Origin of the sequence: Corallococcus sicarius, assembly GCF_003611735.1 — a bacterium.
Taxonomy (GTDB): Bacteria; Myxococcota; Myxococcia; order Myxococcales; family Myxococcaceae; genus Corallococcus; species Corallococcus sicarius.
In genome coordinates this window covers 1-42,539 of sequence record NZ_RAWG01000050.1, presented here as the reverse complement: position 1 = coordinate 42,539, position 42,539 = coordinate 1, and the positions used below count along the sequence as shown (strand labels likewise).

The following is a 42,539-nucleotide window of genomic DNA, read 5'->3' as shown; positions in this document are numbered from 1 at the left end:
GGCGGGGGCAGGGCCTTCTCCTCGGCCTTGGCCGCCTGCCAGTGGCGCTCCATGTGCTCCAGGGTGGCGCCGCCGAAGGGCACGTTCTCCTCGTTCAGCCGGGCCTCGATGTACTGGAACCGGGTGGTGAAGCGGCGGGTGGCCATGCGCAGCGCGTCCTCCGCCGGCGTCTTCACGAAGCGGGCGAGGTTCGCGAGCGAGAACAGGACGTCCCCCAGCTCGTGCTCGATGGCGTCCCGCCCTCCCGCCGCGATGGCCTCGTCCAGCTCGCGCAGCTCCTCGTCCAGCTTGCCGCGCACCCCGGCGAGGTCCGGCCAGTCGAACCCGATGCGGCTGGCCTTCTCGGTGAGGCGCTCGGCGCGCAGCAGGGACGGGGCGGCGGTGGGCACGCCGTCCAGCACCGAACCCGCGCGGCCCGTCTTGCGCTTGCGCTCGTCCGCCTTCAGCTTCGCCCAGTTGGAGAGCACCTGTTCGGCGCCCTTCACCTGCTCGTCGCCGAACACGTGCGGGTGCCGGCGGGTGATCTTGTCGCTGATGGCCTTGCAGACGTCCGCCATCGTGAACTCGCCCAGCTCCGCCGCCAGCTGGGCGTGGAAGACGATTTGGAAGAGCAGGTCCCCCAGCTCGTCGCACAGGGGGTGCCAGGGGCCGCCCTCGGCGACGCGGTCCATCTCGTCCAGGACCTCGAATGCCTCCTCGGTCAGGTAGGGGCGCAGCGAGCGCAGGTCCTGCTCGCGGTCCCAGGGGCAGCCGCCCTCGGCCCGCAGCCGCTGCATGATCCCCACCAGTCTTTCCAGCTCTGATCCAGGCGCCGCCATGCGTGTCGCTCCCGTGCAGTCCCCCGCCGCGCGCTCCTGTAGCACGGGGCCACGAAGAGGGAACGGGCGCACATGATTTCGTGTCGTCCGTCCTGTCGCCTATCATCCGCCCCTCGGATGCTCCGCTCGTTCCTCGGCCTGTGTTGCTGCCTCGTGCTGCTTCTCCCCGCGCGTGCCCCTGCGTTGATGCAGGACGCGCCCACGCGCATCCAGGAGACCTACCTGGAGGATCCGGAGACCGACACCGGGGACGGCTCCGCCATCCAGGATGATCCGGAGGTCGTCGACGAGGCCGAGGAGCCCGAACCGGATCCCGAGCCCCGCCGCCCCGCCGGCCGGGGCCGCGTCGTCACCCCGCCCCCCAAGCCCGTGGTGCCCTCTGCTCCGGTGGAGCCCACGCCCGTCATCGTGCCGCCGCGCCCCGGTCCTCCGCCGGTGATGGCGCCGAAGCTGGGGGACGCGGAACTGCTGGCCGTGTGGGAGCGCTGGAAGCAGGCCCGCGCGCGCAACGACAGCGCCGCCGCGCAGACCGCCCAGCAGGAACTCTTGAAGCTGCGCGAGGAGATGCTCGCCTCGGACCTGGAGCCCCTGAGCGTGGGCTTCCTGCGCGAGGCAGCGGTGCGCCGCCGCGCGGGCGACCTGTCGGGGACGCTCGCGCTCCTGGACGTGGCGGTGGCCCTGTCGCCAGGGCTGCCCGCGGCGCACTTCGCCCGGGCGGAGACGTACGTGGTGGAGGATCCGCTGAACCTCCCGCGCGCCCTGGGCGAGTGGAAGACAGCGCTCCTGACGCTGGCGAAGGACGCGCGCTACCGGCGCCCGGCGCTCGCGGACCTGGGGGCGGTGGCGCTCGCGGCCTGGGCGGCCACGGCCGTGGCGGTGGTGGCCGTGCTCTTCCTGCGCCGGATCCGCTACGCGCTGCATGACTTCCACCACCTGTTCCCCCGGGCGGTGGCGCGCTGGCAGTCGGGGCTGCTGGGGCTGCTGCTCCTGGCGCTGCCCGCGGTGCTGGGCGCGGGGCTCGTGCCGGTGCTGCTGCTGCTCTTCGCCGTGGTGGCGCTGTACGTGGGCCGCCGGGAGCGCTGGGTGGCGGCGGTGCTGCTCATGGGCCTGGGCGTGATGCCGCTCGCGGCGGGCGCGCTGGTGCGCTTCACCGTCTTCGCCGGCACGCCCGCGGAGGACGTCTACCTGCTGGAGCGCGGCGGCCTGTCCGCGGAAGCCGCGGCGGCCCGGGTGCGCGCTCGGGCGCAGGCCCGCACGGCCCGCTTCCAGGAGCTGGGGGCGCTCGCCTTCTACGAGTCCCGCCGGGGCCTGCTGGAGGAGGCGCGCGCGGACTTCAAGGCGGCCTCCGCGCTGCGCAACGGGGACGCGCGGCTGCTCACGCGCTTTGGCAACACGCTGGTGGGGCTGGGGGATCCGGAGGGCGCGCTGCCCCTCTATGCCCAGGCCTCCCAGGCGGATCCGACGATGGCCGCGCCGCACTACAACCTCGCGCAGGTGTACCGGCGCCGGGCCCGGCTGCTGCCGGATGATCAGGTGGGCAAGGAGCTGGACCGGGCCGCCACGGCCATCGCCACCGCGCAGGCGCTGGATGATTCGCTCCTGCGCCGTGAACCGCCCCCGGAGGACCGCCCCCTGCTCAACCTGCTGCTCCTGGCGCCCCCGGTGCCGGAGCGCGACTGGCTGGAGCTGGCGCAGGGCACGCAGGAGGGAGCGCGCGTGGAGGCCCAGGTGGGCCGGTGGCTCTCTCGCGCGCTGCCCCAGGGCCCCGTGGGTTGGGCGCTGACGGCGGGGCTCGCGGCCCTCCTGGCGCTGTGGGGCGAGGCCTCCCAGCGGGTGAAGGCCTCCCGCGCCTGCGACCGGTGCGGCCGGGCGGTGTGCCTGCGCTGTGACAAGGACCTGAGCGCGGGCGGCTCGCTCTGCGGCCAGTGCGTGCACGTCTACGCGCGCAAGAGCCAGGTGCCCAAGGAGGTCCGCTCGCGCAAGCAGCTCCAGGTGGAGCGCCACCAGGCCTGGACGAAGCGGGTGACGTACCTGCTGGGCGGGCTGGTGTCCGGCGCGGGCCACGTGGGCACGGGCCTGCCGGTGCGCGGGGCCGTCTACGCCTTCGTGTTCAGCTTCGCCGTGGCGGCGCTGGTGCTCCACCGCGGGCTCGTCCGCACCCCGTACGGAGACGTGCCGCTGTATCTCAAGCTCGTGCCCGCCGCGGTGGTGCTCTTCTTCGTCTACCTGCTGACGCTGCGCGGCCTGCGCCGCCACCAGAAGGGAGAGGCCTGAGCCATGTCCCTCAAGGGCACCCTCAAGGATTTCGGCATCGGCGACATCCTGCAGCTCATCGGCCAGCAGCAGAAGACGGGCACGCTCCACTTCCGCAACAAGGACCAGGAGGTGCGCGTCGGCTTCCAGGACGGCCACATCATCAAGGCCGAGGGCCTCACCCGGAAGCGCAAGGAGCTCATCGGCGCCATGCTGGTGCGCGCGGAGATCATCACCGAGACGCAGCTGGAAGCCGCGCTGGAGACGCAGAAGCGCACCCTCAAGCGGCTGGGGGACGTGCTGGTGTCCAGCCACGCCCTCACCGCCGAGCGCTTCCAGCAGATGGCCCAGCTCCAGGTGACGGAGACGCTCTACCGTCTCTTCACCTGGAAGGCGGGCACCTACGAGTTCATCCAGGAGCCGGTGGAGCCGGGCCCCGAAGGCATCACGCCGCTGCGCGCGGAGACGGTGCTGATGGAGGGCTTCCGGATGGTGGACGAGTGGCCCGTCATCCGAAAGCGCATCCACCGCGACGACATGACCTTCGAGCGCGTCAAGGCGCTGCCCGTGCCCCGGCCCCACGCCGACGACGGCGGGGAGCTGGGTGTCATCGGCCCCTCGGAGCGCCACGTCTACGAGGAGATTGCCCAGGGGCGCGACCTGCGCCGGCTGGTGGACCTCTGCTGCCTGGGCGAGTTCGAGACCTGCAAGGCGCTCTACAACCTGGTCAAGGGCGACTACGTGCGCGCCATCGACCCGGAGGGGCGCGTCCCCGTTCCTGAAGACCACGGGCTCTTCGCCCGGGTGGCGGGCCCGGTGGGCCGCGTCGTCGTCACCATGGCAGTGCTGGCGGCCCTGGCCTTCATCGTCTCCCGGTGGGTGGGAGCAGGCGGCCGGGAGGCCGGCGCGTCCATCCTGGGGGATCCCGCCGCCCAGCGTCAGATTGCGCACGCGCAGCGCGTCCGCATTGAAGCCGCGTTGGAGGTGTTCCAGTTGGAGAAGGGAACCCTGCCGGAACGGTTGGATGCATTGGTGGATGCCGGATTGTTGGCTCCCGAGGAGCTGCGATACCCCTGGCGGGAGGAGTACTATTACCGGCGGTTGGCTGCCCGGCAGTTCATCCTCCTACCGCCTGTGCGCTAGCTTGGAGTCGCAGTCGCCCAGGAGGTCCGCCGAGCATGGGTGGGAGGGCGGCGTTACGTTGAAAGCGAGCGACCACTGAACGAGGAACGACGCGCATTGCGAAATCCCGCCACGCTGGAAGTGCCCGCTGCCCGCGCAGATTCCACTCCCACCTCCGCCAAGGTCGACGTTCGTGACAACGACACGACCCAGGCCCTGTGCGGAAATCAGAACGAGAACCTCAAGCTGATGGAGCGGCGCCTCGGCGTCCGGGTGGGGCAGCGCGGTACGGAGCTGCTCCTGTCGGGCCCCGCGGACGCGGTCTCCTTCGCGGTGCGCCTCGTGGAGAACCTCGAGGAGATGATCCGCGCGGGCCGCACCGTCTACCGCGAGGACGTGGAGCAGGCCATCAAGGTCCTGGGCCGCGGCTCGGAGTCCCTCCAGGAGGTCATGCTGGGGACCGTGCTCAAGAGCACCGGCAACCGGCAGATCGCCCCCAAGAGCATCGCGCAGAAGCGCTACGTGGACGCCATCCGCGCCCACGACATCGTCTTCGGCGTGGGCCCCGCCGGCACGGGCAAGACGTACCTCGCCATGGCCATGGCCGTCTCCTTCCTCCAGGAGCGCAAGGTCAAGCGCATCATCCTGGCGCGCCCCGCCGTGGAGGCCGGTGAGAAGCTCGGCTTCCTGCCCGGCGACCTGGCGGAGAAGGTGAACCCCTACCTGCGCCCGCTCTACGACGCGCTGCACGACATGATGGCCGTGGACCGGGCCCAGCACCTGGTGGAGCAGGGCGTGGTGGAGGTGGCGCCGCTCGCGTTCATGCGCGGCCGCACCCTCAACGACGCCTTCGTCATCCTCGACGAGGCGCAGAACACCACCGTGGAGCAGATGAAGATGTTCCTCACCCGCCTGGGCTACAACAGCAAGGCGGTCATCACCGGTGACGTGACCCAGGTGGACCTGCCCACGGGCAAGGCGTCCGGCCTCAACCACGCGCGCACGGTGCTGAAGAACATCGAAGGCATCCACTTCTCGGAGTTCTCCGACGTGGACGTCGTGCGCCACCCGCTGGTGCAGGAAGTCATCCGCGCCTACGAGCGCTCGGAGAACGCCCAGAAGGGCGCCCCAGCCGGCGGTTCCCAGGAGTGACGTCTGGCTTCCGCCCCCGCTCCCAGGCTTGCGCCGGGGCGGGGGTGGAGTCGTTTTGGAGCCCACATCCCGGCTTGTCGGCCTACCCGCATTTTTCGCAGAGCGGACTGGCATCCGGGCGGCGGCTGTCCCACCCTCACGAATTTTCCCCGTCGCTGCTTCCTTGTAGGGAGCCTTGACGCCCTTCCCGGGTGAGGAGTCCCCCATGGCCGATCCTGAATCACCAGCCCCCGGGCCCAGTCCGCTGGACGCGCTCGCGGTGCGCCTGGGGCTCGGGCGTGGGGATTGGGGTCGGCGCGTCGTCCAGGGGCTCTTGCTGCTGGTGGTGTCGGTGGGCGCGGGCTTCGTCATCTCCCCGGGGCTCTACAGCCAGCAGATCCCCGCCCTCACCGAGGAGAACGTGGGCAAGCCCTTCCGGGCCAACTCGCCCGCGGGCTTCAAGGCCGCGCGTGACTACGACATCGTCCACCAGGCGATGACGGAGCAGCGCCGCCGCGAGGCCCGCAGCGCGGTGCGCCCGGTGTACGACCTCAACCCGGCGGTGGTGGGCAACCTGCGCGCGTCCGTGCGCGCCGCCTTCGCCACCGCGCGCGAGCACCTGGCCGAAGAGAAGGCGCACACCGAGGAGGTCGCGCCCGAGGACGGGCAGCTCAAGCGCCGCAAGCCGGCGCCGCTCGCGCCCGAGGCCCTGGAGCGCCAGCGCCGCGACCGCGAGGAGATGCAGGCCCAGTTCCAGGAGCAGCTCTTCGGCCAGCGCGACGCGGGCCTGGAGGGCGAGGACTTCCAGGCGGTGGTGGCCAACGGCTTCTCCGAGGAGGCCGAGTCCGCCACGCTGGTGCTGTTGGAGCGCGCCTACCGCGCGGACCGGGGCCCGGTGTACGTGGCCGGGTCGCGCGACGAGCTGGTGCGCGAGGCGCCGCAGGGCCTCACCGTGCGCGACGTGCAGCACAAGAACGAGGAGTCCCTGCCCGCGGCCGCCACCCAGGTGGTGGACATGCGCGAGGCGCACCAGGAGCTGGATCGCTTCGCCTCCGTGCCCGGCAACGTGCTGCCGGAGTCCCCCGCCGTCCAGCGCCGCGCGGTGCTGCGCATCGCCAAGCGGCTGGTGCGCCCCAGCCTGACCATCAACATCGCGGAGACGGACCTGCGCCGCCGGCTCGCGGGCGACGCGGTGAAGGACGCGGTCATCTCCATCAAGAAGGGCCAGCGCGTCATCGGCGACGGAGAGCTCGTCAACGAAACGCACCTGGTGATGCTGCGCGGGATGCGCGCGCAGACGGACCGGTTGGACCTGCTGCAGCTCCAGGTGGGCGGCACGGGGCTGGTGTCCCTGCTGGTGGTGGCCTTCTATGGCTTCTGCCGCGCGGCCTTCCGGCGCTTCCGCCCCACGCGCAAGGACGGCGTGCTGCTGGGCCTCCTGCTGGTGGGCCTGCTGGGGGTCCTCCAGGTCTGGGTGTCCATCGCGGACGCGGTGCAGGACCGCTACACGGCGCTGCCCATCGAAGCGTTCTATTACGCCTTCCCCGTGGCGGCGGGCGCGATGCTGGTGCGCTTCATCCTCACGCAGGAGCTGGCGCTGTTCTTCGCCATGGTGTTCGCGTGCCTCGCGGGCGTGATGCTGGGCAACTCGCTGGCGTTCGGCATCTACACGCTGGTGGGCTCGCTGGTGGCGGCGGACCGCATCGTGAAGGCGAAGGACCGCGTGGGCATCTTCCGCGCGGGCTTCATCACCGGCATCGCCAACCTCGTCGCCGTCCTGTTCCTGTTCCTCGTGGAGGGCAAGGGGCTGGCCGGAGACACGGTCGTCACGGCGGTGTGCGCGTTCTTCGGCACGGCGCTGGCCGTCCCCGTGATGGTGATGGCGCTGACGCCGCTCATCGAGGCCACGTTCGGCTACGCGTCGGACATCAAGCTGCTGGAGCTGGCGAACCTGAACCACCCGGCGCTCAAGGAACTCATCGTCCAGGCGCCCGGCACGTACCACCACTCCATCATCATCGGGACGCTGGTGGAGAACGCGGCGGAGACCATCGGCGCGAACCCGCTGCTGGCGCGCTCGTGCGCGTACTACCACGACATCGGCAAGGGTCGGAACCCGCTCTACTTCGGGGAGAACCAGAAGGGGGAGAACCGGCACGACGGGCTCGCGCCCGCGATGAGCGCGGTCATCATCAAGCGCCACGTGACGGAGGGCCTGGAGATGGCCCGGCAGTACCGCCTGCCCAAGCTGGTGGCGGACGCCATCCCCCAGCACCACGGCACGCGCACGGTGGGCTTCTTCTTCCACAAGGCCCTCAAGGAGCAGGAGGGCAAGGAAGGCGCGCCTCCCATCGACGAGAGCATCTACCGCTACCCGGGCCCCAAGCCGCAGTTCCGCGAGGCGGCGCTGGTGATGATCGCCGACGCGGTGGAGGCCTCCACGCGCTCCATGCCGGACCCCACCAGCGCGAAGCTCCACGCGCAGGTGCAGAAGATCATCAACATCATCTTCTCCGAGGGCCAGCTCGACGAGTGTGACTTGACGCTCAAGGACCTGAACCTCATCTCCCAGTCCTTCCTGCACACGCTGGAAGGCATCTACCACACGCGCCCGGTGTACCCGGCGGGCGCGATGGGTGGGGGCAAGTCCGGCTCGCCGTTGATGATGGCGCCCGCGCCGGTGAAGCCTGAAACGAAGGACACGAAGGTGAGAACGGCGGGCATGTCATGAGCCGCAAGGTGGAGGGCGTGAAGCTGCGCAAGGGCAAGGTCATTCCCCGCGACGACGGCAAGCGCATCGAGGAGTTCGTCGGCGCCGCCAGCACGGAGACGGAGTCCACGTCGGTGGCGCGCATGCGGGCGCCCCCGGGCTGGAGCGAACCTCCGCAGACGCCGGAGTTCGACGAGGTGGTGCTCGTCCTCACGGGCGAACTCACCATCGTGGTGGACGGCAAGCGCGAGCGCATCAGCGCGGGTGAAGTGGGGCTCGTCCCGCGCGGCAAGCGCGTCGTGTACCGCAACGACTCGCAGGGCGCGTGCGACTACTGGTCCATCTGCGCGCCCGCGTTCCGCGTGGAGCTGGCGCACATCGAGAAGCCGGAGCCGAAGCCGAAGGCGTCGGAGAACCAGGTGACGGTGCAGGTGGCGCACGGTCAGGGCGAGGACTACGAGCGCCTGCTGACCACCTGGGGCCGCGCCTACCTGAAGCAGTTGGGGCTCACCGGCTGCGAGCTGTCGCTGTCGCTCGTGGGGGACCGGGCCATCCGCCGCCTCAACCGCACCTGGCGCCAGAAGGACAAGGCCACCGACGTGCTGTCCTTCCCCGCGGGGGACCAGCCCAAGGGGACCCCGGGGCCGCGCCCCCTGGGCGACGTGGTCATCTCCATCGACACGGCGAAGCGGCAGGCGAAGGAGTACGGCCGCACGCTGGAGTCGGAGATGGGCCGCTACCTCGCGCACGGCCTGCTGCACCTGTTGGGGCACGACCACGAGAAGCCGCGTGACGCCAAGCGCATGGCGGCCCTGGAGGAGCAGCTCCTGGGCGAGCGCGGGATGGTGGCGGACTCGCTGACCATCGACTCGCGCGCCCGCCGGGCCAAGCTCATCTGAAGAGCCCACCTCCGGGCAGCCGACACCCCACCGTCCCCGCCGTTGAGTCGGGGGCCGTGCGTGATAGGTAGTTGGGGCCCGCCTTCCGTGTGTTGGATGGAACGATGCCCCGCCTGTCGTCTCTCGCATCCTTGAGCCTGCTTGGCCTCCTGCTGCTGACGTCGCCCGCGCACGCCAAGGTGCCGCCCTGGGGCACGGGCGAGAGCCGGGGCGAGGACCTGTCCATCTGGCTGGTGACCTTCAGCCCGGGCGACGACGTCTTCGCCTGGTGGGGCCACGGCTCGCTGGTGGTGGAGGACCGCGCCCGGCAGATGCAGCGGCTCTACAACTACGGGATGTACTCGTTCGACGACCAGACCGTGGTGCGCTTCGCCAAGGGCCGCCTGGAGTTCTGGGTGGGCGAGTCGAGCGTCAACGGCACCTTCCGCCTGTACAAGTCGCTGGGGCGCGACGTGCGCGTGCAGGAGCTCAACCTCACGCCGGAGCAGCGCGTGAAGGTGGCGAAGCGGCTGGCGGACAACGTGCTGCCGGAGAACCGCGAGTACCTCTACGAGCACTACAGCGACAACTGCGTGACGCGCCTGCGCGACATGATCGACTCGGCCGTGGGCGGCAAGCTGAGCGAGGCGGAGCGCGCTCCGGCGCGCATGACGCTGCGCGAGCACACGCGGCGCTACACGGCGGTGAGCCCGCCCATGAGCCTGCTGCTCGACTTCATGATGAACGACTCCATCGACAAGCCCATCACCCGCCGCGAGGAGGCCTTCCTCCCGGATGAGCTGGAGCAGCAGGTGGCGGAGCTGAAGGTGCCCGGCGCGGACGGGCAGCCGGTGTCGCTGGTGGAGCGGCAGTGGGACTACTACGTGTCACCTGACAGGCCCCGTCCGCCCGCGCAGCCGCCGGCCTTCGGCCCGTGGATTTTCGCCCTGGGCGTGCTCCTGGGCGCGGGCGCGCTGGGGCTCGCCGCGTGGGAGCGCCGGGGCAGCCGCGCGGCGCGCATCCTGCTGGGCCTGGAGAACGTGGTCGTGGGGCTGGTGCTGGGCATCCCGGGGCTCGCGCTCGTCGTCATGTGGATCGGCACGGACCACGTGGTGACCCACCACAACGAGAACCTCTTCCTCGCCAACCCGGTGACGCTGCTGGCCGTGCCGTACGGCATCCGGCTGATGTGGAACAGCGCGAAGGCCCGCGCGCGGCTCAAGTGGGTGTGGGGCTTGCTCGCGGCCACGGGCGCGCTGGGCGTGGTGCTGAAGGTGCTGCCCTGGTTCGACCAGGACAACTGGCGGCTCGTCGCGCTCATCCTGCCCATCTCCCTGGGCCTGGCCGGCGCCTCCTGGTTGGACCGGCTGCGGGCCCGCGCTCCGGCCACCGAGCGCACCGCCGGGCGCGAGCCCGAACAGGTGCCCTCGCTCAAGGCCTCCTGAAGCAACGGACGACTTTTTTCTCCAACAACCTCCCGACACGAAGGACGAAGACACCATGGCGAACGACTCGATGGAGAAGATCCACGCCCTGAAGGAGCGCCTCAACGCGCTCCGGGGGCATCTTTGACCTGGACCGCAAGCGGTCCCGCATCGCGCTGATTGAACGTGACTCCACGCAGCCCGGCTTCTGGGACGACAACACCAAGGCCCAGGGGCTGTTGAAGGAGAAGTCCACGCTGGAGGCCAGCGTGGGCGCCTTCGACAAGACGATGCGCGGGCTGGACGACGCGCAGACGCTGCTGGAGCTGGCGGCGGAGATGAACGACGAGGCGAGCGCGCAGGAAGCCGAAGGCTCGCTCACGTCGCTGGAGGCGGAGGTCGCGAAGCTGGAGCTGGCGCGGATGCTCTCCGGCCCCCAGGACCGCAGCAACTGCTTCATGGACATCAACCCGGGCGCGGGCGGCACGGACTCCATGGACTGGGCCGCCATGCTCATGCGCATGTACACGCGCTACGGCGAGACGAAGGGCTGGAAGGTCGAGATCAGCGACGCGTTGCCGGGCGAAGAGGCGGGCTTCAAGAACGTCTCGCTGCGCATCGAGGGCGAGAACGCCTACGGCTACCTCAAGGCGGAGGTGGGCGTGCACCGGCTCGTGCGCATCAGCCCCTTCGACGCCAACGCCCGCCGGCAGACGGCCTTCGCGTCCGTGGACGTGTACCCGGAGGTCGACGACAGCATCCACATCGATCTGCCGGAGAAGGACTACGAGTTGAAGTTCATCCGCGGCAGTGGCGCGGGTGGCCAGAAGGTCAACAAGACGTCGTCCACGGCGCAGCTGCGGCACCTGCCCACGGGCATCATGATCACCTGCCAGACGGAGCGCTCGCAGTCGGCCAACAAGGACATGGCCTTCCAGATTCTGCGCGGCCGCCTGTACGAGCTGGAGATGAAGAAGCGCGACGCCGAGCGCGACGCGGCCGAGGCGGCCAAGAAGGACATCTCCTTCGGCTCGCAGATCCGCAGCTACGTGCTGGCGCCGTACCGCATGGTCAAGGACCTGCGCACCGGCGTCGAGACGGGCAACGTGGACAAGGTGCTGGACGGCGACCTGGACGAGTTCGTCACCGCACAGCTTTTGGGCGTGAAGAACCCGAACCGGAACGCCGCCGCGGACTGACAGTCCTGGAACATTCCACCCCTCCACTGGGCAGCCTGCGCCGGTGGAGGGGTTTGTCATGCCCGGGAACCTTTTTCCCGGGGCGGTGTCTGGGGCCGGGTAGGGCGGCGATAGGATGGATGCGAGGGCTTTTTCCACGGAGGGAAGGCCCGCGGCCGGGAGGCACGGTGTCATCGGGCGGTGTGCTCGGAGTCGGACAGCAGGCCCTGGCCAGCGCGGCCGTCCCGGACGTGCGCCGCGAGGAGCAGGCGCTGCTCGTCCGGCTGCGTCGTGGCGACCCGGGGGCCTTCGAGGAGCTGGTGCGCGAGCACCAGGACCGCCTCTACGACTTCTGCTTCCGCATGGTGGGCGACCGCGAGGAGGCCCACGACCTGGTGCAGGAGATCTTCGTCAGCGTGCACCAGAACGTGCGCCGCTTCCGCGAGGACGCGCGGCTGTCCACCTGGCTGTTCCGCATCACGAAGAACCACTGCCTCAACCGGCTGAAGTACCTGCAACGCCGGGGGCGGGGCCGCTCGGACGAGTACGACGAGACGAGCGCCGCCGCCATCGCGGAGGGCGGGGGCGCGCCTCAGCAGCCGGACGCCGCCCTGGACGCGGCGCGCGAGCGGGCCCGGGTGCAGCGGGCCATCTCCCAACTGGAACCCGATGCGCGCATGCTGGTGGCGCTGCGCGACATCGAGGGCCTGAGCTACGACGAAATCGTGGACATCACCGAGCTGCCCGAGGGGACCGTGAAGAGCCGGCTCCACCGGGCACGTGAGAAGCTGGCGGACCTGCTGGGGCGGTTTGAACCATGAGCGGCCTGCAGCGGAGAGGAACGGACTTGGAACCGCGATTGGATCACCGCGAGGCGAGGGCGCTGTTCCTGGCGCTCGCCGACGAAGAGCTGCCGGCCCCCCAGGTCCAGGCGGTGCGAAGCCATCTGGACGGCTGCGTGGAGTGCCGCCAGGGGTGGGACCGCTACGCCAGCACCGTGCAGCGCGTGCGCACGCTGGAGCGGGAGAAGGCCCCGCCCGCGCTCGCGTCGCTGGTGGTGGCCCGCGTGCGCCGCCAGCGCCGGTTCGGCCTGAAAGGGCTGCACCTGGCCCACGCGAATCACCGCTTTCCGGTGGAAGTGCTCATTCCCCTCCTCTTGGCCGCGGCCGTGGGCGCATTTCTTTTGATGGCCTCCTGAGGCCTGTCCCCCCTCTGGGGGAGGCAATGTCCGGTGTGAACCATCCGCCGTGATGCGTTGCGTACCGGGGGCCGCTTGGCTAGCGTGCCGCGCCTTTCTGGAAAGCGCGTCATGGCCGAGACCGATAACAAGACCCCCCCTGGTGTGAAGAGCGGTGAAGCGGCGGATCTCGGCTCCAACGTGGAGCAGGAGCTCTACCAGCAGCGGTTGGACAAGGCCGGCAAGTGGCGCGCCGCGGGCTTCAACCCGTACGGCAACGGCTACCGTCCCCAGCACCAGGCGGCGGAGATCCTCGCGAAGCACGACACGCACTCCACCGAGGACCTGGAGAAGGACGCCCCCGTCTACGACGTCGCCGGCCGCATCGTGGCCATGCGCTCGTTCGGCAAGGCCGCGTTCATCAAGCTGCGCGACCGCTCCGGCGAGATTCAAGTCCACGTGAAGAAGGACGCGCTCGGGGACCTCTACGAAGTGTTCAAGCTGTGCGACCTGGGTGACTTCGTCGCCGCGCAGGGCCCGCTGTTCCGCAGCAAGACGGGCGAACTGACGCTGTCCGCCGCGAAGTTCATGCCGCTCACGAAGACGCTGCGCCCCATGCCGGAGAAGTGGCACGGCCTGACGGACGTGGAGATCCGCTACCGCCAGCGCTACCTGGACCTCATCGCCAACCCGGACGTGAAGCAGGTCTTCCTCAAGCGCAACAAGCTGGTGCGCTTCATCCGCGACTTCCTCGACGGGCGGGACTTCGTCGAGGTGGAGACGCCGATGATGCACCCGCTGGTGTCGGGCGCGGCCGCGCGGCCGTTCATCACGCACCACAACACGCTCGACGTCGACCTCTACATGCGCATCGCGCCGGAGCTCTACCTGAAGCGGCTCGTGGTGGGCGGCATGGAGCGCGTCTACGAGGTCAACCGCAACTTCCGCAACGAGGGCTTCAGCACCCGGCACAACCCCGAGTTCACGATGCTGGAGTTCTATCAGGCGTACGCCACGTACGAGGACCTGATGGACCTCACCGAGGAGATGCTCTCCGAGGCCGCCCGCCACGTCACCGGCGACTCCAAGGTGAAGTACGGCGAGTACACGGTGGACTTCGGCAAGGGCTGGAAGCGCATCCCCATGACGGAGGCCATCCGCGAGGCCGTCCCCGGCCTGTCCGACAAGGACATGGTGGACGCGGACCGGTTGCGTCACGAGCTGCTCAAGACGTCCCACGCGGACTCCGAGCGCCGCGCCGTGGAGAACATGAACCACGGTGAGCTGGTGGGCGCACTCTTCGAGCACCACGTCGAGCACACCCTGGTGCATCCCACCTTCATCACCCAATATCCCACCGCCGTCTCGCCGCTCGCCCGCCGCAACGACCAGAACCCGGAAATCACGGACCGGTTCGAGCTCTTCGTCGCGGGCCGCGAAATCGCCAACGCCTTCTCCGAGCTGAACGACCCCCTGGACCAGAAGGGCCGCTTCCAGGCCCAGCTGGACGCCAAGCAGCGGGGCCAGCAGGAGACGATGGACTACGACGAGGACTACATCCGCGCCCTCGAGCACGGCATGCCGCCCACGGCCGGTGAGGGCATCGGGATTGATCGCGTCGCCATGTTGTTCACGGACGCCGCCAGCATCCGCGACGTGATTCTTTTCCCCCTCCTCAAGCCGCTGGCGAAGTAGCCACGAGGCCTCGTGCACCCCGCCGAACGGCAGACCGACTATCGCTGGCCCCTCCTGTGGGCGGGCGCCCTCGTGGCCCTCGTGGGGGCCGCGCTCCTGGGCGTGGCCATCTCCGAATCCGAGGCGTGGGCCGAGGTGGCCGGCGCCCTGGGCCTCTCCCTCGTCGGGTGGGGGAGCCTCCTGCAGTCCTTCGACGCCGGGGCGCTCGCCCTGGGCCCCGGCCCCGCAGGGGCCGTCGCCGGCCCCAAGATGCTGGTGGCCGGGACGCTCGTCTGGCTGGCGGGGTGGGCGCTCATCGCCTCGGGCATCCGCCGCGCGCCGGTGTCCACGGAAGGTCCCAGTCCGGCCGCGGGCTCCACGCTGTACCCGCGGCTTGCGCGCTACCGTGACTTCTACTGGAGCACGCTGGGCGCCTACGGCGGCGGCATCCTGCTGGCCGAACTGGTGATGCTGCTGCTCCAGACGGTGCTCTCCAGCGGCGTGCCCTCCGACCTGGGCGTCGCGTCGAAGGAGTCCAGCGGCGGGGCCAGCCTGCCGCCCACCATCGCCTTCGCCATCGCGCTCGTCGTCGGCGCGGGCGTGGCCTTCGCGTCCGGCTTCGTGGGCGCTTCCCGGGCCCAGCGGCTGTCGCTGCCCGAGGCCACCATCGGCGTCTTCTACCTGGGCCTGCCCGTCCCCATCCTCCTGTCGCTGATGGAGCGGGTGCCGTCGCTGCAGCTCGCGCTGGGCTACCGCCTGCGGGAGGTGTCGTACGTCGCGGGGCTGCTCGGCCGGCCGGAGCTGGGGTACTGGCTCGTCTTCGCCGCGCTGGTGCTGGCGCTGGTGCTGGGCATCAACACGGGCTTCATCGCCGCGGGCAGTGGCCGGGTGGACCTGCGCCTGGGCTTCGAGCTCTTCGTGGCCCGCCGCCACGTCGCGGTGTTCCGCCCGTCGCTGCTCCTGGGCGCACTGGCGGTGCTGATGTTCGGCATCATCCCGCCGCTCATCATCTACTTCATCATCCGCGGGGCGGAGGCCGCCGTGGAGCGCACGCGCGTCAAGTCGCTGGGCCTGGCGGATCCGCTGGCCGCCGCGGCCGCGCAGCACCGGATGAAGCTGCACGAACAGTCCCCCACCATGATGATGACCGCCCTGTCGGTGGGCGGCGTGGGCGTGGGCGTGATGGCGCTCATCATCGTGCTCAGCGTGATGAGCGGCTTCGAGGCCGACCTCCAGCAGAAGATTTTGGGCACCAACGCGCACGCGGTGGTGTCCAAGTACGCGGGGGAATTGCCCGAGTACGCCAAGGTGATGGAGCAGGTGAAGCGCGTGCCCGGCGTCGTGGGCCAGACGCCCTTCATCATCAACCAGGTGATGATCGCGTCGGAGGGCAACGTCGACGGCGTCATCATCAAGGGCATCGACCCGCACACGGTGGGCACGGTGACGGACCTGCCGCAGAACATCCTGCCCGGCGGGGACCTGGGCCACCTGGAGCAGCCGGGGAAGATCCTCCCCAGCCGCGCGGTGGACGACGACGAGGACGCGCCCACGAAGACGCCGCCGGAGGAGGAGGACCCCATCATCGGCAAGGCGTCCAAGCCCGCGAAGCCCACCGTGCTGCCGGGCATCATCGTCGGCCGGGAGCTGGCCGCGTCCCTGCGTGTGGTGGTGGGGGACCGGGTGAACGTCGTGTCGCCGCTCGGCACGGAGCTGGGCCCCACGGGCCCCATCCCCAAGAGCCGCGCGTTCCGGGTGGCGGGCGTCTTCTACTCGGGCATGTACGAGTACGACTCCAAGTTCGTCTACATCCTGCTCAAGGAAGCGCAGGACTTCTTCGCCCTGAAGGGCGCCACCGGCATCGAGCTGAAGGTGGCGGACATCGACGACGCCCGGCGCATCTCCAACCAGGTGGTGCGCGTGCTGGGCGGCTACCCGTACCGCGCGCGCGACTGGGGCGAGATGAACAAGAACCTGTTCTCCGCGCTGCGCCTGGAGAAGCTGGTGATGGGCATCATCCTGTCCATCATCATCATCGTCGCCGCGGGCCTCATCGTCGCCACGGTCATCATGCTGGTGCTGGAGAAGCGGAAGGAAATCTCCGTCCTCAAGGCGCTCGGCGTCCCGGACGGTGGCATCGTGAAGATCTTCCTCGCGGAAGGGCTCCAGATTGGCGTGGCCGGGGGACTCCTGGGCCTGTTCTCCGGCCTGGCGTGGTGCCTCTTCATCGAGAAGGTCGGCATCAAGCTGGACCCGGAGGTGTATTACATCCCCGCGCTGCCGGTGCGCATCGAACCGGTGCAGACGGCACTGGCGGTGATCATCGCGGTGCTCGTCACCTACCTGGCGTCCATCTACCCGGCCCTCAAGGCGAGCAGCGTGGAACCGGTGGAAGGGTTGAAGGCGGAGTAGCCATGGCGCTGTTGTCCATCCGCAACGTCTTCAAGAGCTATTTCCTGCACGGCAAGCGCATTGACGTCCTGCGCGCCGTGTCCCTGGACATCCAGGCAGGGGAGCTCGTGTCCATGATTGGCGCGTCCGGCGCGGGCAAGAGCACCTTCCTGCACGTGCTGGGCACGCTGGACGCCCCCGCCGCCGGCGAGGTGCTCTTCGACGGCCGCTCCGTCTTCTCCATGAACGACGCGGAGATCGCCGAGTTCCGCAACCGCACCATCGGCTTCGTCTTCCAGAGCCACTACCTGTTGCCGGAGTTCACCGCCCTGGAGAACGTGGCCATGCCGGCCCTCATCCAGCGCCGGGACCGCGCCGGGGCCTACACCTACGCGCGCGAACTGCTGGAGCGCGTGGGCCTGGGCAGCCGCGTGGACCACCGCCCCGGGGAGCTGTCCGGCGGCGAGGCCCAGCGCGTGGCCCTCGCGCGGGCCCTGGTGCTCAAGCCCGCGGTGCTGCTCGCGGACGAGCCCACCGGCAACCTGGACCCTACGACGGGTGAGGGCATCCACCAGCTCCTGAGGGACGTGAACCGGGACCTGGGCATCACCGCCGTCATCGTCACGCACAATGAGACGCTTGCCCGCTCCATGCCCCGCCGACTGCGGCTGGCCGGCGGGCAGGTGTCGGAGGCCTGATGGCCGCTCGCTTTTGGATTGAGGGGCCCGCGCCCCTTCCCGTACATTGCCCCGCCTTTTCCTGGCCGGACTGCACTTGAGGCTCACCGTTCTGCGCAAGTCATTGCTCCCGCTGCTGGCGGTCGCCCTGTGGGCGCTCTGGCCCGGCCCTGCCCACGCCCAACTGGACGTGGACGCGGGCTCGCCCGCCGTCGTCCCGCCGTCTCCTTCCGCCGCCACCACCGTCGCCGCCCCAGACGCGGGCACCGAAATCGATTCGGGAGCTGCCCCGGACGCCCCCCTCGCCGCCTCGCCGGAGGATGACGCCAACGTCTCCCCCGCCGACCGCGTGGTGGAGGTCCGCGTCGAGGGCAACCGCCGCGTGGAGGCCGAGGCTGTCCGCCGCGCCCTGAAGACCAAGGTCGGTGACCCGCTCACGCGCTCCGCGGACGACCTCCGCGCCGTCTGGGCCCTGGGCTACTTCACCGACGTGCAGCTGCTCGCCCAGCGCACCGCCAAGGGCATCGCCTACGTGGTGCGCGTGGTGGAGCGCCCCACCATCCGCGCCGTGCAGCTCCAGGGCAACGAGGAGCTCAGCCAGGAGGACCTGAAGGAGCAGCTGGAGCTGCGCCCCGGCACGATCCTCGACATCGAGGCGGTGCGCGCGACGCAGAAGAAGATCCAGGAGAAGTACGTCGAAAAGGGCTACTTCCTCGCGGAGGTGACGTACCGCCTGGACCCGGTGGAGCAGGGCGCCGCGGTCAACGTCGTCTACGTCATCAACGAGCACTCGAAGGTGATGGTGAAGCAGATCAACCTCCTGGGCGCGGAGAAGGTCTCCGCCGAGGAGCTCAAGGCGGTGATGATCACCCGCGAGGGTGGCTTCCTGTCCTTCTTCACCGGCGAGGGCACGTACCGGGAAGAGGCCTTCCAGCGCGACCTCGCCGTCATCCAGATCGCCTACTACGACCGCGGCTTCATCAACGTGCGCGTGGACAAGCCCACCGTCCAGCTCTCCGCGGACAAGCGCGACATCTACATCACCCTGCACATCACCGAGGGTGAGTCGTACGACATCGGGAAGATCGACTTCGCGGGCGACCTGGAGCGTCCGCCGGAGGAGCTGGCGAAGCTGATGAAGTCGCGCCCGAAGGAGCGCTTCAACCGCAGCCAGCTCTCCACGGACATCTCCGCCATCTCCGACGTGTACTTCGACAAGGGGTACGCGTACGCCAACATCAACCCCGTTACGTCCGTCAACGCGGAGACGCGGACCGTCGACCTCACCTTCGACATCCAGAAGGGCCCGCTCGTCAACATCGAGCGGATCGACGTCGTCGGCAACAACAAGACCCGCGACAAGGTCATCCGCCGCGAGCTGCGCGTCTACGAGGGCGAGCTCTACAACGGCACCGGCGTGCGCCGCAGCCGCGAGCGCGTCACCGCCCTGGGCTTCTTCGAGACGGTGGAGATCACCCAGCACCCGGGCAGCACCGACAACGCCATCGTGTTGCAGGTGGAGGTGAAGGAGAAGGCCACCGGCACCTTCCAGGTGGGCCTGGGCTTCTCCAACGTGGAGAACTTCATCTTCACGGCGCAGGTGTCGCAGAACAACTTCCTCGGCTGGGGCCAGAGCGTGTCCGCGTCCGCCCAGATTTCGGGCCTGCGCTCGCTCGTGCAGTTGTCGTTCTACGACCCGTACTTCCTCGACACGAACTACCTCTTGTCCGCGGAGTTCTTCCGCGTCCAGGCGGACTACGAGGGCTTCATCCGCAACTCCACGGGCGGCACCGTCTCCCTGGGCCGGCAGCTCGTGGACGACGTGCTCGCCACGGTGGGCTACACGCGGGAGTACGTGGACGTGCAGGCGGGGCAGGGCATTGGCGCGGTGCTGCTCGCCAACCAGTTCCAGTCCGGCACCACCAGCGCGCTGCGCCTGTCGGTGTCCTTCGACCGGCGCGACAACCGCCTCTTCCCGTCGCGCGGCTTCATCCACTACGGCTCGGTGGAGACGGCCCCGTCCTTCCTGGGCGGCACCTTCCTCTTCAACCGCTACACCGCGTACTCGCGCCTGTACTTCCCGCTGCCCCTGGGCTTCGTCTTCAAGACGAACGCCACCATGGGCTACGTGCAGCAGCTGGACGCCAGCAAGCCGCTGCCCATCAGCGAGCTGTACTACGTGGGCGGCATCAACACGATCCGCGGCTACTACCTGCGCAGCATCAGCCCCACGCTCCTGGTGCCGCGCGCGGACAACCCGGACGCCAACGTCACCGAGTTCCGGGTGGGCGGCAACAAGCAGCTCATCTTCAACCTGGAGCTGGAGTTCCCCATCTTCGAGAAGGCCGGCCTGCGCGGCGTGCTCTTCTACGACGCGGGCAATGCCTTCGGCGCCAACGAGAAGTTCTTCGAGGACCGGCAGAACAAGCTGCCCCTCGGACTCTTCCACTCCGCGGGCTTCGGCTTCCGCTGGTTCTCGCCCATCGGGCCCCTGCGCTTCGAGTGGGGCATCCCGCTGACCAAGCGGCCTTCGGACGACCCCATCCTGTTCGAGTTCACGATCGGTAACTTCTTCTGATAGGCATTGACCCCGGCTTCCCCGGCCATCCCACCTCCTCAAGAGGTGGGAGTGAACAGGCCGGGGGGGTGGACGTCGGAGCCTGCAGCACCCTTTTCGAGGAGCCGTAACCCATGTCGCTTCGAAGCACCCTGGCGGCCACCGCCGCGATCCTGTCGCTTGCCCTCCCGGTTGCCGCTTCGGCCGCCGAACTCAAGGTGGCCTACGTCGACCTGCAGCGCGTGCTGCTGGAGGTGGACGACGGAAAGGCCGCGAAGCAGCGCCTGCAGAAGTGGCTGGAAGCCCGCCAGAAGGAGATCGACGGGGAGCAGGAGACGCTCCGCAAGGAGAAGGAGCTCCTGGACAAGCAGGCCAGCGCCATGAGCGAGGCCACGCGCACCCAGAAGGCCACCGAACTCCAGAAGAAGGTGATGGAGCTGGCGCAGAAGTACGAGCGCAGCCGCGCCGAGGCCGCCAACAAGGAGCGCCAGGAGATGGAGCCCATCATCAACCGCATCGACCAGGTCATCGCGACCATCGCGGAGCGGGACGGCCTGGGCTTCGTGCTGGACAAGCGCGACTCCGGCATCGTCTTCGCGCTGGGCCAGTACGACATCTCCAACGAGGTCGTCCGCAGCTACAACAGCGGCAAGAAGCCCGCGCCGGTGGCCAAGGACGCCCCGGTCAAGAAGTAGTCGACCCGGACACCGGACAAGGACGCCCCCGTGCCCTCCGCACCTTCCGCGCACCGGCTGGGGGACATCGCCGCCCACGTCCGGGGTGAACTCCTCGGCGACCCCGGACTGCTCGTCCACGGCCTGAACGGGCTGGAGGAAGCAGCTCCCGGGGAGGTGTCGTTCTACGGCAACCCCCGCTACCGCAAGCAGTTCGAGGCCACCCGCGCCTCGGCGGTGCTGGTGGGGATGGACGCGCAGGCCCAGGCTCGGAATGGGCTGGCGCTGGTCCGGGTGCACAACCCGCATCTGGCCTACGCGAAGCTCCTCTCCCTGTTCCACCCGGCCACCCGGCCGGAGCCCGGCATCCACGCTTCCGCCCACGTCCACCCGGAGGCCACGGTGCACCCGGAGGCGTCCGTGCGCGCCGGGGCGGTGGTGGAGAAGGGCGCGCACGTGGGGGCCCGCACGGTGCTGCACCCCGGCGCCTACGTGGGCGAGGACGCGCGCGTCGGCGACGACTGCGTGCTCTACCCCCACGCCACCGTGCGCGAGAGGTGCGTGGTGGGCTCGCGCGTCATCCTCCACGCCTCGTCGGTGGTGGGCGCGGACGGGTTCGGCTTCGCCTTCGACGCCGAAGGGGAGTCGGGGCCGGAGCACTTCAAGATTCCCCAGGTGGGCATCGTCCGCATTGAAGACGACGTGGAAGTGGGCGCCTGCACCTGCATCGATCGCGCGACGGTGGGCGAAACCGTCGTCGGGCGGGGAACGAAGCTCGACAATCTCGTGCAGATCGCCCACAACGTGCGCGTGGGTCCGCTGTCGCTCATCTGCGCGCAGGCGGGCGTGTCGGGTTCGGCGGAGGTGGGCACCGGCGTGGTGCTCGCGGGGCAGGTCGGCGTGGTGGGCCACATCCGCGTAGGAGACCTGGCCAAGGTGGGCGCGCAGTCGGGCGTGGCCCATGACGTCCCGGACGGGCAGGTCGTCAGCGGCAGTCCCGCCATCCCCCACCGCGACTGGCTGCGCGCCAGTGCCGCGTCGGGACAGCTGGCGGACCTGCTCAAGGAAGTGCGCGCCCTGCGCCGCAGGGTGGAGATGCTCGAGAAGGAGAAGGGCGGATGATGGACATCAGCGAGATCCAGAGCCTGCTGCCGCACCGCTATCCGTTCCTCCTGGTGGACCGGGTGGTGGAGATCGTGCCGGGCCAGAAGCTCACGGCTTACAAGAACGTCACCATCAACGAGCCCTTCTTCAACGGTCACTTCCCGGGCCATCCGGTGATGCCGGGCGTGTTGATTCTCGAAGCGCTCGCCCAGGCCACCGCCATCCTCGCGTACAAGACGGAGAACATGGATCCGTCGCGGCTGGTGACGTACCTGATGGGCGTGGACAACGCGCGCTTCCGCAAGCCGGTGGTGCCCGGGGACCGGCTCCAGTTGGACATCGAGGTCATCCGCCACAAGGGCGCCATCTGGAAGACGAAGGGCCTGGCGACGGTGGACGGTGTGAAGGTGGCGGAAGGGGAGTTCCTCGCCACGGTGGTGGACAAGAACAAGGCCGCCAAGGGCGACGAGAGCGCGGCGTCGTAGGCACGACGCGCTGCTGAGGAGAGAAGGACATGGCGCAGGTTCATCCCACCGCGGTCGTCTACCCGGGGGCCCGCCTCCACGACACCGTGGAGGTGGGGCCGTTCTCGGTCATCGGGCCCCACGTTGTCATCGGCGCGGGTTCGCGCATCGGGCCGCACGTCGTCATCGAGGGCCGCACGACGCTGGGGGAGCGCAACCACCTCTTCCAGTTCTGCTCGGTGGGCGCCGCGCCCCAGGATTTGAAGTACGCGGGCGAGGACACGGAGCTCATCATCGGTGACGACAACCAGATCCGTGAGTTCGTCACGGTGAACCTGGGCACCGTCAGCGGCGGAGGGGCCACGCGCCTGGGCCACCGCAACCTGCTGCTCGCCAACAGCCACATCGCGCACGACTGCGAGGTGGGCAACGAGGTGCTCCTCGCCAACGGGGCCGCGCTCGCGGGCCACGTGGTGGTGGAGGACGCGGTGAAGATCTCCGGCCTCGTCGCGGTGCACCAGTTCACCCGGCTGGGTCGCTACGCGTTCATCTCCGGCGGCTCCATGGTCACCATGGACGTGCCTCCGTACTGCACCGTGCAGGGGGACCGGGCCACGCTCGTGGGCCTCAACACCGTGGGCCTGGAGCGCGGAGGCTTCACCGAGGAGCAGATTGGCCGCGTGAAGGAGGCCTACCGCATCCTCTTCCGCTCCAAGCTGAGCCTCCAGGACGCCCTCGCGCAGCTGCGCGGGGAGCTGTCCAGCCACCCGGAAGTGGACCACCTGGTGCGCTTCGTGGAGACGAGCAAGCGCGGCGTGACGCGCTAGGCGCGCGCGCCCTCTTCACGGGACGAAAGGGGAACGGGTGGAGCGCATCGGGCTCATCGCGGGCAACGGCCAGCTTCCCTTCCTCTTCGCGCGGGCCGCCCGTGCGCGCGGCCTGGACGTCGTCGTCGCCGCGCACCGGGGGGAGACGGATCCGGCGCTCGAAGCGGAGGTGGGCCACTTCGCCTGGGTGCGCGTGGGGCAGGTGGACCGCATCCAGAAGGTCTTCCGGCAGGCAGGCGTCAGCCGGGCGGCCATGGCGGGCGGCATCGGCCGCGTGAAGGCGCTGTCGGAGGCGCGGCCGGACCTGGGCGCGGTGCGCATCATCTCGCGCCTGCGCAGCTTCCGGGACGATGCACTCCTGCGCGCGGTGGCCGCGGACTTCGAGGCGCGCGGCATCACCATCATCGCGCCCACGGACTTCCTGGGAGAGGTGCTGTGCCCGGAGGGCCACCTGGCCGGCCCCGCACTGAAGCCCGCGCAGGAGAAGGACGTCGCCCTGGGCCGCGAGGTGGCGGTGCTGCTGGGCCAGGCGGACGTGGGCCAGACGGTGGTGGTGCGCGACGGCCACGTGCTCGCGCTGGAGGCCGTGGAGGGCACCGACGAGACCATCCGCCGGGGCGCGAAGCTGGGCGGCCCGGGCGCGGTGGTGGTGAAGCGCTGCAAGCCGGAGCAGGACCTGCGCTTTGATTTGCCCGCCGTGGGCCCCCGCACGCTGGAGGTCATGGCGGAGGTGGGTGCCCGGGTGCTGGCGCTGGAGGTAGGGCGCACGGTGCTGTTGGACGCACCTGCCCTCTTCGCGGGCGCCACCGCGCGCGGCATCACGCTCGTGGGCGTGCGGTAGGGTTGGGGAATCCGTTCCCCCGGGCCGAGGTTGCCTCTCCACCTCCCCCGCGACGCCGAGGCTGACGCCGCATATGTCCGTTCGACTCCTACCTCTCGTGGCCCTGTTGAGCCTCCCGCTGCCGGCGTTCGCGGAGGCCATCCGGGTGTCCCTGGAGGGCCGCGCGGCCCTGGGAGAGGGCGTGCCCACGCTGCTCGTCCACATCGAGGAGCCCATTGCCGGCTTCGAGGTGAAGCTCAAGCGCAGTGACGGCAAGACGGTGGAGCTCAAGGGGGGCGGCAAGCCGGGCATCACCCGGCGCCTCGCCCTGGAGCAGCCGGAGGGGAAGTTCCACTACGAGGGCGAGCTGACCGTCCAGTTCCCGCAAGGGACGGAGCCCGGCAGCATGCCGCTCTCCTTCGACACGGAGCTGTACGGCCCGCTGAAGCTGGAGGTGCGCCGCGAGGACGTGGACGTGGCCGCGCGCAGGGTGCGCTTCACGCTCTCCCGGCCGGCCGCGAAGACGGAAGTCACCGTGTTGATGGACACCGGCAAGAAGGCCTTCGCGGGTGACGTGGACTTCAAGGGCGCGCCCGCGGGCACGCCGCTGGAGGTGAAGTGGCTGCCGGCGGAGGGCAAGGTGATGCGCATCAGCCTGCGCGCCTTCGACACCTCGGACTACTACACGGGCGTGGACCTCTTCCCGTGGCAGGTGGACGTGCCGCACGAGGAGGTGAGCTTCCCCTCCGGCCGCTCGGACATCCCGCCGTCGGAGAAGGGCAAGCTGGACGCCAGCTACAAGGGCGTCACGGAGGCGTTGAACAAATACGGCCGCTGGGCGTCGTTGCGCCTGTACGTGCTCGGCCACACCGACACGGTGGGGAAGACGGAGGACAACCGCGAGCTGTCGCTCAAGCGCGCGAAGAGCATCGCCGCCTGGTTCCGCCAGCGCGGCCTCAAGGTGCCGGTGTTCTACGAAGGGTTTGGAGAGCAGTCCCCGGCGGTGTCCACGCCGGATGAGACGGCGGAGGCGGCCAACCGCCGCGCCGAGTACATCATCGCGGTGGAGGACCCGTCGTTGACGAACGCGCCCTTCACCCCCCGGTGGCGAAAGCCGTGAGGTGTCACATGGTGGAGTTTCCTCGCATCCGGTTCGTGCTCGTGGTCGCGGGCCTGGGCCTGCTCGGCGCCGCCGGCTGTGTGCGCACCGTGCCGTACGCGAAGCGCATGGCGGTGGAGAGCGAGAAGTGCACGCTCATCCAGGCGCTGATGCAGCAGCCCGCGCCGTCGCAGGCCATCCAGCAGTTCGTCGCCGAGGGCAAGGAGGCGAAGGCCCCTGTCGTCGTCTACGTGCGCCATCCGGAGGAGTCCACGCTGGAGCGCTTCTTCAGCGAGGACACGGAGTGCGCGGACGCCTCGTTCAAGATCGTGCAGGAGAACGTGGTGGACGCGGTGGTGGTGTACCTGCAGGAGGTCCAGGGCGGCTACGCGTACGACGCGCAGCGCTCCAGCCCGGAACACCTCACCATGGACGGCCAGCCCCAGGGCACCGTGCGCAAGGACGGCACGGTGTGGGTCGCGGGCGCGGACGACTCTATTTGAGCAGTTCCTTCGCCCCGTCGGCGATGAACTGCACGGCGATGGCGGCGAGGATGAGGCCGGACACGCGCTCCAGGATGGCGACGCCGGACTGACGCAGCACCCGCTGCACCAGGCTGGACGCGTTGAGGATGAAGTAGCTCGCCCCGAAGGTGAGCACCACGGCGGCCACCACCGGCAGCGCGGAGAGGGCGGACGTTCCACTGCGCGCCATCAGCACCATGGCGGTGGCGATGGCGCCCGGCCCCGCCAGCAGCGGGATGGCCAGCGGGACGATGGCCACGTCCTCCTTCACCGCGCCCTCCTCCTCCTCGGTGGGACTGGTGCGCGTGGAGGAAGGACGGGCGCGCAGCATGTCCAGGGAGGTGATGAGCAGCAGGATGCCACCCGCGACGCGGAAGGCGCCCAGCGACACCGCGAACACCTGGAAGATGATGCGGCCGAAGAGGGCGAAGAACAGCATCATGCCGCACGCCACCAGACAGGCGCGCAGCGCGGTGCTGCGGATCTTCTCCTTCGAGTCCCCCGCGGTCATCGCCAGGAACAGCGGCACGACGCCAATCGGGTCCACCACGAAGAAGATGGCGGACAGCGACACGAGGAACGTGGACACCATGCTGGGCAGCGTCATGCGGTTCCCGGGGGCGCGCTAGACGGTGAAACGCAGCTTCCAGACCATGCCCAGGGCCTCGATGAAGATCTTCTTGTTCATCTTCGAGTGCCCGACGCGGCGGTCCTCGAAGACGATGGGCACCTCGCGCACGGTGAAGCCCTTGCGCAGCGTGCGGTAGGTCAGCTCAATCTGGAACGCGTACCCGGTGCTGCGCACCTCGTCCAGGTTGAGGGTCTCCAGCACGCGGCGGTGGAAGCACTTGAAGCCGCCGGTGAGGTCGCGCACGTCCACGCCCAGGATGCTGCGCGCGTACAGCGAACCGCCCCGGCTGATGATCTTCCGGCCCACGCCCCAGTTCACGGTGCCGCCGCCCGGCACGTAGCGCGAGCCCAGCACCAGGTCCGCGCCGCGCTCGGCGGTGTCCAGGAAGGTGGGCAGGTAGCGCGGGTCGTGGCTGAAGTCCGCGTCCATCTCCAGGATGTACGTGTAGCCCTCGGCGAGCGCCCAGCGGAAGGCGGCCAGGTACGCACGGCCCAGCCCCTCCTTCTTCTCGCGATGGAGCACGCGCACGCGCGGGTCCTTCGCGGCCAGTTCGTCGGCGAGCTGCCCCGTCCCGTCGGGCGAGTTGTCGTCGACGACGAGGATGTCCACGCGGGGATCGGCCGCCAGCACCGCCTGGGTGATGGGCCCGATGTTTTCCCGCTCGTTGTAGGTGGGGATGCAGACCAGCGCACGGTTCATGGCCGGGCGGACATACCCCAAACCCGGCGCAGGAACACCCAAAGCGGCGCGCCGCCGTCCGTTACCCGCTTCCCTGACTCTCAGGACACAGGACGCGGGGGCAACAGCTCCAACACCGTCTCCGCCGCCCGGTGGGCCGCCCCCACCGCGCCCAGCCGCCCGCGCACCTCGGCCAGCCCTGCGATCATCGCGTCCCGGGGCGCGCCCGGCAGCCAGACGTTGCGGACCTCGGTGGCGATCTTCTCCGGGGTCATGTCGCCCTGGAGCAGCTCCGGCACCACGCGCCGGCCGGCCAGCAGGTTGATGAGCGACACGAAGGCCACCTTCAGCATCATCCGGCCCACCCAGTACGTCACCAGCGACACGCGGTAGACGACGACCAGGGGCCGCTCCATCAGCCCCGCCTCCAGCACCGCCGTCCCGGACGCCACCACCGCGGCGTCGCTCGCCCCCACCACCTCCGGGGCGCGGCCGTCCACCAACACCGGCGTCACGCCGCTGCCCTCGAAGCGGGAGGTGATCTCCTGCCGGTCGATGGTGGGCGCCACCGGCACCACGACCTGGAGGCCCGGGCGCTCCTGGGACAACTGCTTCGCCGCCCCGACGAGGGTGGGCAGGATGCGGCGGATCTCGCCCATCCGGCTGCCGGGCAACAGGGCGAGCGTGGGAGCGTCCAGCGACAGGCCCAGGCGCTGGCGGAACTCCCGGGCGCTGGCCGCGGCGGGCATCTGCTCCAGCACGGGGCTGCCCACGTAGCGGGCGGGGACACCGGCCTCGCGGTAGAAGTCCTCCTCGAAGGGCAGGATGCAGAGCATCCGGTCCACCAGCCGCTGGATGGTGCGCACGCGCCCCCGGCGCCAGGCCCAGATCATCGGGGAGACGTAGTAGGCCACCGGGATGCCCTGCGCCTTGAGCTTCTTCGCGAGCCGCAGGTTGAAGTCCGGGATGTCCACCAGGATGGCGCAGTCCGGCTTTCGCTCGGCGGCGGCGTCAGCCAGGCCCTTCATGATCCGCAGGATGCGCGGGATGCGGGGCAGCACCTCGGTGATGCCCATGACGGACACCTCGCGGGCGTCGAAGAGCAGCTCCACTCCCCGTGCGGCCAGGCGGGTCCCCCCCATGCCGAAGAAGGTGAGGTCGGGGCGCAGGGCCTGGAGGGCGGCGACGAGTTCGGCGGCGTGGGTGTCGCCGGAGGCCTCGCCTGCCACGACGAGGATGCGGGGGGAGGGCGGCGGCGTCATGGGCGGCACGAGGCCCGCATCGTACCTGATGCGCGAGGGGAGGGAGGCTGTAGACTGCGGCCCCCTTGAAGACGCTTCTGCTCGCTGAGAGCCACCCCCCGACACTCGAGCACCTGACGGGCCTGCTCTCCCAGGCCGGGTACACCGTGCGGGCGGTGAATGACGCCGTGATGGCGTTGGAGCACTTCTCGGCGGACAACCCGGACGTGGTGGTGCTGGGGGTGGACCTGCCGCACGTGGAGGGGCAGCACGTCGTGCACCTCCTCCGCTCGCACAGCCAGGGCGGGCGGGTGCCCATCGTGGCCATCGACAAGGGGCACCTGGGCCGGGCGCGCGGCGTGGGCTCGGTGTTGGACCTGAAGGTCAACGCGTACATCCCGGATCCGCTCAAGCCGGGGGAGCTGGTGCCGCGGCTGGAGGCGCTGGTGAAGGCCGCGCAGGCCGTCGTGCTGACGGGCGTGGCCGCCACGATGTCGCGCCCCGCGGTGGCGACGGGCGAACTGAAGGGCTTCCCGCTGCCGGCGCTCCTGCACTCGCTCTACCGGCTGCGCCGCGACGGCGTGCTGGTGGTGGCCTGGCGGGGACTGTCGAGGCGCGTGTACTTCCTGCGCGGTGGGCCGGTGAACTTCGACGCCTCCGCGAAGCAGGACGCCTTCCCGCGCTTCCTGCGCGAGCGTCAGGTCCTCACGGAGGCCCAGGAGCAGCCGGTGGTGGAGGCGCTCGCCTCCGGGATGCGCATCGGCGCGGCGCTGGCGGACGTGGGCGTGGAGGCGGTGGGGGAGGAGCTCTTGACCCTGCTGCGCGACTTCACGAGGGACCGGCTGGGCCGCGTGCTGGCCATGCGGGAGGGCCGCTACGCCTTCTACGCGGGCGACGAGTTCTCCTCGGAGGTGGCCTCGGTGGAGCAGCCGGCCCTGGCGCCGCTCCTGGAGGCGGCCCGGCGGCGGATGCCGTTGAGGGTCGTGGCGGCGGGGCTGCGCGCGCACCTGAATGAATACCCCGTGCGCTCGGCGGACTTCGGCCGGGACCTCCAGGCGATGGCGCTGGACACGGAGGACATCAAGCTGGCCATGCAGGTGAATGGCCGCATCGTCCTGCGGGACTTGCTGGCGCACGGGCGCGCGGAGCTGCGGGCGGCGTACACGCTCTTGTGGTTCCTGCGGTTGACGGGCGGGGTGACGTTCTCGCCGGTGCCGCTGGCGTCGGGGACGGACGTGTTGAGCGCATCGGCGGCGCCGGACGTCATCGCGCCGCGCAAGCGCAAGCCGCTGCCCCCGGAGACCGCGGCGGCGCTGCGCGAGGAAGCGGTGCGGATCATCACGCGCAGCTACTTCGGCGGGCTGGGTCTGCACATCGCGGCGGACAAGGAAGCGGTGGAGCGCGCGTACCACGAGACGGCGATGCGCTTTCATCCGGACACCTACGCGGAGTTCGACATCTCGGACCTGCGCGACCTGTTGGATCAGGTGCAGGAGAAGCTGTCCGCCTCGTACCGCGTGCTGAGCGTGGACGAGAAGCGTCGGGCCTACCTCCAGTACTTCTTCAGCCGGCAGGAGGTGGTGGGCCGGGCGACCGCCATCAACGTGGACGCGGAGATTGCCTTGCGTCGCGGTGAGTCCGCGCTGAAGCGGGGCGACTACCGCACGGCCATCCAGGGCTTCGAGGAGGCGGTGTCGCTCAACGAGCACGAGCCCGAGTACTACTCGTACCTCGCCTGGGCGAAGTACCGGGGCTCGCCCGGATCGCTGATGCAGCGGGCGTTGGCGGCGCGCAAGGTGCTCAAGCAGGCGCTGACGTTGGACCCGTACCTGGAGCGCGCGCAGATCATCGCGGCCATCATCGAAATCGACCTGGACGACGCGCCGCTCGCGCGCAAGAAGCTGATGAAGGTGCTGGAGCTGAACCCGTACTCGGTGCTCGCGAGGGCGGCCCTGCAGAAGGTGGTGAAGTAGCCATGCATCACACGCTCTGGCGACTGCTGCGCTACGCGAAGCCGCATGCGGGGATCCTCGTCCTGGCCTTCGTGTGCATGGCGCTGCTGGGGCTCGCGACGGGCGCGTACGCGTACCTGTTGGGCCCGGCCCTGCGCTTCCTCCTGTCGGGTGGCGAGGAGGGCTTCGCGAGCGCGCACCGGGTGCCGTGGCTGGCGGACCTGCCGCGCGAAGCGGCGCTCTGGGGCTTCCCGGTGCTGGTGCTGGGCGTGGGCGCGGTGAAGGGCGTGGGGTACCTGGGCCAGTTCTACTTCATGGGCCTCTTCGCGCAGCGCGTGGTGAAGGACCTGCGGCGCGACCTGTTCCTGCGCCTCACGGCGCTGTCACCTTCGCAGATGTCCCGGCATCGGACGGGAGACCTGCTCAGCCGCTTCTCCTCGGACGTGATGGCGGTGGAGCAGGCCGCCATGTACACGGTGGGCTCCTACCTGCGCGACACGATCCAGATCATCGTGCTGGGGGGCGTGGCGCTGTCGATGAGCCCGCTGCTGGGTGGCCTGATGCTGGCGGTGATTCCGCTGGCGGCGCTGCCCGCCTCGAAGCTCACGCGCAAGGTGTTGAAGGGCACGCGGGAGGGGCAGGCCCAACTGGGGCAGCTCGCGGGTCAGCTGCACGAAGGGCTGGGAGGGCTGCGCACCATCCAGGCCTTCAACGGGCAGCAGGCGGAGCTCGCGCGCTTCGAGTCCTACGCCACGGCGCATGAGAAGGCCGTGGTGGGTGCGGCCTGGGCGCGAGGTGGGGTGCCGGGGCTGATGGAGGTGCTGGCGGCGGCGGCGCTGGCGGGAGCGCTGGGGTACGCGGCGGCGACGCGAGCGATGGAGCCGGAGGCGCTCCTGTCGCTGCTGACGGCGGTGATCCTCGTGTACCAGCCGGTGAAGGACCTGGGCCGGGTGACGCAGTTCGCGGTGCAGGCGGGAGCGGCGGGCGAGCGGCTCTTCGCGCTGCTCGACCTGAAGCACCCGGTGGAGGACGCGCCCGGAGCCATCCCCGCGCCATCGATGCGGGAGTCGCTGCGGATGGAGGGCGTGCGGTTCTCCTACGGAGAGCGGCGAGCGCTCGAAGGGCTGACGCTGGACCTGAAGGTGGGTCAGGTGGCGGCGCTGGTGGGTGGCAGCGGAGGCGGCAAGAGCACGGTGACGTCGCTGCTGCTGCGCTTCGAGCGTCCGCAGGAAGGCCGCATCCTCCTGGATGGAGTGGACGCGGACACGTACACGGCGGCGAGTGTCCGCGCCCAGTTCGCCCTGGTGACGCAGGAGCCGCTGCTCTTTCAGGGCACGGTGCTGGAGAACCTGCGCCACGCGAGGCCGAGCGCGACGAAGGAAGAGGTCGAGGCCGCGGCAAGGGTCGCGAACGCGGACGGCTTCATCCAGGCGCTGCCGCAAGGCTACGACACACGCATCGGTGAGCGCGGCGTCACGCTGAGCGGAGGCCAGCGCCAGCGCCTGTGCATCGCCCGAGCGGTGCTGTCGAAGGCGCCGGTGCTGGTGCTGGACGAGGCCACCAGCAGCCTGGATCCGGAGAACGAGCGCGAGGTGCAGGCCGCGTTGGCGAAGGTCCTCCCGGGCCGCACGGCGCTGGTGATTGCCCACCGCCTGACGACGGTGACGAGCGCGGACGTCATCCACGTGGTGGAAGCAGGCCGCATCGTGGAGAGCGGCAGCCACGCGGAGCTGCTCCAGAAGGAAGGTCGCTACGCCTCCATGTGGCGCCTGCAGACGACGGGCTCCGTGGAGCGGGGAGCGGCATGAAGGCATCACGCGCTCCATTGCCGCGCCCAGGCGCCCGAGGCCGCATGACAGCGGTCCATGGGTGGGGCCGCGAGTGAAGTCAGCGCGACGGTTCCTCTCCCTGGGCGTCCGCGCCGTGCTCGGAGTGCTGCTGCTCCTCCTGGGCATCGCGGGCTTCTTCGCCTTCGCGGCGGGCTTCGCGGACTACCCGGTCGTCCCCCTCGCGCCGAAAGCGAAGCCATGGATCCGCGGCGCGTACCACGTGCACACCACGCGTTCGGATGGGCAGGGGACGCCAGCGCAGGTCGCGGCGGCGGCGAAGGCCGCGGGCCTGGACTTCGTGGTGCTCACCGACCACAACGACCTCAAGCCTCCCAGCGCGACGTGGGCGGACGGCGTGTTGCTCATCCCCGGGGTGGAGCTCTCGACGAGCGCGGGTCACCTGGCTGCCTTCGGAATGAAGCGGCCGTTGCAGGGAGTGAAGCCCTGGGGCCCGCCCGAACAGGCCGTCGCGGCGGTCGAGGCCGCTGGAGGCACGGCGGTCCTCGCCCATCCGGTCCAGGCGAAGAACCCCTGGAGGGACGAAGCCACTGCACGGCAGGTGCCCGGCTTCGAGCTGTACTCGGCGGACACCTTCTTCCGGCAGGCCCTGCGCAATCCGCTGAGCCGCCTCCTGCCCGCGCTGGGAGCATCGATGGTCAATCCGGTGCACGGCGTGATGTTGCTCGTGGCCCCGGAGCCTGAACCCACGGCGCGCTTCCTGGAGCTGGCAAGAGCGCGTCCAAGGCTCGCCCTCTGCGCGCACGATGCGCACGGCCTGCCCGCGTACGAAGCCGTCTTCAGCGCGCTCGACCTGGAGTTTCCGCCGGAGCTTCTGCCAGGGCCGCTCTCCCAGGACGCTCGCGAGGCCGAAGCGCAGGTCACCCAGGCCCTGGCGAGCACCCAGGCCCTCTGCGTCTTCCGGGCCCTCGGAGCACCGAACGGCTTCGCCCTGGAAGGGTACGACGCGAAGACCCGCGAGGCCCCCGTGGGAGCGGTGCTCACGGTGCGCCTCCCCGAACACGTCCCGGGGACGCTCGAGGTCCGGGTGTGGGGAGAAGGCCGCCTGAGCCCCGACGGTCAGCACGTCGAGCTGACCGGTCCCGGAGCGGTGCAGGTGGAGGTCTGGGCCCATGCGCCGGGACGCTTCTTCGGCCACGAGTGGCGTCCCTGGCTCGTCCCCAGCCCGGTGCGAGTGGTGCCGCGAGCGCCGGGCATCTGATAGAGCGCGGGACGTCGCCCATGCGCCTGCTCTACATCGTCGCCACCTACGTCCTCTTCGCGCTGCTGTTCCCGGTGCTCTGCGTGCACCGGAAGACGCGTCATGGGCTGATGCAGCGGCTGGGCTTCTACGCGCCGGGAGCGCTGCCCGAAGGAACGGGCCCGCTGCTGTGGCTGCACGGAGCCAGCGCGGGAGACCTGCTGGCCCTGGCGCCCATGTTCGGCCCGCTGCGCCAGCGCTTCCCCGGGTGCCGCATCGTGCTCTCGACGATGACGGACAGCGGCCACGCGATGGCGCGCGACCGTCTGGCGAAGCAGATCGACGGGGTCGTCTACGCGCCCTATGACTTGTGGGGCGCGACGAGGCGAGCGGTGCGAGCCCTGCGACCGGACGTGCTGGTGCTGGAGTACACGGAGGTCTGGCCCAACCTCATCCGGGCCGCGAAGCGATCCGGCGCGAGGGTGGTGATGACCAACGGGCGTTTCTCCCCGGCGAACGTGGGCAAGTACCGGACGCTCTTCGGGCTCATCGGGAATCCGCTGGAGGACCTGGACCTGCTGCTGATGCGGCAGGAAGAGGAGGCCGAAAGGGCCAGGACGCTCGGCGCTCCACCGGAGCGGGTCCTCACCACCGGCAACACCAAGTTCGACGCCCTGGCCGCGGGCCCAGCGCCCGAGGACGAAGCCCTGCGAAGCGCGCTGGGCCTCACCCGGGAGCAGCCCGTGTGGATCGCGGGCAGCACGCACGAGGGCGAGGAGGAAATCCTGTTGCAGGTGTATCAGCGTCTACGGGAGCGCTGGCCCTCGCTGGCGCTGGTCATCGCGCCGCGCTACGTGAACCGGGCCGAACGGGTCCTCGCCCTGGCGAAGGAGCGGGGCCTGTCCGCGGGGCTGCGCTCGAAGGGGAACCCGGAGCGGGCGTCGGTGGTGGTGATGGACTCCATGGGAGAGCTGTCCCGAGCCTACCGGCTGGCCACGCTGGTGTTCGTGGGAGGGTCGTTCACGAAGCGGGGCGGCCAGAACATCCTGGAGCCAGCGGGGCAGGGCAAGCCGGTGTTGTTCGGCCCGCACATGGACAACTTCCGGGACAGTGTCGCGGTGCTGGAAGGAAACGGAGGCATCCCGGTGGCGGACGCAGAGGCGCTGTACACCGCGCTGGAGGGCCTGCTGGAGGACCCGAACCGCCTGAGCTCCCTGGGAGCCCGGGCCGGGGCCACGGTGCGCCGGATCTCTGGAGCCAGCGACCGCAACGCCGAAGCGATGGCCGCGCTGCCACGCCGCCAGGAAAGCCCATGACGCTCATCGTCCATCCCCACTTCCACAAGCGGTACACGGGAGTGACCCGGCACGTGGAGTCCGTGGTGCCAGCGCTCGCGAAGGGCGAGGAGACGCGGGTCATCGGCTCGGGCCTGACGGCGGACCTGCCGCGCATCACCTGGGCGGAGTTGATCCGCCGCTCCCACCGGGAGCCCATCGTCTGGCACGCACACCGGAACAACGAACTCCTCGCGGGGATGTTGCTGAAGGTGTTGGGAGGCCGCGTCCGCCTCGTCTTCACGAGGCACACGTCGGTGGCGCCCACGCGCTTCACCCGCTGGCTCGCCCGGGGCGCGGACGCACTGGTGTCGCTCACGAGGCAGATCTCCGACGTCATCGCGCTGCCCTCCACGGTGATCGCGCACGGCATCGACCTCACGCGCTTCCGTCCGCCGGAAGACCGGGACGCCGCCTGGGAGCGGCTGGGGCAGGGCGGGCGCTACGGCATCGGGGTCATCGGGCGCATCCGCAAGGAGAAGGGGCAGGGCGACTTCATCGAAGCCCTGAGGCCGCTGTTGCCGGAGCGACCGGAGTGGCAGGCGGTGCTCGTGGGGCTCGCGAAGGGCCCGGACCAGGCGTGGGTGAACGGGCTGCGCCAGGGCATCGAGGATCGGGTGAAACTCGCGGGTGAGCAGTCCGTCATCGAGCCCTGGTACCAGGGCCTGAGCATCCTGGTGCACCCGTCCTACGCGGAGGGCTACTCGCTGGTGCACGTGGAGGCGATGGCGTCGGGCTGCTGCGTGGTGGCCTCGAAGCTGCCGTACCTGGACACGCTCATCGAGCACGGGCGCACCGGCTTCTTCTTCGAGCCTGGAGACGTGAAGGGGTTGCGGGAGCTGCTGGAGCAACTGACCCGTGAGCCAGAAAGAGCGCGCCAGGTGGGCCGCAACGCCGCGGAGGAGGCGCGTCGCCGCTGCGGGGTCGAACACGAAGCCAGGGCCCTGAGCGACCTCTACCAATCGCTGGTGAAGCGCTGATGCGCATCCTGCACCTGCTGGCGAGTCCGTTCTGGAGCGGCCCGGCGGAGAACGTCGCGCTGCTGGCTCAGGCACAGCGAGCCCTGGGCCACGAGGTGACGGTCGCGGTGGACCGCAAGCGCCGGGACATCGCCGCGGAGGAGCCCGCCGTCCCGCGCTTCCAGGCCCTGGGCCTCCTGGACGAGGGAGGCCTCGCATTGTCCGTGAAGTCGCCGCCCTGGGAGCTGTGGAGCGACCTGCGAGCACTCCGCCAGCGAAAGGTGGACGTGCTGCACGCCCACTTCACCCACGACCATCTCCTGGCCAGATGGGGAACGCCGAAAGGCGCGGTGCGGATCCGCTCCATCCACGCGCCCCGTTCCCTGCGAGCCTCCCTGCCCGAGGCCGCCGGCTACACGGTGCCCGCGAGCCATCTGCGAGCCAGGCTCGAAGGCCGACACCGCCCCGTCCAGGTACTCCCCGCGCTGGTGGATCCGATGTTCGAGCCGACGAAGGACCGACAGACGCTGCGTCGAGACCTGGGCCTCGGGGACACGTACCTCGTGGGAATGATCTCCACGTTCCAGGAGAGCCGGCGTCACGCGCTCGGAGTCGAAGCCTTCGCCACGTTGACGCGACACCGCCCGGAAGCCCGCCTTGTACTGGTGGGGGACGGAGCGCTGCTCGACGCAACCCGGACGCTGGTGACGGAGCGACGCCTCACGGGGCAGGTGACGTTCGCGGGCTACCAGCAGGGCCCGGCCTTCGCGAACTGGCTGCAGGCCCTGGACGAGGTCTGGATCCTCGGCCTCGGGAACGACTGGAGCGCAAGGGCCGCGGCGCAAGCGAGGGCCTGTGGAGTCCGCGTGGTGGCAGTGAACGAAGGAGCGCTCCCGGACCTCGCGGATGCGAAGGTGGAAGCGCCCACGGTGGACGCAGTGGTGGCCGCCGCCTTGTCAGGAGCCCGGGCCACGACCGAGCACCCGACGAACACCCTCATCGCCACCAGCGTCCTGGACCTCTACCAGCAGGCGGCGGAGGCCCGGCGATGACCGCCACGCAGGGCCCGGAACACAGCGCCCCCACGGCCCTGGAGCGCGTCTTCTACCCCCCGGCCCCCGAGCCATGGGCCCGTCGCGCCTTCCTGTCCCCCCTCGTGCTCCTCTCCTGGACGTACAGCGGAGCAGTCCGCCTGAGAGGCGCGCTCTACGACAGCGGCCTGCTGCAAGCCGAACATGTCGAAGGACTGAGGGTTGTGTCGGTCGGCAACGTCAACGTGGGGGGCACGGGCAAGACGCCCGCGGTGCTGCACCTGGCCGAGCTGCTGCTCCGCGAAGGTCGCAAGGTCGGCATCCTCACGAGAGGCTACGGGCGCGAATCCCGGGAGCCGCTGACCTTCACGGGAGCCGAACCTCCCCCCTCGGTGGAGGAGGCCGGAGACGAGCCCCTGTTGCTAGCGCGAAGGTGTCCCAAGGCCCGCCTCTTCGTGGGAGCGGATCGGGTCGCGGCGGCACGCAGGGCAAGGGACGACTTCGGTCTGGACACGGTCCTGCTGGACGACGGCTTCCAGCACCGCCGTCTCCATCGGGACGAGGACCTCGTCGTCGTGGACGAATCCGTAGGCCTGGGCAACGGCCACCTGCTCCCAAGGGGGCCCCTGCGGGAACCACCCTCGGCCCTGCGCCGGGCCACGCTCCTCTGGCTGAGAGCGGCCCCCGTGTCGCAAGAACCCGCGGTCCCCATTCCCTGGCTCGAAGCCGTGACAGCGCCCCGGATCCGGACGCGCTACGGGCCCACGGGCTGGTGGGATCCCTCGGGCACCGAGCACGCGACGAACGCGCTCACGGGAAGGCCGGTGCTCGCGCTCGCGGGGCTGGCCCGGCCCGGAGGCTTCCTGAAAACGCTCACGGCCTTGGGTGCGGAGGTACGGGATGCCGCCCTCTTCCCGGATCACCACCGCTTCACCGCGGACGAACTGCGCGGGGTCGAAGCCCGGGCGCGGCAGCAGGGCACGCTCGTGGTGACGACGGAGAAGGACGCGGTGCGGCTGCCACCGGGGTTCGAGGCCTGGGTGGTGCGCCTGGGCGTGCAGGTCCTCGAGGGCGAGTCCCATCTGCGGCGGGCCCTAGGGCTGAGGCCACAGACGCGCGACTTGTGAGGGTCGGAGGGCTGTGGGACAAAGCGCGCCCATGGCCGCGGTCTCGTCCTCACGTCCGACAGCTCCATCCTCGCGTCTGCCCCTCGCCTTCGCGCGCCGCCGGGTGTTGCTGGTGGGAGACCTGGTCGCCGACCACTATCTCTACGGGCAGACGGACCGGGTGAGCCGCGAGGCCCCGGTGCTCATCGTTCGTTACGAGTCCTCGGAAGTGAAGCTCGGCGGCGGCGCCAACGTGGCGGCCAATGTCCGCACGCTGTCCGGCCAGGTGACGGCGGTGGGCGCACTGGGCGTGGACCCGATGGGCAGGTCGCTGCGCAAGCTCTTCGACGCCGCGGGCATCCGGCTGCACGCGGTCAGCAGCCGGACCATCGAGACGGAGACGAAGACCCGCATCCTCGCGGGTGGCGTGAGCACCACGAGGCAGCAGATGCTCCGGGTGGACCGGGGGCAGCGAGGCGCCCTGCCGCCCCGGATGCGCAAGGCGATTGCCCGTCAGGTGGAAGCCGCGGCGAAGGACGCGGACGCGGTGGTCGTCTCCGACTACGGCGCTGGCGTGGTCAGCGACGAGGTCCGCGAGGTGCTGCGGAAGCTCGCCCGGAGCGGACTGCCTGTCTGCGTGGACAGCCGCTACGCGCTCGCCTCCTTCGTAGGCCTCACGGTGTGCAAGCCCAACGAGCCGGAGCTGGAAGCACTCACGGGCCGTCCGGTGCGCACGAAGGAGGACCTGCTGGAAGCGGGACACGCGGCGGTGCGCAAGCTGGAGTGCCAGGCCCTGCTGGTGACGCGAGGGAGGCACGGCATGGCGCTCTTCGATGCGAAGGGCGGAGTGGACCTGATTCCCGTGCACGGAGCGAAGTCGGCGGTGGACGTGACGGGCGCCGGCGACACGGTCATCGCGAGCCTCGCCCTGTCGCTCGCGGCCGGAGCGACCTTCGCGGAAGCGGCGCGGCTGGCGAACGTGGCAGGAGCCCTGGTCGTGCAGAAGCCCGGCACGGCGACGGTCTCCAGGGAAGAACTCCTCGGAGAGTTGCGGAGCCAGCGATGAACACCCTGGACAAGCTTCGCCCCCTCGCCGCCATCGCGGAGGAGCGGGAACGTTGGCGCGAGCAGGGCCGCACGGTGGCGCTGGCCAACGGAGTCTTCGACCTGCTGCACGTCGGCCACGTCCGGTACCTGGAAGGCGCGAAGGCCCTCGCGGACATCCTGGTGGTGGCGGTGAACTCGGATGCCTCCACCAGGGCCTACAAGGGGCCGGGACGCCCCCACATCCCGGAGGCGGAGCGCGCGGAACTGGTGGCGGCGCTGGCGTGCACCGACCGGGTTGTCGTCTTCGACGAAGCGAACGTGCGAGCCATCATCCGCGCGCTCAAGCCAGACGTGCACGTGAAGGGGACGGACTACACGCCGGACTCCATTCCAGAGGGGGACGAGGTCCGGGCCTACGGAGGCAGGACCGCGGTGGCGGGAGACCCGAAGGACCACAGCACCACGGAGCTGGCACGCAGGCTCGGGCGCGAAGGCACGAAGTAGCCATGGGCCTGGACCCCGTGCTGCAAGCCATCCTGGGGTGTCCCTACTGCAAGGGCCCCCTCGAAGCGCACGAGGGCCCCCCACCCGAAGTCCACTGCCCCCACTGCCTGCGAGCCTGGCCCGTGGAGCAGGACATCCCGCAGATGGTGCCCGAACGAGAGCGCCCGCTCACCCCGTGAGCGAGCCACGCTCCGCGACGAACGACCGGACCTCCTCGGCCACGCGGTGTTCCAGCCTCACGCCGGAGGCCCCATCCACCAGGGGCGTCAGGTCCACCATTCGATGGGGCGCGACCGCATGGCCCCAGCGCTCCATGTCCATGCGCAGGAAGAACGCCAGGGTGGGCGCTCCAACGGCGACGGACAGGTGCATGGGCCCGGTGTTGTTGCAGACGGTGAGCCCGGCGGTCCGCATGAGTGCCGCGAGCTCGTCGATGCTCGTGGCCGGGGCAAGCTCCGCCCCCGGTGCACCCGCGAGCACTGCCTGCGCCAGGGGCTCTTCACCCGGGCCCCATGTGACGACGGGCGCATAGCCCAGCGAGAGCAACTCCCGCGCAGCGGCCGCGAAGGCCTCGGCCGGGATGCGACGCTCGCCCAGCCGGCCCCCCGGGTTGATGACCGCGCGCCGCGAACCCGACCCTGTGAACGCCTCCAGATATCCGCGGAACGCAATCCCGACGACCGGCTCCCGGAAGGAGAGCCCTTGCGCGACAGCCCCATTCGTCAGGGGCGTGAGCAGGTGCGTTCGCTGCACGGCTTCGCGCCGGGTATCAAGGCGGGCGGGCACCGACACTGACTGCAGCAGGTTCACGGGCCAGACGCCCGGCCCGATGACGACCGCCTTGGGACCCGCCATCCGGGCAATCAGCGCACTCGTCACCGAAGGAGCACTCCAGTTGGCGCAATCCACCACGGTGTCATAGCCGGCACGCCGGAGCGCACGGATCCCAGGCGCCAGGGGCCCCAGCCACAGGTATCTCCGGTCGAACGCCACGACGGCATCGATCTCGGGATGCCCCTGGAGGACGCGGGCCACCTTGGAATGCACCAGCACGTGCACCTCTGGAGGCGGGTGGACGTGGTCCTTGAGGGTCCTCAACAGGGGCGTCGTGAGCAGGGCTTCGCCCACACGGTTGTCCGGCCGCACGAGCAGGACCTTGCGAGGGGAGGGGAGGGGCGCTCCGAGCGGACGACGACGTCCAGGGCGCCAGAAGAGGACTGAGGCCAGGAGCGTCAGCGCCAGCTTCGCCCACGTTTCGAGCCGCTTGTGCCACGCCATCGTGGCGGACCCTACCAGAATTGGAATGGATGCAAGACGGTGGCTTGACCTCGGGACGGAAAGCCCCTAGCACCCGACCCGATGCTCAAAAGCATGACCGGATTTGGTTCAGGACGCGCCCGCGTGGGAGACGAGGAAGTCTCCGTGGAGGCGCGCTCGCTCAACCACAAGTTCTGTGAAGTGAAGGTCCGGCTGCCGCGCGAGCTGTCCGCGCTGGAACCCGCGCTCGTGAAGCTGGTGAAGGACCGGCTCGCGCGAGGCTCGGTGGAAGTGCTGGTGCGCCGCCAGGCCGCCACCGTCTCCGGCAATGTTCCCACGGTGGATGTGGCCCTCGCCCGCGAGTACGCCCGGGCCTTCCGGGAGGTCGCCACCGCCCTGGGTCTGTCCGCGGAGGTGGCCTGGTCCCAGGTGGCCAACCAGCCGGGAGTCATCCGCCTGGAGGAGAAGGGGGTGGACGTGGAGTCCGCCACCCAGGCCACCCAGACCGCGCTCCAGCAGGCCCTCTCCGCGCTGGAGACGATGCGGAACACCGAGGGTGAGTCCATCCACACGGACCTCGACACCCGGATGAAGCTCATCGAAGGGTGGAGCCGGGAAGTGGCCGGGCTCGCGCCTCGCGCGGTGAATGACTACCAGCAGCGGCTCACCGAGCGTGTGGCGGAACTCGCGCGCGGCGTCGCGGTGGACCCGCAGCGACTGGCGCAGGAAGTCGCCCTGTTCGCTGAGCGAACGGACATTGCCGAAGAGGTGACCCGGCTGGCGACCCACCTCGACCAGTTCCGGTTGCTGATGGCGAGCCCCGAGCCCGTGGGCCGGCGCATGGATTTCCTCGTGCAGGAGATGCACCGCGAGGTGAACACGACAGGCTCCAAGAGTCAGCACGCGGAGATTTCCTCGCGTGTGGTCTCGATGAAGGCTGAAGTCGAGCGCATCCGCGAACAGGTGCAGAACGTCGAATGAACGAACCCTCTGGACTCCAGCCTGGCCTGCTGCTCGTACTCTCCGCTCCTTCAGGGGCGGGCAAGACCACCCTTGCGCACCGCCTGCTGAAGGAGATGCCGGACGGCATCTTCTCCACGAGCGTCACCACCCGCCGGCCCCGGGGCAAGGAGCAGGAAGGGGTGGACTACCACTTCGTTGGGGTGGCCAGCTTCCAGGAGAAGATCGAGCAGGGCGAGTTCGTGGAATGGGCCGAGGTGCACGGCCACTTCTACGGAAGCCCCCAGTCCGTGGTGGACGAAGCGCGGCGCCGTCGTGGCACCGCCGTCTTCGACATCGACGTGCAGGGCGGACAGGCCATCAAGCGCAAGCACCCTGACGCGGTCCTCATCTTCGTGCTGCCGCCCTCCATGGATGAACTGGAGCGCCGCCTCCGGGATCGGCAGACGGACTCCGACGAAACCATCCGTCGGCGCATGCTGGGCGCTCGCTCGGAGATCGAGCGGGGAATCGCGTCCTACGACTACATCGTCGTGAACGATGATTTCGAGCGCGCCTATCATGAGCTGCGCTCGGTGGTGGTCGCGGAGCAGTGCCGCAGGGGACGGGTGGACCTGTCCAAGCTCAAGCTCGGGAGCTGAGGTCCTGCGGGAATCGGTGGAGCGGGCTCCGCGTTTTCCCTCCACCACGTCGCGATGCGCCGGCAGCCTGCATCAAACTTCTTGCGCTGCCCGGTCGTCTGTTGGATAAGCCGCACACCTCGCGGCGACACGCAGGCGCCACTCCGGTGGCACTTGAACGACGCGGGAAGAAGTGATCCAGGACGGCAGTTTTACGAGGCCACTTGGAGCGAACACGGCAGCGGACCCCGGGGAAGAAATCCCGCGAGAACGAGGCCTGGTTCAGCCGGTGACGAGAAGTTGACAATCTCCGGTTCACTTCTTAGATGGTTACCGCAGCAGGGCAGTTGATCAGCGGGCGTTGAAGGGGTTGGAGCGGGTTGCCGCCTCGTGGGAGGCGGAGCTGAAGCGGTTGCGGTGGGGAATCAGAGGTCGCAGAGCGGTGGTTGACAGGAGACGCGGCAGGAAGTTAGAAGCCGCGCCCCCGACGAAAGCGAGCAGCCAGCGCGAAAGTCGGACGTAACAAGGAGTCGAGCGAGTCGAGCCGAAAGGGTTGACTCTGGAGTGCGCGGTGGTAGAAGCCGCGCCCCTCACCCGGAAGCCCGCGCACTGGCGCGGAAGGTACTTCTGGATGAGGTGTAGCGTCGACAAGAAAATAGGGCAGTCAACAAGCGAGTTGACAGCGAGCGC

At 69.9% G+C, this 42,539-nt stretch carries 37 protein-coding genes; 32 read left to right on the top strand and 5 right to left on the bottom strand.

What is annotated here, in order from left to right:
• Nucleotides 1–818, bottom strand: an 818-nt coding sequence (gene mazG, locus D7X12_RS10770; protein ID WP_120625182.1) for a nucleoside triphosphate pyrophosphohydrolase, incomplete at its 3' end; no start/stop codon positions are given.
• 153 nt (nucleotides 819–971) lie between these two features.
• Between mazG and D7X12_RS10765 the strand changes: the two genes are divergently transcribed.
• From D7X12_RS10765 to D7X12_RS10670, 20 genes are all read left to right on the top strand, one after another.
• Entirely contained in the window at nucleotides 972–3,092 is a 2,121-nt protein-coding gene (locus tag D7X12_RS10765; protein ID WP_341868213.1) for a tetratricopeptide repeat protein, read from the top strand.
• A 3-nt stretch (nucleotides 3,093–3,095) separates the two neighbouring features.
• Entirely contained in the window at nucleotides 3,096–4,214 is a 1,119-nt protein-coding gene (locus D7X12_RS10760) for a DUF4388 domain-containing protein (protein WP_120625179.1), read from the top strand.
• 96 nt (nucleotides 4,215–4,310) lie between these two features.
• Nucleotides 4,311–5,345, top strand: coding sequence for a PhoH family protein (locus D7X12_RS10755; RefSeq protein WP_120625178.1), 1,035 nt, complete (start codon nucleotides 4,311–4,313; stop codon nucleotides 5,343–5,345).
• Nucleotides 5,346–5,550: 205 nt separating this feature from the next.
• Nucleotides 5,551–8,055 carry an HD family phosphohydrolase gene (locus tag D7X12_RS10750; RefSeq protein ID WP_120625177.1) on the top strand — a complete coding sequence of 835 codons (2,505 nt, stop codon included), beginning with the start codon at nucleotides 5,551–5,553 and terminating at the stop codon, nucleotides 8,053–8,055.
• Entirely contained in the window at nucleotides 8,052–8,933 is an 882-nt protein-coding gene (gene ybeY / locus D7X12_RS10745; RefSeq protein ID WP_208718943.1) for an rRNA maturation RNase YbeY, read from the top strand. The genes D7X12_RS10750 and ybeY overlap by 4 nt, the downstream gene beginning before the upstream one ends.
• 104 nt (nucleotides 8,934–9,037) lie before the next feature.
• Nucleotides 9,038–10,357, top strand: coding sequence for an Lnb N-terminal periplasmic domain-containing protein (locus D7X12_RS10740; protein WP_120625176.1), 1,320 nt, complete (start codon nucleotides 9,038–9,040; stop codon nucleotides 10,355–10,357).
• 55 nt (nucleotides 10,358–10,412) lie between these two features.
• A protein-coding gene (gene prfB / locus D7X12_RS10735; RefSeq protein ID WP_244224479.1) for a peptide chain release factor 2 occupies nucleotides 10,413–11,535 on the top strand; the annotation gives its coding sequence in 2 pieces (ribosomal slippage) (nucleotides 10,413–10,481 and nucleotides 10,483–11,535; 1,122 coding nt in all).
• Nucleotides 11,536–11,702: 167 nt separating this feature from the next.
• Complete coding sequence (locus tag D7X12_RS10730; protein ID WP_120625175.1) at nucleotides 11,703–12,335, top strand: RNA polymerase sigma factor; 633 nt, start codon at nucleotides 11,703–11,705, stop codon at nucleotides 12,333–12,335.
• Entirely contained in the window at nucleotides 12,332–12,712 is a 381-nt protein-coding gene (locus D7X12_RS10725; protein ID WP_120625174.1) for an anti-sigma factor family protein, read from the top strand. Before D7X12_RS10730 ends, D7X12_RS10725 begins: the two co-directional genes overlap by 4 nt.
• A 111-nt stretch (nucleotides 12,713–12,823) precedes the next feature.
• Nucleotides 12,824–14,386, top strand: a complete 1,563-nt coding sequence (gene lysS, locus D7X12_RS10720; protein ID WP_120625173.1) for a lysine--tRNA ligase — start codon at nucleotides 12,824–12,826, stop codon at nucleotides 14,384–14,386.
• Between the two features lie 12 nt (nucleotides 14,387–14,398).
• Nucleotides 14,399–16,777, top strand: coding sequence for an FtsX-like permease family protein (locus D7X12_RS10715; RefSeq protein ID WP_120625172.1), 2,379 nt, complete (start codon nucleotides 14,399–14,401; stop codon nucleotides 16,775–16,777).
• A 2-nt stretch (nucleotides 16,778–16,779) separates the two neighbouring features.
• Nucleotides 16,780–17,454 carry an ABC transporter ATP-binding protein gene (locus tag D7X12_RS10710; RefSeq protein WP_120625171.1) on the top strand — a complete coding sequence of 225 codons (675 nt, stop codon included), beginning with the start codon at nucleotides 16,780–16,782 and terminating at the stop codon, nucleotides 17,452–17,454.
• 76 nt (nucleotides 17,455–17,530) lie between these two features.
• The gene (gene bamA, locus D7X12_RS10705) at nucleotides 17,531–20,011 is read left to right on the top strand and encodes an outer membrane protein assembly factor BamA (protein WP_208718941.1); all 2,481 of its coding nucleotides are present in this window, start codon (nucleotides 17,531–17,533) and stop codon (nucleotides 20,009–20,011) included.
• A gap of 113 nt (nucleotides 20,012–20,124) precedes the next feature.
• Nucleotides 20,125–20,685 carry an OmpH/Skp family outer membrane protein gene (locus D7X12_RS10700; RefSeq protein ID WP_120625169.1) on the top strand — a complete coding sequence of 187 codons (561 nt, stop codon included), beginning with the start codon at nucleotides 20,125–20,127 and terminating at the stop codon, nucleotides 20,683–20,685.
• 30 nt (nucleotides 20,686–20,715) lie between these two features.
• Nucleotides 20,716–21,786, top strand: a complete 1,071-nt coding sequence (gene lpxD, locus D7X12_RS10695; protein ID WP_120625168.1) for a UDP-3-O-(3-hydroxymyristoyl)glucosamine N-acyltransferase — start codon at nucleotides 20,716–20,718, stop codon at nucleotides 21,784–21,786.
• Nucleotides 21,786–22,253 (top strand): 3-hydroxyacyl-ACP dehydratase FabZ, encoded by a 468-nt coding sequence (fabZ, locus tag D7X12_RS10690; RefSeq protein WP_120613170.1) that lies wholly within the window; start codon nucleotides 21,786–21,788, stop codon nucleotides 22,251–22,253. The genes lpxD and fabZ overlap by 1 nt, the downstream gene beginning before the upstream one ends.
• Nucleotides 22,254–22,282: 29 nt before the next feature.
• Nucleotides 22,283–23,059, top strand: coding sequence for an acyl-ACP--UDP-N-acetylglucosamine O-acyltransferase (gene lpxA / locus D7X12_RS10685; RefSeq protein WP_120625167.1), 777 nt, complete (start codon nucleotides 22,283–22,285; stop codon nucleotides 23,057–23,059).
• Nucleotides 23,060–23,096: 37 nt separating this feature from the next.
• Complete coding sequence (locus tag D7X12_RS10680) at nucleotides 23,097–23,900, top strand: LpxI family protein (RefSeq protein ID WP_120625166.1); 804 nt, start codon at nucleotides 23,097–23,099, stop codon at nucleotides 23,898–23,900.
• A gap of 73 nt (nucleotides 23,901–23,973) precedes the next feature.
• Nucleotides 23,974–24,999, top strand: a complete 1,026-nt coding sequence (locus tag D7X12_RS10675; protein ID WP_120625165.1) for an OmpA family protein — start codon at nucleotides 23,974–23,976, stop codon at nucleotides 24,997–24,999.
• Between the two features lie 8 nt (nucleotides 25,000–25,007).
• Nucleotides 25,008–25,481 carry a hypothetical protein gene (locus tag D7X12_RS10670; RefSeq protein ID WP_120625164.1) on the top strand — a complete coding sequence of 158 codons (474 nt, stop codon included), beginning with the start codon at nucleotides 25,008–25,010 and terminating at the stop codon, nucleotides 25,479–25,481.
• Here the strand turns inward: D7X12_RS10670 and D7X12_RS10665 are convergent.
• From D7X12_RS10665 to lpxB, 3 genes are all read right to left on the bottom strand, one after another.
• The gene (locus tag D7X12_RS10665; RefSeq protein WP_120625163.1) at nucleotides 25,474–26,109 is read right to left on the bottom strand and encodes a MarC family protein; all 636 of its coding nucleotides are present in this window, start codon (nucleotides 26,107–26,109) and stop codon (nucleotides 25,474–25,476) included. The two genes, D7X12_RS10670 and D7X12_RS10665, sit on opposite strands and share 8 nt — an antisense overlap.
• 18 nt (nucleotides 26,110–26,127) lie before the next feature.
• Complete coding sequence (locus tag D7X12_RS10660; RefSeq protein ID WP_120625162.1) at nucleotides 26,128–26,832, bottom strand: polyprenol monophosphomannose synthase; 705 nt, start codon at nucleotides 26,830–26,832, stop codon at nucleotides 26,128–26,130.
• A gap of 80 nt (nucleotides 26,833–26,912) precedes the next feature.
• Nucleotides 26,913–28,073 (bottom strand): lipid-A-disaccharide synthase, encoded by a 1,161-nt coding sequence (lpxB, locus tag D7X12_RS10655; protein ID WP_120625161.1) that lies wholly within the window; start codon nucleotides 28,071–28,073, stop codon nucleotides 26,913–26,915.
• Nucleotides 28,074–28,138: 65 nt separating this feature from the next.
• Between lpxB and D7X12_RS10650 the strand changes: the two genes are divergently transcribed.
• The 10 genes from D7X12_RS10650 to D7X12_RS43440 all read left to right on the top strand — a co-directional run bounded on the left by D7X12_RS10650 (nucleotide 28,139) and on the right by D7X12_RS43440 (nucleotide 39,191).
• Nucleotides 28,139–30,025 (top strand): DUF4388 domain-containing protein, encoded by a 1,887-nt coding sequence (locus D7X12_RS10650; RefSeq protein WP_120625160.1) that lies wholly within the window; start codon nucleotides 28,139–28,141, stop codon nucleotides 30,023–30,025.
• 2 nt (nucleotides 30,026–30,027) lie between these two features.
• Entirely contained in the window at nucleotides 30,028–31,812 is a 1,785-nt protein-coding gene (locus tag D7X12_RS10645; RefSeq protein WP_120625159.1) for an ABC transporter ATP-binding protein, read from the top strand.
• A 73-nt stretch (nucleotides 31,813–31,885) separates the two neighbouring features.
• A complete protein-coding gene (locus tag D7X12_RS10640; RefSeq protein ID WP_120625158.1) occupies nucleotides 31,886–33,052 on the top strand; it encodes a PHP domain-containing protein in 1,167 nt (388 codons plus the stop codon).
• Nucleotides 33,053–33,072: 20 nt separating this feature from the next.
• Nucleotides 33,073–34,347: a 3-deoxy-D-manno-octulosonic acid transferase gene (locus D7X12_RS10635; protein ID WP_120625157.1), complete on the top strand. Its 1,275-nt coding sequence runs from the start codon at nucleotides 33,073–33,075 to the stop codon at nucleotides 34,345–34,347.
• Nucleotides 34,344–35,345, top strand: coding sequence for a glycosyltransferase family 4 protein (locus D7X12_RS10630; RefSeq protein WP_120625156.1), 1,002 nt, complete (start codon nucleotides 34,344–34,346; stop codon nucleotides 35,343–35,345). Before D7X12_RS10635 ends, D7X12_RS10630 begins: the two co-directional genes overlap by 4 nt.
• On the top strand, nucleotides 35,345–36,376 hold the full coding sequence (locus D7X12_RS10625) for a glycosyltransferase (protein ID WP_120625155.1): 1,032 nt from the start codon (nucleotides 35,345–35,347) through the stop codon (nucleotides 36,374–36,376). Before D7X12_RS10630 ends, D7X12_RS10625 begins: the two co-directional genes overlap by 1 nt.
• Nucleotides 36,373–37,482, top strand: a complete 1,110-nt coding sequence (gene lpxK, locus D7X12_RS10620; RefSeq protein WP_120625154.1) for a tetraacyldisaccharide 4'-kinase — start codon at nucleotides 36,373–36,375, stop codon at nucleotides 37,480–37,482. The genes D7X12_RS10625 and lpxK overlap by 4 nt, the downstream gene beginning before the upstream one ends.
• A 31-nt stretch (nucleotides 37,483–37,513) precedes the next feature.
• Nucleotides 37,514–38,527, top strand: coding sequence for a bifunctional heptose 7-phosphate kinase/heptose 1-phosphate adenyltransferase (locus D7X12_RS10615; protein WP_120625153.1), 1,014 nt, complete (start codon nucleotides 37,514–37,516; stop codon nucleotides 38,525–38,527).
• Nucleotides 38,524–39,012: an adenylyltransferase/cytidyltransferase family protein gene (locus D7X12_RS10610; protein ID WP_120625152.1), complete on the top strand. Its 489-nt coding sequence runs from the start codon at nucleotides 38,524–38,526 to the stop codon at nucleotides 39,010–39,012. Before D7X12_RS10615 ends, D7X12_RS10610 begins: the two co-directional genes overlap by 4 nt.
• Before the next feature lie 2 nt (nucleotides 39,013–39,014).
• Nucleotides 39,015–39,191 (top strand): Trm112 family protein, encoded by a 177-nt coding sequence (locus D7X12_RS43440; protein WP_167508992.1) that lies wholly within the window; start codon nucleotides 39,015–39,017, stop codon nucleotides 39,189–39,191.
• Here D7X12_RS43440 and D7X12_RS10605 read toward each other — a convergent pair.
• Nucleotides 39,181–40,290 (bottom strand): glycosyltransferase family 9 protein, encoded by a 1,110-nt coding sequence (locus tag D7X12_RS10605; RefSeq protein WP_120625151.1) that lies wholly within the window; start codon nucleotides 40,288–40,290, stop codon nucleotides 39,181–39,183. The two genes, D7X12_RS43440 and D7X12_RS10605, sit on opposite strands and share 11 nt — an antisense overlap.
• Before the next feature lie 81 nt (nucleotides 40,291–40,371).
• Here D7X12_RS10605 and D7X12_RS10600 point away from each other — a divergent pair, with 81 nt between their 5' ends.
• Nucleotides 40,372–41,250, top strand: coding sequence for a YicC/YloC family endoribonuclease (locus tag D7X12_RS10600; protein WP_120625150.1), 879 nt, complete (start codon nucleotides 40,372–40,374; stop codon nucleotides 41,248–41,250).
• Entirely contained in the window at nucleotides 41,247–41,870 is a 624-nt protein-coding gene (gmk, locus tag D7X12_RS10595) for a guanylate kinase (RefSeq protein ID WP_120625149.1), read from the top strand. The genes D7X12_RS10600 and gmk overlap by 4 nt, the downstream gene beginning before the upstream one ends.
• Nucleotides 41,871–42,539 lie beyond the last annotated feature (669 nt).

Excerpts from the sequence above, each read along its gene's own strand:
- D7X12_RS10760 (WP_120625179.1), top strand. The coding sequence starts at position 3,096 with ATGTCCCTCAAGGGCACCCTCAAGGATTTCGGCATCGGCGACATCCTG.
- D7X12_RS10750 (WP_120625177.1), top strand. The coding sequence starts at position 5,551 with ATGGCCGATCCTGAATCACCAGCCCCCGGGCCCAGTCCGCTGGACGCG.
- ybeY (WP_208718943.1), top strand. The coding sequence starts at position 8,052 with ATGAGCCGCAAGGTGGAGGGCGTGAAGCTGCGCAAGGGCAAGGTCATT.
- D7X12_RS10740 (WP_120625176.1), top strand. The coding sequence starts at position 9,038 with ATGCCCCGCCTGTCGTCTCTCGCATCCTTGAGCCTGCTTGGCCTCCTG.
- D7X12_RS10725 (WP_120625174.1), top strand. The coding sequence starts at position 12,332 with ATGAGCGGCCTGCAGCGGAGAGGAACGGACTTGGAACCGCGATTGGAT.
- lysS (WP_120625173.1), top strand. The coding sequence starts at position 12,824 with ATGGCCGAGACCGATAACAAGACCCCCCCTGGTGTGAAGAGCGGTGAA.
- D7X12_RS10710 (WP_120625171.1), top strand. The coding sequence starts at position 16,780 with ATGGCGCTGTTGTCCATCCGCAACGTCTTCAAGAGCTATTTCCTGCAC.
- D7X12_RS10700 (WP_120625169.1), top strand. The coding sequence starts at position 20,125 with ATGTCGCTTCGAAGCACCCTGGCGGCCACCGCCGCGATCCTGTCGCTT.
- fabZ (WP_120613170.1), top strand. The coding sequence starts at position 21,786 with ATGGACATCAGCGAGATCCAGAGCCTGCTGCCGCACCGCTATCCGTTC.
- lpxA (WP_120625167.1), top strand. The coding sequence starts at position 22,283 with ATGGCGCAGGTTCATCCCACCGCGGTCGTCTACCCGGGGGCCCGCCTC.
- D7X12_RS10675 (WP_120625165.1), top strand. The coding sequence starts at position 23,974 with ATGTCCGTTCGACTCCTACCTCTCGTGGCCCTGTTGAGCCTCCCGCTG.
- D7X12_RS10670 (WP_120625164.1), top strand. The coding sequence starts at position 25,008 with ATGGTGGAGTTTCCTCGCATCCGGTTCGTGCTCGTGGTCGCGGGCCTG.
- D7X12_RS10665 (WP_120625163.1), bottom strand. The coding sequence starts at position 26,109 with ATGACGCTGCCCAGCATGGTGTCCACGTTCCTCGTGTCGCTGTCCGCC.
- D7X12_RS10660 (WP_120625162.1), bottom strand. The coding sequence starts at position 26,832 with ATGAACCGTGCGCTGGTCTGCATCCCCACCTACAACGAGCGGGAAAAC.
- lpxB (WP_120625161.1), bottom strand. The coding sequence starts at position 28,073 with ATGACGCCGCCGCCCTCCCCCCGCATCCTCGTCGTGGCAGGCGAGGCC.
- D7X12_RS10645 (WP_120625159.1), top strand. The coding sequence starts at position 30,028 with ATGCATCACACGCTCTGGCGACTGCTGCGCTACGCGAAGCCGCATGCG.
- D7X12_RS10635 (WP_120625157.1), top strand. The coding sequence starts at position 33,073 with ATGCGCCTGCTCTACATCGTCGCCACCTACGTCCTCTTCGCGCTGCTG.
- D7X12_RS10630 (WP_120625156.1), top strand. The coding sequence starts at position 34,344 with ATGACGCTCATCGTCCATCCCCACTTCCACAAGCGGTACACGGGAGTG.
- D7X12_RS10625 (WP_120625155.1), top strand. The coding sequence starts at position 35,345 with ATGCGCATCCTGCACCTGCTGGCGAGTCCGTTCTGGAGCGGCCCGGCG.
- lpxK (WP_120625154.1), top strand. The coding sequence starts at position 36,373 with ATGACCGCCACGCAGGGCCCGGAACACAGCGCCCCCACGGCCCTGGAG.
- D7X12_RS10615 (WP_120625153.1), top strand. The coding sequence starts at position 37,514 with ATGGCCGCGGTCTCGTCCTCACGTCCGACAGCTCCATCCTCGCGTCTG.
- D7X12_RS10610 (WP_120625152.1), top strand. The coding sequence starts at position 38,524 with ATGAACACCCTGGACAAGCTTCGCCCCCTCGCCGCCATCGCGGAGGAG.
- D7X12_RS43440 (WP_167508992.1), top strand. The coding sequence starts at position 39,015 with ATGGGCCTGGACCCCGTGCTGCAAGCCATCCTGGGGTGTCCCTACTGC.
- D7X12_RS10605 (WP_120625151.1), bottom strand. The coding sequence starts at position 40,290 with ATGGCGTGGCACAAGCGGCTCGAAACGTGGGCGAAGCTGGCGCTGACG.
- D7X12_RS10600 (WP_120625150.1), top strand. The coding sequence starts at position 40,372 with ATGCTCAAAAGCATGACCGGATTTGGTTCAGGACGCGCCCGCGTGGGA.
- gmk (WP_120625149.1), top strand. The coding sequence starts at position 41,247 with ATGAACGAACCCTCTGGACTCCAGCCTGGCCTGCTGCTCGTACTCTCC.